The sequence below is a fragment of the Coriobacteriaceae bacterium genome (assembly GCA_025757745.1).
Lineage (GTDB): Bacteria > Actinomycetota > Coriobacteriia > Coriobacteriales > Coriobacteriaceae > Collinsella.
Genome location: CP107217.1, coordinates 288358 through 346028 on the forward strand (window position 1 = coordinate 288358; position 57671 = coordinate 346028).

46 protein-coding genes and 1 tRNA gene (2 of these 47 only partly in view) are annotated in these 57671 nt (G+C 60.5%); 40 read left to right on the plus strand and 7 right to left on the minus strand.

The genetic code is table 11. From position 1 onward, the window contains the following. A protein-coding gene (locus OGM60_01135; protein UYI99425.1) for a DUF5028 domain-containing protein crosses the window boundary here: on the plus strand, window positions 1-238 show its 3' end. 422 nt of this gene lie to the left of the window's left edge; the window shows 238 of its 660 coding nt (coding positions 423-660); the start codon falls outside the window, past its left edge; it ends in the stop codon at window positions 236-238. Between the two features lie 74 nt (window positions 239-312). On the opposite strand, the gene OGM60_01140 is transcribed toward OGM60_01135, so the two are convergent. Continuing rightward, on the minus strand, window positions 313-1038 hold the full coding sequence (locus OGM60_01140) for a hypothetical protein (protein UYI99426.1): 726 nt from the start codon (window positions 1036-1038) through the stop codon (window positions 313-315). Window positions 1039-1153: 115 nt separating this feature from the next. Here OGM60_01140 and dnaX point away from each other — a divergent pair, with 115 nt between their 5' ends. Further along, window positions 1154-3637, plus strand: coding sequence for a DNA polymerase III subunit gamma/tau (gene dnaX / locus OGM60_01145; GenBank protein UYI99427.1), 2484 nt, complete (start codon window positions 1154-1156; stop codon window positions 3635-3637). A gap of 21 nt (window positions 3638-3658) precedes the next feature. Here dnaX and OGM60_01150 read toward each other — a convergent pair whose 3' ends face one another. Then, on the minus strand, window positions 3659-4132 hold the full coding sequence (locus tag OGM60_01150; protein ID UYI99428.1) for a hypothetical protein: 474 nt from the start codon (window positions 4130-4132) through the stop codon (window positions 3659-3661). Window positions 4133-4473: 341 nt separating this feature from the next. Between OGM60_01150 and OGM60_01155 the strand changes: the two genes are divergently transcribed. The 6 genes from OGM60_01155 to nifJ all read left to right on the plus strand — a co-directional run bounded on the left by OGM60_01155 (window position 4474) and on the right by nifJ (window position 13502). Continuing rightward, entirely contained in the window at window positions 4474-4794 is a 321-nt protein-coding gene (locus tag OGM60_01155; protein ID UYI99429.1) for a YbaB/EbfC family nucleoid-associated protein, read from the plus strand. A 13-nt stretch (window positions 4795-4807) separates the two neighbouring features. Next, complete coding sequence (recR, locus tag OGM60_01160) at window positions 4808-5404, plus strand: recombination mediator RecR (GenBank protein ID UYI99430.1); 597 nt, start codon at window positions 4808-4810, stop codon at window positions 5402-5404. Between the two features lie 249 nt (window positions 5405-5653). Next, on the plus strand, window positions 5654-6559 hold the full coding sequence (locus tag OGM60_01165) for a hypothetical protein (GenBank protein UYI99431.1): 906 nt from the start codon (window positions 5654-5656) through the stop codon (window positions 6557-6559). After that, window positions 6556-8400, plus strand: coding sequence for a hypothetical protein (locus OGM60_01170; protein ID UYI99432.1), 1845 nt, complete (start codon window positions 6556-6558; stop codon window positions 8398-8400). The genes OGM60_01165 and OGM60_01170 overlap by 4 nt, the downstream gene beginning before the upstream one ends. A gap of 3 nt (window positions 8401-8403) precedes the next feature. Then, window positions 8404-9342 carry an FHA domain-containing protein gene (locus OGM60_01175; protein ID UYI99433.1) on the plus strand — a complete coding sequence of 313 codons (939 nt, stop codon included), beginning with the start codon at window positions 8404-8406 and terminating at the stop codon, window positions 9340-9342. 620 nt (window positions 9343-9962) lie between these two features. Next, the gene (nifJ, locus tag OGM60_01180; GenBank protein UYI99434.1) at window positions 9963-13502 is read left to right on the plus strand and encodes a pyruvate:ferredoxin (flavodoxin) oxidoreductase; all 3540 of its coding nucleotides are present in this window, start codon (window positions 9963-9965) and stop codon (window positions 13500-13502) included. A gap of 435 nt (window positions 13503-13937) precedes the next feature. Here nifJ and OGM60_01185 read toward each other — a convergent pair whose 3' ends face one another. Next, window positions 13938-15299, minus strand: coding sequence for an ATP-binding protein (locus OGM60_01185; GenBank protein UYI99435.1), 1362 nt, complete (start codon window positions 15297-15299; stop codon window positions 13938-13940). 659 nt (window positions 15300-15958) lie between these two features. Here OGM60_01185 and arcC (OGM60_01190) point away from each other — a divergent pair. After that, on the plus strand, window positions 15959-16921 hold the full coding sequence (gene arcC, locus OGM60_01190) for a carbamate kinase (GenBank protein UYI99436.1): 963 nt from the start codon (window positions 15959-15961) through the stop codon (window positions 16919-16921). A gap of 145 nt (window positions 16922-17066) precedes the next feature. Here the strand turns inward: arcC (OGM60_01190) and OGM60_01195 are convergent, their stop codons facing one another. Both OGM60_01195 and OGM60_01200 read right to left on the minus strand, forming a co-directional pair. Beyond that, entirely contained in the window at window positions 17067-17717 is a 651-nt protein-coding gene (locus tag OGM60_01195) for a LexA family transcriptional regulator (protein ID UYI99437.1), read from the minus strand. 1 nt (window position 17718) lies between these two features. Then, complete coding sequence (locus OGM60_01200; GenBank protein UYI99438.1) at window positions 17719-18969, minus strand: arginine deiminase family protein; 1251 nt, start codon at window positions 18967-18969, stop codon at window positions 17719-17721. Window positions 18970-19246: 277 nt separating this feature from the next. Between OGM60_01200 and OGM60_01205 the strand changes: the two genes are divergently transcribed. The 4 genes from OGM60_01205 (at window position 19247) to arcC (OGM60_01220) (ending at window position 24050) form a co-directional block, all read left to right on the plus strand. Further along, entirely contained in the window at window positions 19247-20683 is a 1437-nt protein-coding gene (locus OGM60_01205; GenBank protein ID UYI99439.1) for a YfcC family protein, read from the plus strand. Window positions 20684-20725: 42 nt separating this feature from the next. Further along, window positions 20726-21970, plus strand: coding sequence for an arginine deiminase family protein (locus OGM60_01210; protein ID UYI99440.1), 1245 nt, complete (start codon window positions 20726-20728; stop codon window positions 21968-21970). Between the two features lie 86 nt (window positions 21971-22056). Next, entirely contained in the window at window positions 22057-23064 is a 1008-nt protein-coding gene (gene argF, locus OGM60_01215; GenBank protein ID UYI99441.1) for an ornithine carbamoyltransferase, read from the plus strand. A gap of 23 nt (window positions 23065-23087) precedes the next feature. Continuing rightward, complete coding sequence (arcC, locus tag OGM60_01220; protein ID UYI99442.1) at window positions 23088-24050, plus strand: carbamate kinase; 963 nt, start codon at window positions 23088-23090, stop codon at window positions 24048-24050. A gap of 373 nt (window positions 24051-24423) precedes the next feature. Here the strand turns inward: arcC (OGM60_01220) and OGM60_01225 are convergent, their stop codons facing one another. Then, on the minus strand, window positions 24424-25254 hold the full coding sequence (locus OGM60_01225; GenBank protein ID UYI99443.1) for a C39 family peptidase: 831 nt from the start codon (window positions 25252-25254) through the stop codon (window positions 24424-24426). Window positions 25255-25819: 565 nt separating this feature from the next. On the opposite strand from OGM60_01225, the gene OGM60_01230 reads away from it, so the two are divergent. The 22 genes from OGM60_01230 (at window position 25820) to OGM60_01335 (ending at window position 51757) form a co-directional block, all read left to right on the plus strand. Continuing rightward, window positions 25820-27271, plus strand: a complete 1452-nt coding sequence (locus OGM60_01230) for an APC family permease (GenBank protein UYI99444.1) — start codon at window positions 25820-25822, stop codon at window positions 27269-27271. Window positions 27272-27401: 130 nt separating this feature from the next. Next, a complete protein-coding gene (locus OGM60_01235; GenBank protein UYI99445.1) occupies window positions 27402-28679 on the plus strand; it encodes an amidohydrolase family protein in 1278 nt (425 codons plus the stop codon). A 112-nt stretch (window positions 28680-28791) separates the two neighbouring features. Then, window positions 28792-30183, plus strand: a complete 1392-nt coding sequence (locus OGM60_01240; protein ID UYI99446.1) for a histidine kinase — start codon at window positions 28792-28794, stop codon at window positions 30181-30183. A gap of 38 nt (window positions 30184-30221) precedes the next feature. Then, complete coding sequence (locus OGM60_01245) at window positions 30222-30956, plus strand: response regulator (GenBank protein ID UYI99447.1); 735 nt, start codon at window positions 30222-30224, stop codon at window positions 30954-30956. A 92-nt stretch (window positions 30957-31048) separates the two neighbouring features. Beyond that, complete coding sequence (locus tag OGM60_01250) at window positions 31049-31993, plus strand: zinc dependent phospholipase C family protein (protein UYI99448.1); 945 nt, start codon at window positions 31049-31051, stop codon at window positions 31991-31993. A 101-nt stretch (window positions 31994-32094) separates the two neighbouring features. Further along, a complete protein-coding gene (locus OGM60_01255; protein ID UYI99449.1) occupies window positions 32095-33354 on the plus strand; it encodes an MFS transporter in 1260 nt (419 codons plus the stop codon). Window positions 33355-33525: 171 nt separating this feature from the next. Further along, window positions 33526-34713 carry a glycosyltransferase family 2 protein gene (locus OGM60_01260; protein UYI99450.1) on the plus strand — a complete coding sequence of 396 codons (1188 nt, stop codon included), beginning with the start codon at window positions 33526-33528 and terminating at the stop codon, window positions 34711-34713. After that, a complete protein-coding gene (locus tag OGM60_01265; protein ID UYI99451.1) occupies window positions 34710-36053 on the plus strand; it encodes a histidine kinase in 1344 nt (447 codons plus the stop codon). The genes OGM60_01260 and OGM60_01265 overlap by 4 nt, the downstream gene beginning before the upstream one ends. Window positions 36054-36125: 72 nt before the next feature. After that, the gene (locus OGM60_01270; GenBank protein ID UYI99452.1) at window positions 36126-36842 is read left to right on the plus strand and encodes a response regulator; all 717 of its coding nucleotides are present in this window, start codon (window positions 36126-36128) and stop codon (window positions 36840-36842) included. Window positions 36843-36939: 97 nt separating this feature from the next. After that, a complete protein-coding gene (locus tag OGM60_01275) occupies window positions 36940-37407 on the plus strand; it encodes a YfcE family phosphodiesterase (GenBank protein ID UYI99453.1) in 468 nt (155 codons plus the stop codon). Window positions 37408-37816: 409 nt separating this feature from the next. Next, window positions 37817-37894 (plus strand) — tRNA-Asp (locus OGM60_01280). Between the two features lie 359 nt (window positions 37895-38253). Then, window positions 38254-38739 carry an Rrf2 family transcriptional regulator gene (locus tag OGM60_01285; GenBank protein UYI99454.1) on the plus strand — a complete coding sequence of 162 codons (486 nt, stop codon included), beginning with the start codon at window positions 38254-38256 and terminating at the stop codon, window positions 38737-38739. A 21-nt stretch (window positions 38740-38760) separates the two neighbouring features. Then, a complete protein-coding gene (locus OGM60_01290; GenBank protein UYI99455.1) occupies window positions 38761-39666 on the plus strand; it encodes an adenine glycosylase in 906 nt (301 codons plus the stop codon). 114 nt (window positions 39667-39780) lie between these two features. After that, window positions 39781-40320, plus strand: a complete 540-nt coding sequence (locus OGM60_01295; GenBank protein UYI99456.1) for a rubrerythrin family protein — start codon at window positions 39781-39783, stop codon at window positions 40318-40320. Between the two features lie 438 nt (window positions 40321-40758). Beyond that, entirely contained in the window at window positions 40759-41181 is a 423-nt protein-coding gene (locus OGM60_01300; GenBank protein UYI99457.1) for a hypothetical protein, read from the plus strand. Between the two features lie 123 nt (window positions 41182-41304). Continuing rightward, on the plus strand, window positions 41305-42660 hold the full coding sequence (rmuC, locus tag OGM60_01305; protein UYI99458.1) for a DNA recombination protein RmuC: 1356 nt from the start codon (window positions 41305-41307) through the stop codon (window positions 42658-42660). Between the two features lie 125 nt (window positions 42661-42785). Continuing rightward, entirely contained in the window at window positions 42786-44588 is a 1803-nt protein-coding gene (locus tag OGM60_01310) for an ABC transporter ATP-binding protein/permease (GenBank protein UYI99459.1), read from the plus strand. A gap of 63 nt (window positions 44589-44651) precedes the next feature. Continuing rightward, window positions 44652-45317 carry an endonuclease III gene (gene nth, locus OGM60_01315; protein ID UYI99460.1) on the plus strand — a complete coding sequence of 222 codons (666 nt, stop codon included), beginning with the start codon at window positions 44652-44654 and terminating at the stop codon, window positions 45315-45317. Between the two features lie 157 nt (window positions 45318-45474). Beyond that, the gene (mfd, locus tag OGM60_01320) at window positions 45475-49107 is read left to right on the plus strand and encodes a transcription-repair coupling factor (GenBank protein UYI99461.1); all 3633 of its coding nucleotides are present in this window, start codon (window positions 45475-45477) and stop codon (window positions 49105-49107) included. Window positions 49108-49163: 56 nt separating this feature from the next. Next, complete coding sequence (locus OGM60_01325; GenBank protein UYI99462.1) at window positions 49164-50027, plus strand: phosphatase PAP2 family protein; 864 nt, start codon at window positions 49164-49166, stop codon at window positions 50025-50027. 45 nt (window positions 50028-50072) lie between these two features. Further along, window positions 50073-51098, plus strand: a complete 1026-nt coding sequence (locus OGM60_01330) for an aminotransferase class V-fold PLP-dependent enzyme (protein ID UYI99463.1) — start codon at window positions 50073-50075, stop codon at window positions 51096-51098. 77 nt (window positions 51099-51175) lie between these two features. Beyond that, window positions 51176-51757 (plus strand): GNAT family N-acetyltransferase, encoded by a 582-nt coding sequence (locus tag OGM60_01335; GenBank protein ID UYI99464.1) that lies wholly within the window; start codon window positions 51176-51178, stop codon window positions 51755-51757. Window positions 51758-51804: 47 nt separating this feature from the next. Here OGM60_01335 and OGM60_01340 read toward each other — a convergent pair whose 3' ends face one another. After that, entirely contained in the window at window positions 51805-52527 is a 723-nt protein-coding gene (locus OGM60_01340; GenBank protein ID UYI99465.1) for a GntR family transcriptional regulator, read from the minus strand. A 205-nt stretch (window positions 52528-52732) separates the two neighbouring features. Between OGM60_01340 and OGM60_01345 the strand changes: the two genes are divergently transcribed. The 5 genes from OGM60_01345 to OGM60_01365 form a co-directional block, all read left to right on the plus strand. Further along, window positions 52733-53725 carry an SIS domain-containing protein gene (locus tag OGM60_01345; protein ID UYI99466.1) on the plus strand — a complete coding sequence of 331 codons (993 nt, stop codon included), beginning with the start codon at window positions 52733-52735 and terminating at the stop codon, window positions 53723-53725. 331 nt (window positions 53726-54056) lie between these two features. Then, window positions 54057-55139: a DMT family transporter gene (locus OGM60_01350; protein ID UYI99467.1), complete on the plus strand. Its 1083-nt coding sequence runs from the start codon at window positions 54057-54059 to the stop codon at window positions 55137-55139. Window positions 55140-55321: 182 nt separating this feature from the next. Continuing rightward, entirely contained in the window at window positions 55322-56245 is a 924-nt protein-coding gene (locus OGM60_01355) for a PTS mannose/fructose/sorbose transporter subunit IIAB (GenBank protein UYI99468.1), read from the plus strand. A 36-nt stretch (window positions 56246-56281) separates the two neighbouring features. Further along, entirely contained in the window at window positions 56282-57076 is a 795-nt protein-coding gene (locus OGM60_01360) for a PTS sugar transporter subunit IIC (protein UYI99469.1), read from the plus strand. Between the two features lie 13 nt (window positions 57077-57089). Continuing rightward, on the plus strand, window positions 57090-57671 hold the 5' portion of the coding sequence (locus tag OGM60_01365) for a PTS system mannose/fructose/sorbose family transporter subunit IID (protein ID UYI99470.1). The gene runs 252 nt beyond the window's last position; the window shows 582 of its 834 coding nt (coding positions 1-582); the start codon lies at window positions 57090-57092; its stop codon lies beyond the right edge, outside the window.

Here is a 57671-nt window from a genome sequence, read left to right on the forward strand (position 1 = left end):
TTTTGTAGTCAATACCGATCTGATAACGCAAGCCATGCCGGTCCTTGGCGGCTCTGCTGCGTTTGCCGTGGAGGTTGGGGCAGAAAACGAGTTGCTCGTCCCATTTATGATGCAAAACACCAACGACTATTTCGAAGGTTACGAGACCGTCCGTTTTGAGAAAGCGTTTCCCGGGACCTATACGATGAAGATGACCGATCTGCCGGAGCGAAGGCTCTTCAGGTTTGAAGTTAAATAGCTCGAAGGCCCTGTTGGGGGAGCCTCATCCTACGCTGAAGCGGGATGAGATTCCCTTCGCAGTGGCGCTCGGCCCTAGCGCTTCTTCTTGCTCTTCTTCTGCTTGCGCTGCTTGCCCTTGTTGTCCTGGGGCTTGTCGGCCTTGTCGCCCCGCTTGGCCTCGGCGGCAGCCTTCTCGGCCTTCATTTTCTTCTTCTTGGTCTCGATGCGGAGCTTTTTGTTGATGCGCGCCTTAAGGAAGGGGCCAAACTGCTCGGCATCGCCGCGGATAAAGGTGTCCTTAGGGATAGTCACGCCCTGGTCGGCGAACATGGCTACAAAGATGCGCTCGCCGTCGAGTACGTGGTCGAGCTTCTCAAACGGGAAGAACTGCGACTTGCCGCTCTTGCCCCAAACCATCAGGCCGTCCTCGTTGGCAGCGACGCGGCGATAGCGGCCACCCATGGACTCGTCGGCCTCGACGGCGTCGATAAAGTCACGGGCGAGCGTGTGGTGCAGGTTTTTGCTCCACCAGGCCAAAAAGGCGCCGAATACGATCAGGACGACGCCAAACTTGATCCAGTTACCGCCGGCCACCAGCATGCCAATGCCGATCAGCGCGGCAATTGCCGCGGCGACATACAGCGAACCGCGACGCCTGGGCGAGGCGACCAGGCGGGCGAAGTCGGTGACCAGGTCGTTTTCGTACTGGTACTCGTTGAGGTACAGGATGCCGTCGTCGGCTGCGGCCTGCTCCTCGAGCGCGACCTCGACCTGGTCGGCTGCTTCGGAGGGGACGAGGTTGCTCTCTGCGTCTGCCATGCTCTTTGGACTCCTATCGCGGCGGGCTCGCCGTACGGGTTATTATGAATGCAGTATGCCGTGCGACCGCATGGCCGTCGCGGCAACAAGACTCAGTATACCCGGGGGAGCACCCATGGAATCGTTGTACCGAAAGTATCGCCCGCTCACCTTCGACTCCGTGGTGGGCCAGCAGCATATCGTCTCGACGCTCGAGCACGCCATCACCGAGGGGCGCCTGTCCCACGCATACCTGTTCTGCGGACCGCGCGGCACGGGCAAGACCACCATGGCGCGCATCCTTGCCAAGGCGCTGCTGTGCCGTAATGCCGAGGCAGCGCGCGCCGAGGGCGCAAGCGGGTGCATGCCCGACGGCACCTGTGAGGAGTGCGAGCTCATCGCCGAGGGCAACCACCCCGATGTCTACGAGCTCGATGCCGCAAGCCGCACGGGCGTGGACAATGTGCGCGAGGAGATCATCAACTCCGTCAACTTTGCCCCGGTGCGCGGCAAGTACAAGATCTATATCATCGACGAGGTTCACATGCTCACGACGGCGGCGTTCAACGCGCTGCTCAAGACGCTCGAGGAGCCGCCGGCACACGTGATCTTCGTGCTGTGCACCACCGACCCGCAAAAGATTCTGGAGACCATCCTCTCGCGCTGCCAGCGCTTCGATTTTCATCGCATCGGCAACGAGGATATTGAGCATCGCCTGTCCTACGTGTGCGAGCAGGAGGACTTCGATTACGACGACGAGGCGCTGGCTATCGTGGCGCGTCATGCCAAGGGCGGCATGCGCGACGCGCTCTCCACGCTGGAGCAGCTGAGCGTCTTCGGCAACGGTACCGTGCACGCGGACGATGCCCGCTCGCTTTTGGGCGAAGTTTCGGACCAGATTCTGGGCGAGTTTGCGCGCGCCATCGCCGAGCGTGATATTGCTGAGCTCTATGGGCTCATTCGCGCACAGGTCGAGGAGGGCAATGACCTGCTTGAGCTGACGCGCGACCTGGTGGCGCATGTGCGCGACGTGTATGTGGCCTGCGTTGCCGGTGCCCGTGCCGAGCTGTTTGAGGGCGGGATCGAGCAGGCCGAGGCGCTTGCTGCCGAGGCCGCTGCCTTTGGCGAGCATCCGGCCGACCGCCTGGCCCGCGTGCTGACGGTGCTTGACGATGCCGCGCTGGAGATGAGGGGCGCGAGCGACGTGCGCCTGGTGCTCGAGATCGCCTGCACGCGCCTGGCACGTCCCGAGGCCGATCTGACCATTGAGGCCCTGGCCGAGCGCGTGGCACGCTTGGAGGCCATGGTCGCCAACGCCGCGGTGCCGGCGGGTGTGGCTGCTGCTCAAACGAGTGCGCCTGCTGCATCCGCACCCGCTGCTGCCCAGCAGCCGACGCTGATTTCGGGTGCCCGAGCCGCTACTCCCGCGGCGACTGCCGCCCCCGCTGCTACGTCCGCGCATCAGGGTGGCATGCCTTGGGACCGCGGCACTGCTGTTCCGGCGGCCCAGTCTGCGCCCAAGTCCGCGGTTCCTGCGTCGGCGCCCAAACCTGTAACGCCTGCACCTCAACCCGTTGCGGCTCCCGCGCCTGCGGCATCGACCGTGCCGGTGTTCAAGCCCAACAGCGCCGCCCAGGTTGCTGCCGCCGGCGCCGCCGAGACCCCCGCGGTCGAGGATGCCGGCGAGCTCCAGCGCAAATGGGCCGAGGTCGTCGAGCGCGTCAAGGCCCAACAACCTTCTTATGCGGCTCTCCTGTTGAACGCCCGCGCTACGGCAGACGATGGTTCTAAGCTCACGGTCTCGTTCCCTACGGCATTTGCTATCAAGATGCTCGGGCGTGCTGATACACAGGCGGTGTTTTTGCCGACAGTCAGTGCAGTCTTCGGTCGTCGCACCGTCGACTATGTCCTGGATGGGGGTGGCACGCCGGCTCCTCAACATGAGGAGCATTCTCCATCTGCACGGGCTGCGGCATCTGCGGACCCGCAACCCGTGTCCTCGGCGGTCCCTGCATCCTCGAGCGCCAGCGCGACGCAGCCAAAAGCGGCACCGGTAGCGGCACCGACTCCGTCGGCGCCTGAACCTGCTGCGCCCAAACCGGCTGCTCCGACCCCCGCGCCCAAGCCCGCTGCCACACCCGCACCCAAGTCATCCGACCTGGCTAAGGCCCCCTGGCTGCGCTCCGACAACCCTGCCGGTGCTCCTGCCACGGGCAAGCTCCCGACCGAGCCCGCGCCCCGAGCGCCCAAGCGCGCGTCCGCTCCCAAGGCTCAGCCGTCTGCGCAGGCTGCGCCTTGGGAATCCGAGCAGGTGCCCTACGACGACGCCATGGTCGGTGGCTTTGCCGGCGATGCGGGCGGGGAGGATCTTCCTCCGTTCGACGTGCCTGCCGCGGTGCCTGCGCCCAGCCCTGCCGCCTCAGCCGCGGCTCCCGCAGCTGCGACGTCCGCTCTCGCAAGCGATGACGCCCCCGCTGCCCCTTGGGAGTCCAACCCCGGCGCCGGCAGTCCCTTCGGCCACCAGGGCGCAGCCCCGAGCATCCCGCAGACCGAGGACGAGGCCAAAGCCCTCATCCGCAGCGTCTTTGGCCAGGCCACCATCTTCAAACCGGTGGAGTAACCGTGCGGGCGGGTACGCTGCTCAAGAAGAGATCTCTTTGTCCGGGCGCATCTGTATTTCGGACATGTGTAGTGTGGTGCCGCGTATATCGCATTCGAGCAGACAGGCACGTGACGGTCGGCCTAGGATGCTGAGGTCGATACGATATGTCGCATGGCTGTCCGTGTACTCGACTTGCTCGGCGTTGACGGTTGCTCCGATTGTAAATAAAGAGCCCAGTTCGGCATCGACAATCTTGGAGTCCTTTATCTTGACCTTGAACTCTTGGTAGAGGGACGGGCTGTTGTAGTAAATGGTTCGGGTTCCGTCGGTGCACTCATCGGCCGCTTCCCATTTGACGACGGGCTGGTCCGAGCTGGCTATCAGCAGTTCTGCTCCAAAGGCTATGGCATGGGTGATGACAACCAGCAATGCCCAGCCGACAAAGAGATAGAGAACCACATATGCAACGGGGTGTTTTGAGCGGATGTTTTGGAGCGCGTCGGGGGCATTCATGGGGCACCTCCAAATTGCGATCTTTGACAATCAAATTTTACCATGCCGTCATGAGCGCCACCTCGAGCGGCGGTTTAGCATTTTGCTATCTAGCTGGATGCAGAAAATGCCGGGTTCCGGCCCTGCTAGATTTAATTTGAGACATTTATGCAGATGCGAATTATTCAACTTTGCATAATCTTTGGGCGCGGCTTGCACTCCAGGGCATGTATATCGACTGAGGTAGCACGACCGCCCCGCTCGCTTGCCTCGCGCCGTGGTACGATTTTTGAGTTTGAAAGACCCGCCGCGTCCCGACTGCCCTTGCAGCTCGTTGCGCGGCCGCACGCAAAGGAGCCATCATGGCCGGTATGAACATGCAGCAGATGATGAAGCAGGCCCGCAAGATGCAGGAGCAGCTTGCCGCCGCGCAGGAGAACCTCAAGTCCCAGACCGTCGACGCTTCTGCCGGCGGCGGCATGGTCAAGGTGACCGTTAACGGCGAGATGGAGCTCGTCAACCTCACTATTGATCCCGATGCGCTCGATCCCGAGGACGTCGATATGCTGCAGGACATGATCATGGCTGCCGTCAACGAGGCCGTTCGCGGCGTCAACGAGCTCGCCAATAAGCAGATGGGCGCCATCACCGGCGGCCTCAACATCCCGGGCATGCCGTTCTAAGACACGCATATATATGAGTGCGAATCACAGTCTGCAAAAACTGCTCGATGAGCTGGGCCGCCTGCCGGGCATTGGTCCCAAGTCGGCCCAGCGCATCGCCTATTACCTGCTCGAGGCCGATGCCGAGGAGGCCCGCCGCCTGGCCGAGGCCATCCTGGAGGTCAAGCAGGAGGTGCACTTTTGCAGCCGTTGCTTTAACTACGCCACGGCCGACGAGTGCTCCATCTGCCAGGACCCGATGCGCGATACCACCCGCATCTGCGTGGTTGGCGAGCCGCGCGACGTCCAGGCGATTGAGCGCACGGGCAGCTACCACGGCCTCTACCATGTGTTGGGCGGCGTGATCAGCCCCATGGACAAGATCGGTCCCGAGCAGCTGCATATCCGCGAGTTGCTGGCGCGCCTGGGCCATGAGGATATCCACGAGGTCATTATCGCCACCAACCCCAATATCGAGGGCGAGACCACGGCGAGCTACCTTGCTCGCGCCATCAAGCCACTGGGCGTCGAGGTGTCGCGTCTGGCGAGCGGCCTGCCCGTGGGTGGCGACCTGGAGTATGCCGACGAGCTCACGCTCGGCCGCGCTATCGAGGCCCGCCGCGCGATCTAGGATCTAGATATCGGCCCATCGACCTCGCGTTTCCCTGCGCGTTGCACGCAGTTGCCATAATTGGCCCCATGTTTGTGCATTTGTTGTGCAACAAATGCACTTTCCATCCGCTTATCGCGTGGATGCCCCTGTTCGTGTCCCGTATTTGCGCGTTCGTTGCGCAACCTTTTGTGTTCGCTGATACACTCAACTATGGGTTTGAATGAATGCGCCGCTTTCGAGCGGCGTGTTTTTGTTGGAGGAGATTGCATGCGGCCCGGGGGCACTCAGACAAAGCATGGCGCCGCGGTGCGTATGCGGCGCCGGTTGGGCCTGGCGCCTCGGGCGTGTGTGCTGCTGTCCTGTTCGCTGGCGCTGGTCGTTGCCGGCGTTTCTGCCTACGGTTTGGCTGTGCCACCTATGGTGCAAGCGCGTACCGCGCGCGAGCTGCGCGTGGGGCACAAGGCCAAAAGCGATTTGGGCACCACAACCGGATACGCCTGGGCGAGCGTAGTCACGCACGTCGTTTTTGGTGTCGACGACGCGGGCAGCGCCGAGGCGCCGGACAACGAAATCGCGCTTGCCAACGGCAAGACCATCGTGCTCACCAATACCAAGATCATCCATCACCTTTCCGATAACAGTGTTTCGGCCGTCGTAAACAAGGCCGAGCAGCAAAAGGGCCAGGATACTCAGCAGTTGGGGAAACCTGGCGGCTCCGGTTCGTCTGGTTCCAGCTCCGATTCGTCGAACTCGAGCGGTGGCTCCGGTTCGGGCTCCGCCTCCGGCGGGTCCGGGAGCAACAGCTCGGCGGGCAGCAGCACCGGTGGCAATACAAACTCCAGCGGCCTTTCGGCTGCCGAGGAGGAAAGCATACACAGCTGGCTCGTGACCAAATACAACATGCTCGACGGTTATGTCTCTCGGGCCAATAGCGCGGTCTCGACCTATAACGCAACAGGCGATACCGGGCCGTGCGATAATCTGGCCAACGATATGTTTGTCATCCGTGCCGAGTTTGGCCGGCAAACGTTTTCTCCCCAGTCAAAGTGGTATCGGCAGTATGCCAACCTATGGGGCTGCTACACCAACCTGTGCCAATGGGTGGGGCATTACGGCGATGACAACGTCGCGCTCAACAACTTCAATACCAATGTGGCGGCGATCGCCCTATGACGAACGACCTCGCTTCTGCGGCAGCCCAGTCGCTCAACCGTGATCTCATGGTGGGCCTGCGCCTGGCGCGCGTTGGAGGGTTTGAGCCTGCTATTGCGCTGAGCCCGGATGAGCTGTCCGTCTACCAGCGTCGATTTGCGATGCTGTTTGCCGATGACGCCACCATGCGCCGTGGCGGCATCGGCCGCGTGACGCGTGCCGTCAATGCCCAGGGCGAGGCCGTGGCACTCAAGCAGCTCATCTTGCCGACGCGCGACGAGTTCGATGACGACGCCGCTTATGAGGCGCTGGTCGCTAAGTTTAAGGCGGCGTTTCGCGAGGAATACGAATGCCATCGCGCCCTTTCGGGCCTTAAAGGCTTTCCCCACCTGTATGGATGGGGCGAGGTCGACGGTGTGCCTGCGATTGTCATGGAATGGGTCGAGGGCGAGACGCTCGCTCGCCTGCGCTCGCGCCTTGCCGTGGACGATGCCGGTCGCCTGTCGCCGCTCGTGGCGGCGCGCCTTGGCCGCGACCTGTTCGACCTGCTCTGCCGCATGAGCTTGGTGGGGGAGGGCTTTGTCCATCGCGATATCTCGCCGGCCAATATTATGGTTCGCACGGCGCGTCTGCCGCTCGACCGACAACTTGCCGAGGGCACGTTCGATTTGTGCCTCATCGACTTTGGCTCGTCGTTGGCGCTCGAGCCCGCCTCTGCGGTGACGGGAACCGGCGGCAAGGAGTCCTTTACAGAGCGCTACGCCACGTTGCGCCGCGCGACGGTTGCCTACGCTCCGCCCGAGATGCTCACCGACGATATTGCCGACCTGCGCGTTTTGCGCATGTCGCCGGCAATCGACGTGTATGCCGCGGCGAGCACGGTCTATGAGCTCATCGCCGGCGTCGCACCGTACGAGGTGGCGCCGAGCACTTCGGGCACCTCGGGTTCGCGCAAAAAGACGCGCGATATTGCCAGTCCCTATCGTCTCAAGATGGATACGCGCCCCGACTATCCCGCTGGCGCCCATGCGCCCGGTTGCGACCTAACCCAGCTGCTCCGGCGTGAGCCCGATGTGGCGCTCGCCGCCGCCGAGCAGGCACAGCAGATGGGGCTCGAGCCGGACTCCGAGGAGCTGCGCGACGCGCTGTCATTTGTCGATGCCCAGTTGTTCGACGTGGTCATGGCCTGCCTGTCGTGTAATCAGGGCGATCGTCCCGGGCCCGCCGCGGTGGAGGCGGCGCTTACGACGTTTTGCGACCACTACGCGCAAAACGTCGGCCGCTCGCTCCGCGGCGAGCCGCTCACGCCCTGTCCCATGGACGCGTCCGGTCGCGTGGTCCGTCGAGCTGCGATGATCGGCGCTGCGGCTGTCTGCGGCCTCGTATGGGCCGTTGTGGTGGTGTCGGCGGCACTGCTGGCGTCTGGTGCTCGTGCGACGGTTGCCGTGGGGTGCATTTCGTGGTCCGGTACGCTGCCGGGTATCGTTGCCGCGCTCGCGCTGGCGCTGCCGGGCATGGCGGGTATTGCCGCCGGCGCCGTGGCGCACGATCGTCGCACGGGGTTCCTGCATGGCGTACTGGCGCTTTCTGCCTGCGAGGTTCCGGTGCTGATCGCGGTTGCATGCACCGTGTTTTCCCAGCGCGCCGTAGCGAGCGGCTTCGTTGCCGCCTTAATTGCAACATACGCGCTCGTATGGTTTTTGCTGTCGATGGGTTTTGCCTTTGAGCTTCCCGTCGCGGCGCCGCGGCGCGCAAAAACCCGGACGGCGACGCCGCTTGCCGGTGGTGCCGCGGCGGTTCGCGCCTTTGTCGAGGCGACCGAGACGTCGTCCGATACGAGTTCAACGACCAAGGAGGTCTAGGCCATGGCATCTCAAATCAAGCTCACCCCGTGCGGAGCCATGTTCGACATCTTTAAACGCGCAGCGCACCTGAGCCATATCGAGCTGTGTGGCATGGTGCTTTCGAGCCGTCCGCTGGCCGATGGCCGCAGCCCCCAGAGCCGCGCCGCCGATCGCTCCTGGGTCTCGCGCTTTATCGTGCGCGCTCCGGTCGGCACGCTGCAGGAGCGCTATTTTGCCGATTACGGCACCTCGGCCGCGCGCATCATGTCGCATCTGGCCCTGCGTCGCCGCAATCCCATGAATGCCACGGCGGTGACCAACATGGTGTGCGGGCCCGCTGGCGAGCCCATGGTGCGGGCGCTCGAGGAATGCCATCAGGATACGAACCTCTACCGTAATGCGGCCGAGCGTCTGTCGCAGGCGGCGGAGCTTATGCCCGCCGAGCGTGCCGAGGCCGTGCTGGTGCTGTTTGTCGCCGTCGGCTGCTCGGCAGATGTTCGATCCTCGGTGACCTATGCCATCGACTATGCGCACGCGACTTGCGGCGGTGCCACATCGACCCCGCGCTCGCTGAGCACCTCGACGGTCACGGGCGAGCGCGAGACGGCGCCTGCGCATCCGCTGGGTCTGCTTCGCGTGCAAGACGGTTACGTGGTAAGTGCCCCGCGCTGGATTCAGCCGAGCGAGCAGGGCGTGGAGATCGGCGCGCTGGCGACGGGGGAAGGCGATATCACCGATGTGGGCGATGACGTTTCGGCTCGCCATGCCCACGTGTGGTGCGATGACCAAAATGCCTGGTACGTCGAGGACCTGTCGTCCACCAACGGAACCGTGGTGGTAAACGGCGCGACGAACGTCTGCACTCAGGTCGAGCCCGGCCGCTGCGCCCAGCTCAACCCCGGGGACGAACTCAGGCTCGGCGAATCCACCACCTACGCCATCCTCCTCGGCGCTCTCTAACTCATCTCCTAAATAAGTTGCGGTGAAATAGGGACTGTTTAAGGCCGCGACCGGCAAAAACAGTCCCCATTTCACCGCAACTGCCGTGTGGTCGGCGATAGAGAAACGAGAGTGGATTTCCGGACGCACGAGAGAGGATTTTCGGACGCACAACCCATGAGAGTGGATAATCTCCCACTTTTGGTCAAGATACAGGCAAAAAGTGGGAGATTATCCACTCTCGATGCAGGCTGCGACTTTTCCGTCCGAGGGGCCATCTCGCCCCTTGGCAGTCACCTAAGGTAAACCTTTACCGCCCACCTATATTTGTCGAAATATGGCTTGGCGGCGGGGTACAATAAGCCCACATGCGGATTTCCGTTGCGGGCGCTTCCCATCGCCGGGGCGTGCCCGGGAGCATCCGGCATGCGGCCTTTGCGGCGCTCGGTCATGTGCAAGACGGGCGGTCGGGTCTGTGGGGCGCATCAGTTGCCCCTCGCCTCGGCATGTCTTCTCTCCACGCCACGTACCTGCTGCTGAGCCTGCCTGCCAGATGATTGGAAGCAACAGCGTAAATCCCATCACGCCAATATCCCGGCAATCGCCGGGGCCTGTATACCTATATGAGAGGAGAGGGGTATATGGCGCGTAAGTTTAAGTCTATGGACGGCAACGAGGCGGCCGCATATGTTTCGTATGCGTACACCGAGGTAGCGGGAATCTATCCCATTACGCCGTCCAGCCCGATGGCCGACCATGTCGACCAGTGGGCGGCCCAGGGTCGCAAGAACATCTTCGGCACCCCGGTCAAGGTCGTCGAGATGGAGTCCGAGGCAGGTGCGGCCGGTACCGTTCACGGTTCGCTGGGCGCCGGTGCTCTGACCACCACCTACACGGCTTCTCAGGGTCTGCTCCTGATGATCCCGAACATGTACAAGATCGCGGGCGAGCAACTCCCGGGCGTCTTCCACGTCTCCGCGCGTTGCGTCGCTTCCCACGCCCTGAACATTTTTGGCGATCACTCCGACGTCATGGCCTGTCGTCAGACCGGCTTCGCCATGCTCGCCGAGGGCAACGTCCAGGAGGTCATGGACCTCTCGCCGGTGGCTCACCTTGCCGCCATCGAGGGCAAGACCCCGTTCCTTAACTTCTTCGATGGCTTCCGCACCAGCCACGAGATCCAGAAGGTCGCCATGTGGGACTACAAGGATCTTGCCGAGATGTGCGACATGGACGCCGTCCAGGCTTTCCGCGATCACGCGCTCAACCCTGAGCACCCGCATACCCGCGGCAGCCACGAGAACGGCGACATCTTCTTCCAGAACCGCGAGGCCTGCAACAAGGTCTACGACGAGCTTCCCGCCGTCGTCGAGGGCTACATGAAGAAGATCAACGAGAAGCTCGGCACCGATTACGGCCTGTTCAACTACTACGGCGCTCCCGATGCTGATCGCGTCGTCGTGTGCATGGGCTCCTTCTGCGACGTGCTCGAGGAAGTCATCGACTACCTCAACGCTCACGGCGAGAAGGTCGGCTTGGTCAAGGTTCGTCTGTTCCGTCCGTTCTCCATCAAGCACTTCGTCGACGTTCTCCCCGAGACCGTCCAGAAGATCGCCGTCATGGACCGTACCAAGGAGCCGGGTTCCATCGGCGAGCCGCTCTACCAGGACGTCGTCTCCGCTCTCTACGAGGCCGGCAAGACGGGCATCAAGGTCGTCGGCGGCCGTTACGGCCTGGGCAGCAAGGATACGCCTCCCGCGTCCGCGTTCGCTGTCTTCGAGGAGCTTAAGAAGGACGAGCCCAAGCGCGAGTTCACCATCGGCATCGTCGATGACGTGACCAACCTGAGCCTGCCCGAGGCCGAGGATGCACCCAACACCGCAGCTCCCGGCACCATCGAGTGCAAGTTCTGGGGTCTGGGTGGCGACGGTACCGTCGGCGCCAACAAGAACTCGATCAAGATCATCGGCGACCACACCGACAAGTACGTTCAGGCCTACTTCCAGTACGACTCCAAGAAGACCGGCGGCGTCACCGTCTCGCACCTGCGCTTTGGTGATTCCCCGATCCGCTCGCCGTACTACGTGACCAAGGCCGACTTTGTCGCTTGCCACAACCCCAGCTACATCGTCAAGGGCTTCAAGATGGTCCGCGACGTCAAGCCGGGCGGCACCTTCCTGGTCAACTGCCAGTGGAGCGACGAGGAGTTCGCCGAGCACATGCCCGCCGTGGCCAAGCGCTACATCGCCAACAACAACGTCAACGTCTACCTGATCGACGCTATCGACCTGGCCGCCAAGGTCGGCATGGGCAAGCGCACCAACACGGTGCTCCAGTCCGCCTTCTTCGCGCTGGCCAAGGTCCTGCCCGCCGAGGACGCTCTGCAGTACATGAAGGACGCGGCTACCAAGTCCTACATGAAGAAGGGCCAGGCCATCGTCGACGCCAACCACAAGGCCATCGATGCCGGCGCTACCGCCTTCCGTAAGTTCGAGGTTCCGGCCGACTGGGCAACCGCCGAGGATGCCGCTCCCGTCGAGCTCTCCGAGGAGACCAAGTCCGCCATCGCCCAGCAGGTCAAGAACCTGCTCGAGCCCATCGATCGCATGGATGGCGACAGCCTGCCCGTTTCCGCCTTTGTCGATTGCGCCGACGGCCAGTTTGAGCTGGGCGCCTCCGCATACGAGAAGCGCGGCGTCGCCGTGGTCGTTCCCCACTGGGACGAGACCAAGTGCATCCAGTGCAACCAGTGCGCCTATGTGTGCCCGCATGCCACCATCCGTCCGTTCGCGATGACCGAGGACGAGGCTGCCGCCGCGCCCGAGGCTACCCGCACGCTCGACGCTATGGGCCCCAAGGCCAAGGGTATGAAGTTCGCCATGGCCGTGTCCCCGCTCGACTGCATGGGCTGCACCAACTGCGTCAAGGTCTGTCCCAAGGGCGCCCTCGAGATGGTTCCCACCGAGCAGGAGATGGACCAGCAGCCCGTTTGGGACTACATGGTCGAGAACGTCTCCGAGAAGAAGGAGCTCATCGCGGCCAACGTTAAGGGCAGCCAGTTCAAGCAGCCCTACCTGGAGTTCTCTGGCTCCTGCGCCGGCTGCGCCGAGACCGCCTATGCACGTCTGGTGACCCAGGTCGCCGGCGACCGCATGTTCATCTCCAACGCCACTGGCTGCTCCTCCATTTGGGGCAACCCCGCTGCCACCGCTCCTTACTGCAAGGACAAGGACGGTCACGGCCCGGCGTGGAACAACTCCCTGTTCGAGGACAATGCCGAGCACGGTCTGGGCATGGCCGTTGGCTACGAGGCCGTTCAGCGCAAGCTGATCGCCGCCACCCAGGAGATTATTGCCGCTGACGGTCCGTCCGACGAGCTCAAGGCCGCTGGCCAGGCTTGGATCGACTCCGTCAGCGATGTCGAGGCTTCCAAGACCGCTGCCGCTGCCTACGTTGCCGAGCTCGAGAAGTGCGGCTGCGACGCTTCCAAGGCGATCCTCGCCGACAAGGCTTACCTCACCAAGAAGTCCTTCTGGATCTTCGGTGGCGACGGTTGGGCCTACGACATCGGCTTCGGTGGCCTGGACCACGTCCTGGCTTCCGGCCACAATGTCAACGTCTTCGTCTTCGACACCGAGGTTTACTCCAACACCGGCGGTCAGGCCTCCAAGGCCTCGAACCTGGGCCAGGTCGCTCAGTTCGCCGCTGCCGGTAAGGTGACCAAGAAGAAGTCTCTGGCCGAAATTGCCATGAGCTACGGCTACGTCTACGTGGCGCAGGTCGCCATGGGCGCCAACCCGGCTCAGACCCTCAAGGCTATCCACGAGGCCGAGGCCTACGACGGCCCGTCCCTCATCATCGGCTACAGCCCCTGCGAGATGCACTCCATCAAGAAGGGCGGCATGCAGAACTGCCAGGCCGAGATGAAGAAGGCTGTCGAGTGCGGTTACTGGAACCTCTTCCGCTTCAACCCCGAGGCTGCTGCCGGCAAGAAGTTCTCGCTCGATTCCAAGGAGCCCGCGGGCGGTTATCAGGAGTTCCTGATGAACGAGGCCCGTTACGCTTCGCTGACGCGTTCCTTCCCCGAGCGTGCCGAGGAGCTCTTCAAGGAGAACGAGCAGGCCGCCATGGACCGCTACGCTCACCTGCTGAAGCTCAAGACGGTGTACAACGAGGCCTAGGTCTCCCACCGCAGGATCTGAGGGCTGACCTTCGCGGACGTCCTCGGACATGAAAGAACCCCCGCTGCGCACTACGTGCGGCGGGGGTTCTTTCGTCCTGCGGAGTGTCCGCGAAGGTCAGCCCTCAGATCCTGCTACGACTACGTCCTCGGATTGTGGGGCTGAATGAAGGACGTGGCTGTGGGGGTGCCTTGTCCCGGTCGCTGTTTCGCGGCGTGGCCGCGAAACCACGCGCCACTTTGGGCATGGAGGGCTAGCTGATTGTGGCCTTCTGCTGCCCCAGTGCTGTTTCGCGCTTTGCGCGAAACATCGCAGCACTTTGGGCATAGTGGGGGAGTTGGTTGTCGCTGCCTTCTATCCCCTTGCTGTTTCGCGCCTTTGGCGCGAAAGGCGCAGTACTTTGGGCGTGGGGGCTGGCTTGCGGACTCAGATGACCTAGAGAGATATGGGTGCAAACGAGAAATCGTTGTTGGGGTCGTCCTTTTCCATAAACTCATCGAGACAGAATGTCATATAGATTGGAACGTACAGGATCTTGCCCTCTTTGCAAAGGTTTTCGTGGCTCAGCACAACGGCCTCGGGAATTTTGTACTCGCCCACACTCATCAAACGGTCGAGGGCTGCATGTGCTCGAACTTTCTTGCCCGATTTGACCTCGATCGGGATAACGTGTCCGTGGGCGCCTTCGACCACAAAGTCAACTTCACCGACTTCGCGTGTCTGGTAGTACCACGCATCCGCCCCGAGAGCAACAAGCTCCTGCGCGACCACGTTCTCATAGAGACCGCCGAGGTTGGGGGTTTTCATATCTAGATATACAGCGCGTGCCGTGCTGCCGGGATACCGCGATGCGAGCATACCCGTATCGGACTCGTAAAGTTTAAAGGCCGTCGCTTTCTCCGTCCTCTTGAGAGGACTTCGTGCCTCCGTCACCTGGGGGACCATCAATCCAACGCCCGCGTTCACCAGCCATAGGAAATCCTGCTCGTATTTTTGAAGGCGAGCCCCCTCGCCCAGGGATGAAACAACAAAGCGATGGGACTCCGCCTCAAGCTGAACGGGAATTTGTTCGAAAATCGCGCGAACGTTAAACGCTCGAGTCGATGCATATTTAGAGATATCACTTTTGTACTGATCGACCAGCTGAATTTGAAGCTCACGCGTCCTCACGAGTGAATAACCCGAATCGATATAGTTCTGTACGACCTCCGGCATGCCGCCGCAAACGATATAAGCTCTAAAGTTTTTGAGCATCGCCTCATGAATATAGTTTTCGACGGAACGCCTCTCGACAAGGCAGCTGCGGATGTCTGCAAGCACATTCTCGCTGATGCTGTTTGCCCAACAAAACTCTTCAAAATCCATTGGCCGCATAACAATGTGCTCGACATACCCCACCGGGAAAGAAGAGATCCCCTTAAACTCAGTCCCAAGCATAGACCCCGAGAAGACATAGCTAAAGCGCCCGTCCTCGACCAATGCCTTCATGAGCGTGACGATCTGCGGATGCTCCTGTATTTCATCGACAAAGATAAGCGTATCTCCCTCAACAAGCGGTGCATCCGCAAGAAGGGCCACGCGGTTGATAAAGTCAACGGCGTTCTTAGCGCCAATGAGCACATCTCTTGCCTCGGCATCGAGCAGCAAATTGGCCTCAAAATACGACGCGTAGTTGTCTTTACCAAACGCGCGAATTGCATAGCTCTTGCCAATCTGACGCGCACCAGTAACAAGCAACGCTTTATTGGAGTTGTTCTTCCAGCTCAAAAGCCTGTCAGTGACCTTACGGCGTAGCATAAAACCCCTCAATGACAAAAATTGGCAAATAGATTTGCCCCTAATCATACAAAAATTGGCAGATAGGAATGACCCAAATCATACAAAAATTGGCAGATAGCAAAGATTCGCTTAGGTCCCAGAGCCATCGAGCCGGCGCGGTGCCATGCAAAAAGACTGGGGACGCCGCTGGTGTTCTCGATTGCCTGGGCGCGCAGGAGCGAGAGGGCGTCAACGGCGTTCATGCAGTATCCGACGGTAAAGTTCCATACTGCGAACTCACAATCGATTGCCGCAAAGTGAAGCGCGTTCGGCTATCCCTTTTGTTGGATGAAAAGCCCCGTGTTATTGCAGGGGTGCATACTTGTCTTGCAAGTGCATAGAATCTCGTATAGTGCGAGTAAATAATTGCAGTGTCGGTTATGTGTTTAGCAAAGATATAGTTTGCATAATCCAGCCTAATCTCGGCTCTAATTAAATAAAGTCGCATGTAGATGAAGTAAACATGTGTGAGCTGGGGTTCTGTACGCTGAGCGGATAAAAACGACCGTTCACCGTTCAACTGTTTTCAAAATGAATAAAATGAGCGATAAAGAGAATATAAACCTTAATAAACTCGCGTATCGCACGGGCGCGGGTTATTAATGGGTTGTAGACCTTTTACAGAAAGGATTCCAGCAATGTCTAAGCCTCTTGGCAAGCCCGATCGTATTGTCGTCGCCCTTGGCGGCAACGCCCTCGGCAAAAACCCCGTCGAGCAGATCGAGGCCGTGAGCAACACCGCCCACGCTCTCCTTGGTCTTATCGAGCAGGGTAACGAGATCATCATCACCCACGGCAACGGCCCGCAGGTCGGCATGATCCAGAACGCCTTCGCCGCCGCCCACGACGCCATCGGCACCCCCGAGATGCCGCTGCCCGAGTGCGGCGCCATGTCCCAGGGCTACATCGGCTACCACCTGCAGCAGGGCATCGGCCGCGAGATGCACAAGCGCTACAAGCGCTGGCACGCCGCCACCGTCGTCACCCAGATCGAGTGCGACCCCGACGACCCCGCGTTCAAGAACCCGACCAAGCCGATCGGCCCCTTCTACACCGAGGAGCAGGCCAAGGAGTTCATGGCCGAGGACCCCTCCAAGGTCTTCGTCGAGGATTCCGGCCGCGGCTGGCGTCGCGTCGTCGCCTCCCCCGATCCCAAGAAGATCGTCGAGGCCGACTCCATCCTCAACCTGCTCGACAACGAGTTCATCGTCATCGCCTGCGGTGGCGGCGGCATCCCCGTCGTCCGCGACTACGAGAACAAGGGCTGCTACAAGGGCGTTCCCGCCGTCATCGACAAGGACCTGGGCGGCGAGTTGCTGGCCGAGGACTGCGACGCCGACGTTCTGTTCCTGCTGACCGCCGTTGAGCATGTTGCCATCAACTTTGGCAAGCCCAACCAGGAGGAGCTCGAGGACCTCACCGCCGACGAGGCCGAGCGTCTGGCCGACGAGGGTCAGTTCGGCAAGGGTTCCATGGAGCCCAAGGTCCGCGCCGCCATCAAGTTCGCCCGTTCCCGCAAGGGCCGCACCTGCATCATCGGCGCCCTGGACAAGGCCGCCGAGACCATGGCCGGCCTCTCCGGTACCCGCATCCACGAGTAGTCCCTACTCCGTTGCATCTCTCGTGGGCGCCAGGCAAAGCGCCCACAGACTAGCCTCTCTTCACGAGCCCCGCAGTCCGCTCCGACTGCGGGGCTTTTGCTGTTGAGTTGTGAGCATATGGGGAGGTAAACAAGATCAAATTTGATTAGACGCTCAAATCATGAGACGCCTGAAACCAGACGATGACTCCCAGAATCCTAATTCGGCGTTTGTCCAGCACGATATCCGGTTCCGACGTGCGATATGAGTAGGATGACAGCATCACTGTGTTCGTTCCGGTGCTATAACGACGTATGACGATTCTTGAATTATCGGCCAAAGCGAGGACGGAGCATCCGTTCCAGGGTTTCAGGTTTGGATCCACGAGGAGAAGGGATCCAATCGGGTAGCATTTGGACATGGCGGACGTGTCCATTTGAACAAAGAAGCACCCGCGATGTTTCTTGAATACGGATGAGGGAAGCGCGGTTATTCCGGTTTGTTTAAGTCCCGTTCTGCCTCCATTCTTCAAGATTTTAAATACATCGCAAAGGGAATCAGTAGTGACTTCTTTGGATTCCCCCTTCCGCCCCTCGTGGTCGAGCTTTGCGGCAAGCCCTGCGGTTTCAGATGTGAGGTCGTCGAGCTGCAGGTTAAATTTCGATACTATCTTGAGCAACGTTGAGCGGCGGATTGTATAGCGGTCCTTTTCCCAGCGGCATACCGTTTCTTTGGAGACGCCGATGAGTGCCGCGAACTCCTCCTGCGTTAGCTGGTCGCGCTTGCGAAGCGCCTTTATGTTTTGACCCGTTCCCATGTTATGAAGTGCGGACGAGGGGGAGGCAGAGGCAGTTGGGGCCGCCAAAGCCGTTTGTCAGCTCAAAGATAGAGATGGGAATAAGGTCAATACCGGCCTGCTCCAGCGCTTTGTTGGTTTCGGCGTTTTCTTCGTATACGCAGACCTTGCCTGGCTCCAAACAAAGGGTGCTTGTGGCATTGTTGGTCCTTTCGACCTCTGCTGCTCCGGGATTTGAGCCACCGCAAAGGATAAACTGCAACGAACTTGAACCTAGGGCTAATCGCAACGCTTCTTTCAGTCCGCCTGCGACATGACACGCACGGGTTGTCCCTTCCGATCTGCCCCGCGTAATGCGGTAGACTCGCGCTTGGTCGAGAAGCTCCCGAGCAACGAGGAATGTCTCGTAGTCAACGCGAGTGAAATATGTGTCGAGATGAATGCAGAGGTCATCGTAGGGGACCTGAATGGCCCATACGGACTCAATAGTCGAGTTCTCATCCCACAGCAAGTTATTTGCTAAAGTGTCTATCGCCGCCGGCTCGGTTCGTTGCGAGATTCCAACGGCTATGTTTTCGCTGTTGAGGTTGTGCAGGTCGCCGCCTTCAATGTGGTAAGTCGATTCATGCTTGAAGAACTGAGGGGTCTCGCGGAAATCTGGGTGATAGGTAAAAATCGTTTTGTAGGCGATAACCTCACGGTTGCGCTCTGGCCAGTACATGTGGTTGAGCGTAACGCCTTCGCCGATGACGCTCGCCGGATCGCGTGTGAACCACATGGTGTTAAGGGGGCTTACGAGAAGATCGTCAGGTGAGTATGCGTCTGCCGTCAGTTTCGTGAGGCTGAACACCTCTTTATCTGTGTTGAAGACCTGGGAGTAGCGGATGCCGTTGACTGCTGCTTGAGCAAGGGCGCGGGAGCCTTCGATGCGCTCGAGATACTCGCGAATGGCAGACTCGAGCTCAATGCCCCGCGCGCCGCATTCTGAAATGTAGCTATCGATAAAAGAGCGACGCGCTTGCTCTGTCGCATCAAGGGCTTCGGTAAGAAGGTTTTCAAGATAGAGAATCTCTACCCCTTCGTGCTCGAGCATCGCCGAGTAAGCATGATGCTCCCTAAGGGCTTTATCAAGATCGAATGAGCTGCTAGACGGACGCAACGTAAAGACCCGATTGAACTGCCCGTCGGGGTAGTTGCGCGTTTCGGGGCCGGGACAGTGCAGAAGCACCTTTTTTAGCTTTCCTATTTCATTTTGAACATGCAATGCGGACATGTGACCTCGCTTTGGCGGTGAGTATTAATTGCTTCCATAGTGGCACATTACGAGTTTGATTCAATTTACATCATATCTGACACAGGTGAATGGCACGAACCGGCTTAGTAATTGATGTTAAACATCAATTTAGAAAGCAAATTGACAAATTACATCAATCTGAAATCCGTTTACGGGTTGATGCGCTTCGTTGGCGGGCGAAGAGACGGAAGGGTGTTTTGCGCGATGACACAATGGCTTTGCCGGCAACGAAAAACCCCTGAATTAAGGAGGAGAGATGGCAGAGACAGAAAAGAAGCGCACTCCTCGAGTCCCGCACGTGTACACCATCATTCTCGTCTTGATGGCCGTATTTGCCGTTCTGACCTGGGTCGTGCCTTCGGGTTCGTTTGAGCGCCAGGAGGTTAACGGTCGCGAGGTAACGGTCTCGGGCACCTATGCGCCTGTCGATAAGGTCTATACGGACGAGGACGGCAACGAGGTCGATCTTCGCCAAGGCGTCTTCGAAGTACTTGAGGCTCCTGCGATCGGTATCCAGCAAGCGGTCGAGGTCGTTGCGTTCATTTTGATCGTGGGAGGTTCCTTCCAGGTCATCACGGCGACCGGAGCCATCACGAGCGGCGTTGCTCGAGTGGTGAAGAAGTTCAAGAGCAAGGACGTCCTCATCATCCCGATTCTAATGGTGCTCTTTGCCTTGGGTGGCAGCACCTTTGGTATGGCAGAGGAAACGCTTCCGTTCTTTGCGATTCTTATGCCGATCATGATGGCCATGGGCTTCGACTCAATTACGGCGTTCATGACGGTGTTTGTGGGCGCCCGTATCGGATACATCGCATCTACCGTCAATCCGTTTAACGTTCTGATTTCTCAGGGCATCCTCGGCATCCAGGGCAACCCTCAGCTTTGGCTGCGTACTATCGCCCTTGTCGTGCTTACTGCGGTTGGCGTCGCATGGGTTGTAATGTATGCCCTCAAGGTTAAGAAAAACCCCGAAGCATCCCCCGCTTTCCACGATGATATCGAGAAGCGAAAAGAGTTTGGCGCGGACGAGAATCTCCTCGATAGCGAGTTCACCGCTAGGCAAAAAGCCGTCATGGTTATTTTCGTGCTTGGACTTGGCGCTATCATTTGGGGCCTGGTAGCCCAGGGCTGGTACATGAACGAAATCTCTGCGATTTTCTTGGCCATGGCCCTTCTTTCGGGTGTTGTTTCCGGGATGAATGAGAAGGAAATCGCCGGCGAGTTCGTTAAGGGAATTGCAGACTTCGCGTTCTCTGCCATCGTTGTTGGACTTGCCCGCGGAATCCTCGTAATCGCCAATGACGGCCTCATCATCGATACGATTCTCAATACGCTCGCCACGGCTCTCACTGGAGTTCCAGCCGTTATCTTTACGAGCATCCTCTATGTCGTTGATAACCTTCTGTCGATCCTCGTTCCGAGCTCCTCGGGCATCGCTGCCCTTACGATTCCCATTTTCGGCCCGCTTGTTGAGCTGATGGGCTTAAACCCCGAGGCTGCAGTTACTGGTCTTTCCATGGGCAGCGCGGCCATGTCTCTCATTTCGCCAACAAGCGCGATGCTCGTTGCCGGTCTTGGCGTCTGTAAGATTCCGCTTGGCCAGTGGTGGAAGGTCGCTTGGAAATTCTTCCTGGTCGTAAGCGTTATCTGCATGGCATTCACTGCGGTTTCGGGTCTTATCCCCCTGCCGTAAATGCAAAACCCCACATACAAGTTGTGAGAAAGAAGGATAGAGATGAACAAAGGACTGAACGTTCATAGCGAGATTGGCGCCCTCAAGAAGGTGTGCGTCCATCGCCCCGGTATGGATCTTGTAAACATGAAGGCGGAGGATTTCGACCGCGTTTGGATTCACGACGCGTTCTATCTGGACTATGCCCAGAAAGAGCACGATCAGTTTACCGACCTTCTTCGCGGCGCTGGCGCCGAGGTCGTCTATATGGAAGAGCTGCTCGCTGAGACGTTTGACAAAGTCGAGGGCACTCGCGCAGAGTTCATGACGAAGTTCATGGGTGAGTCCGGCATCTCCAACGCGGCCCTTCGCCAGGCCGTTGTCGAGAAGCTTGATTCGATTAAGGACAACAAGGAGTTTGTCCTTGCTGCCATGGGCGGCCTCTACGTTCGCGACCTCGAGATCCCCAAGGTCGGCGGTTCTCTTGCCAGTATGGACGGCGACGAGCTGAAGGGCGACGATATGGTCCTCTTCCCCATGCCCGCCTCGTATTTCTCCCGTGACCCCCTGGCTGTCGTGGGCAAGGGCGCTACCATGAACCGCATGTACTGGAATCAGCGCAATCGCGAGGTAATCTTCTACGAAACGGTGCTCCGCAACCATCCCGATTACGCCGGTAGCCCCATTTGGTATGACCACAACAGCGAGTGGCATATCGAGGGCGGCGATATCCTCAACATCAACGCCAAGACGCTCGCCATCGGTATTTCCGAGCGCACCCAGACTGCGGCCATCGATGAGCTCGCCAAGAATATGTTCTGGGGTTCCGATGAGGCCGAGATCGAGAACATCTATGCCATCAAGATTCCGCACGGCTATGCCTACATGCACCTCGACACCGTCTGCACGCAGGTCGATCGCGATAAGTTCACGGTCTATCCCGGCATCTACCAGACGCTTCGTGCCTACCGCCTGACCAAGGGCGATTCGGAGGGGGAGGTGCATATCGAGGAACTCGAGGGCACCCTGCAGCATATCCTCGAGCTTGCGACGGGTATGGACCATATCACCATGATTGAGTGCGGTGGCGGCGATCCGATCGAGGCTTCCCGTGAGCAGTGGAACGATGGTTCCAACACTCTTGCGGTCGCACCGGGCAAGGTCTGCGTGTATGAGCGCAACGTTGTCACCAACGATGCTCTTTACAAGGCTGGCGTCGAGCTGCTCGTCGCTCCCTCCGAGGAGCTTTCTCGCGGTCGCGGCGGCCCGCGTTGCATGACCATGCCGTTCTGGCGTGAGGAAATCTAGTCAGCGTTAGCGTATCTGGGCGGCGCGTGTGCGTCTGCGCCGCCCATCCCTCCTTGTGTGTTCCAACAACCGAAAGGACTCAAATCATGGCTCTTAATCTTTCTGGTCGAAGCGTTCTTACCCTGCTTGACTTTACGTCCGAGGAAATCGAGTACATGCTCGACCTCTCAAAGAACTTCAAGGATATGAAGCGCGCCGGTTATCCGCACCGCTTTCTCGAGGGCAAGAACATTGTCCTGCTGTTTGAGAAGACCTCCACGCGCACGCGCTGTGCCTTCGAGGTCGGCGGTATGGACCTGGGTATGGGCGTGACCTACCTCGACCCCGGCTCGTCGCAGATGGGCAAGAAAGAGTCCATCGAGGATACCGCCCGCGTGCTCGGTCGCATGTATGACGGTATTGAGTATCGCGGCTCCGACCAGTCGATCGTCGAGGAGCTTGCCGCCAAGGCTGGCGTTCCCGTCTGGAACGGTCTGACCAACGAGTACCATCCCACCCAGGCCCTTGCCGACATTCTTACCATGCGTGAGGAGTTTGGCGACACGCGCGGCATGAAGCTCACCTATATGGGTAAGGAGCAGGGCAACGTCAGCGACTCCCTGATGGTTATCTGCGCCAAGCTCGGCATTAACTTCTGCTCCTGCGGACCCAAGGGCGATGTCGAGGGCGCCACGCACTTCGATCCCGAGCTTCTTGAGCGCTGCCAGGAGATCGCCGCTCAGAATGGCTGCACGATCCAGCTCACTGAGGATATCGACGAGGGCGTCAAGGATGCAGACGTGATCTATACGGACGTTTGGGTCGGTATGGGCCAGGCTGAGGAGCTGTGGAAGAGCCGAATCGATCTTCTCTCTCCCTATCGAGTAACGCCCGAGGTCATGGCCAAGGCAAACCCCGGCGCCATCTTTATGCACTGCCTGCCGAGCTTCCACGATACGCAGACCACCATCGGCGCCGAGATTGCCGAGAAGTTCGGCGTGACCGAGATGGAGGTTTCCGACGAGGTCTTTGAGAGCGCGCAGTCTCGCGTGTTCCAGGAGGCCGAGAACCGCATGCATACCATTAAGGCCATGATGTACGCGACGCTTCGCTAGTAGCTGGGAAGTGAACGAACACTATGAGTAAACCGTACGGAAAGCCCGATCGTATTGTCGTCGCCCTCGGCGGCAACGCCCTCGGCAACAACCCCGTCGAGCAGATCGAGGCCGTGAGCAACACCGCCCACGCTCTCCTTGGTCTTATCGAGCAGGGCAACGAGATCATCATCACCCACGGCAACGGCCCGCAGGTCGGCATGATCCAGAACGCCTTCGCCGCCGCCCACGACGCCATCGGCACCCCCGAGATGCCGCTGCCCGAGTGCGGCGCCATGTCCCAGGGCTACATCGGCTACCACCTGCAGCAGGGCATCGGCCGCGAGATGCACAAGCGCTACAAGCGCTGGCACGCCGCCACCGTCGTCACCCAGATCGAGTGCGACCCCGACGACCCCGCGTTCAAGAACCCGACCAAGCCGATCGGCCCCTTCTACACCGAGGAGCAGGCCAAGGAGTTCATGGCCGAGGACCCCTCCAAGGTCTTCGTCGAGGATTCCGGCCGCGGCTGGCGCCGCGTCGTCGCCTCCCCCGACCCCAAGAAGATCGTCGAGGCCGACTCCATCCTCAACCTGCTCGACAACGAGTTCATCGTCATCGCCTGCGGTGGCGGCGGCATCCCCGTCGTCCGCGACTACGAGAACAAGGGCTGCTACAAGGGCGTCCCCGCCGTCATCGACAAGGACCTGGGCGGCGAGCTGCTGGCCGAGGACTGCGACGCCGACGTCCTGTTCCTGCTGACCGCCGTCGAGCACGTCGCCATCAACTTCGGCAAGCCCAACCAGGAGGAGCTCGAGGACCTCACCGCCGACGAGGCCGAGCGCCTGGCCGACGAGGGCCAGTTCGGCAAGGGTTCCATGGAGCCCAAGGTCCGCGCTGCCATCAAGTTCGCCCGTTCCCGCAAGGGCCGCACCTGCATCATCGGCGCCCTGGACAAGGCCGCCGAGACCATGGCCGGCCTCTCCGGTACCCGCATCCACGAGTAGTCCCTACTCCGTTGCCTCTCTCGTGGGCGCCGGGCAAGGCGCCCACAGACTAGCCTCTCTTCATGAGCCCCGCAGTCCGCTCCGACTGCGGGGCTTTTGCTATCGGTAGTCATTGGGGACAGACTTAAATGAGTAGCACCAATCAACTGCGGAAAGTGCATCTCACAATGAGCGTCCAAAATGGGGCACAGTTTCCCCGGGGCCCTCAACCGGAAAATACATCCCGGAATTTGCCCGAAAAATGGCCCCCAGTTTCCCAAACAGGCCGCTAACGGAAAGCGCATCCCGCTATCGAACTTCAAAGCGGGGTGCGCTTTCCGTGCCAGCAGTTCCGGGCATCCAGAGACCACTCATTTAAGTCTGTCCCCAGTGACTAGTAGTAGGCCCACATGGCTTCGACTTCGTTGAGGACCTCTACGACGCCCCAGCGTCGGGCGCTGCGGCTGGCCGAGTTGGGATCGAAGACTTCAATCTGGTCGGCGTCGTCAATACCGTAAAGCACAATGTAGTGGCCCACGTTGGTAAAGGTGCCCGGCCGAACGGCGGCGATGACGGGCGCTCCCGAACGCAGCACCTGAGTCATCGAGTCGCGATCGTTATGAAGCTCCGTTCCGTTAAGGCCCAGCTGCCATGCGCCGCGCGTCATAAATGACCATTCGGTGGCGCCGGTGGGGGCATAGTTGCCCGCCTCGGAAAGGGCGCACATGTCGACCGGTGTCATATCGGTGCGGCCGGTCTTAAAGATATAGACCATGGTGAGGCAAGTGGGACCGCAAGCGTTTTCGCGAATAGTGCCACCGGCATAGGGCAGCTCCGACCACGCAGGGTCGATCTGATAGATATGGGGCATCGTGCCGGCTTGCCATTGCGAGCGCGGAGTCGAAAAGGCGAAAGAATAACCGGGCGCGACGGGGGCCTTGAGCAGCTTGTCCTCGGCGGTGGGCTCGAGACCGGCCGAGCCGTGGGACATACAGGAGCTCATAAGCACAAAGACCAGACAGATGAGGATAGAGCACAGTGCGAGGCAAAGCCGACGAGCCGGCAGGGCGGGGGCATTCACGTACGATGTCGAGCGGTAGGGCTTGCCGTCGCGTCCGCCTTGGGGATGCGAAAAGAAGCGGTTGATATGGATGCCGGGCTGACGTGCGCCGTTGCGGCGCAGTTGCGGAACCTCGGCTTGGCGCTGTCGAGTGCGCGCGCCCAAGCGGCTATCTTGCTGTGCGCTTGTGCCCGTGCTCGGACGGCCGCTCTGCCGTGTTCTGTTTGTCTGCTGCCGAGACGAAGGCCCGGGTTGCTCTTGAGGGCGTTGCGGATTGCTGCTCGTGGCACTTCTGGGCATCGGCGTGGTGCGGCCAGCAAGGCGAACGCTTTGTCGCCGTTGATCACCGTCGTTGTATCCGTATGCCATTCGTACCGCCTTGTCTCATGTATAACCTGTCTATCCTACAAAAAGGATGTGCAACAAATGGGTCCGAGCGTCAAAAGCTCGGTAAACGGTACGAAAGGCGCAAAACACACGGCCTCAAAAACATTTCTATATGCGTCCAATGAGCGTACGCCCGTCGGACGGGCGACAACAATGAGCGGCAAACCGTGCCGTTCGTCCCAAAAACGGCGCCACTCATATGCGAGTTCTGCCTTCGGTCGAGCCATAAGCGGTAGCGCGACGCCGAGGCCGTATCTTAAAGCCACGAAATAAAAGTGCGCGGCAAAACAGACCGCGCAAGGGGTGACGCCAAAGAGGCGTCAATAAGGAAAGGAGGGGAACAATGGCGGACAAGAACGCAGAAGTTGCAGTCGAAGGTAACGGTGGCATGAAGAAAACGCTTTCGCTCTGGAACTTCTTCACCATCGGTTTCGGTGCCATCATCGGTACCGGCTGGGTTCTGCAGGTCGGCGACTGGATGGTCGTGGGCGGCGGTCCCGTTCCCGCTATGATCGCATTCCTCTTGGGCGCGATCTTCCTCGTGCCCGTCGGAGCTGTTTTCGGTGAGCTCACGGCTGCTATCCCCATTTCGGGCGGCATCGTCGAGTATGTCGATCGTAGCTTTGGCCGTACGATGAGCTACATCACCGGCTGGCTCCTGGCCCTGGGCAACGGCATCCTGTGCCCGTGGGAGGCCATCGCCATCTCGACCCTCGTGTCCGAGATGTTCGGCAGCCTGCCCGGCCTTGAGTGGCTGCGCGCCATCAAGCTCTACACCATCCTGGGCGCCGACGTTTACCTGTTCCCGACGCTGATCGCGCTCGGCTTTGCAACCTACGTCATCTTCCTCAACTTCCGCGGTGCCAGCTCGGCCGCCAAGCTGCAGGCCTTCCTGACCAAGGCCCTGCTCTGCGGCATGCTGCTCGCCATGGGCGTCTCGCTGTTCACCGGCTCGCCGGACAACGCCATGCCCGTGTTCTCCCAGGTCACCGGTGCTGGCGGCGGCAAGCCTGCTACCGAGGGCACCAGCCTGTTCGCAGGCATCGTTTCGGTCCTGGTTCTGACCCCGTTCTTCTACGCCGGCTTCGACACCATTCCTCAGCAGGCTGAGGAAGCAGCCGAGGGCCTCAACTGGAACAAGTTCGGTAAGATCATCTCCCTGGCCCTGCTGGCCGCCGGCGGCTTCTACATGGTCTGCATCTACTCGTTCGGCACCATCCTCGACTGGCATGAGTTTGTTAAGAGCCCGGTTCCCGCGCTTGCCTGCCTCAAGGGCATCAACATGCTCCTGTACCTGGCCATGCTCGTCATCGCCACGCTTGGACCCATGGGCCCGATGAACTCCTTCTACGGCGCCACGAGCCGCATCATGCTCGCCATGGGCCGCAAAGGCCAGCTGCCCGAGAAGTTCGCCGAGGTCGATCCCAAGTCCGGCGCTCCCAAACTCGCCTGCGTCGTTCTGGGCGTCATCACCGTCGTCGGTCCGTTCCTGGGCAAGAACATGCTCATCCCTCTGACCAACGTGTCGGCTCTCGCCTTCATCTTCTCCTGCGGCATGGTCGCCCTCGCTTGCCTACGCATGCGCTTCACCGAGCCCGACCTGCCTCGTCCCTACGAGGTGCCCGGCGGCAAGTTTGGCATCAGCCTCGCTATCGTTGCCTGCGGCACCATCATTGGCCTGCTCGTGATCCCGTTCTCTCCCGCCTCCCTCAACATGGTGGAGTGGAGCATCGTGATCGGCTGGCTGGCTGTTGGCCTGGCCCTCATGGCCTTCACCAATTCCCGCAAAAAATAACGCCGAGCCGGGCGGATCGGGTGCGCGGAACCCTCTCTCCCGCGCACCGAACCCGGCAGCACTTGGGTAGCTTTGTGAGGCCTTAACCCAACATGGCCTCGCCCACTATATGGATCCATAAGGAGGAACCATGTCCACTAAGTACGCAATCGTTGGCGGCAAGCTCATCGACGGTACCGGTGCCGAGCCGGTCGAGAACTCCCTCGTTCTCGTCGACGACAACGGCAAGATCGAGTATGCCGGTGCTATGCAGGACCTTCCCGAGGGCGTTGAGGTTATCGACGCCGCCGGCAAGACCGTCCTTCCCGGCCTGATCGACACCCACCTGCACTTCTCGGGCAACCTGACCGACGATGATACCGACTGGGTCATGCAGCCGCTCCTCGAGAAGCAGGCCGTCGCCGTCAAGCAGGCCTACGACTGCCTCACCCACGGTCTCACCACCGTCTGCGAGATCGGCCGCTTTGGTATCCAGATCCGCGACTGCATCGACAAGGGCGTCTTCAAGGGCCCGCGCGTTCTGGCCACCGGCCTCGGCTTCTGCCGCGTTGCCGGCCACGGTGATTCTCATCACTGCAGCCAGGAGCTCAACAAGGAATCGCACCCCTGGGGCGATCAGGTCGACGGTCCTTGGGATCTGCGTAAGGCCGTCCGTCGTCGCCTGCGCGAGAACCCCGATGCCATCAAGATCTGGGCTACCGGTGGCGGCATCTGGCGCTGGGACTCCGGCCGCGACCAGCACTACTGCTCCGAGGAGATCCAGGCTGTGGTCGAAGAGGCCAAGATGGTCGGCATCCCCGTGTGGAGCCACTGCTACAACAACCACGCCGCTGCCTACGATTCCGTTCGCTTTGGCTGCGAGCAGCTGATCCACGGCTTCGATATCGATGAGCGCACCATGGACCTCATGGCCGAGCAGGGCACCTTCTTCACCCCGACGATCGCCTTCCTGCCCACCTGGTACGCCACCTATCCGCCCGTCTACGTCCCCGAGCTGCACGACAAGTACGAGGGCACCCTGGTCGAGAAGGAGCTGCAGCGCAACTACGACTGCCTGCGCGAGGCCAAGAAGCGTGGCGTCGTCATGACGATCGGCTCCGACTCCTTCTCCTTCGTCACCCCGTACGGGACCTGCTCCATCGAGGAGATGTACGAGTTCGTCGACAAGATCGGCTTCACCCCGGTCGAGACCATCACCTGCGCCACCCTCAACGGTGCCAAGATGTGCCACATCGAGGACGAGACCGGTTCCATCGAGGCCGGCAAGTGCGCCGACCTGCTGGTCGTAAACGGTGACGTCGCCGCCGACATCCACGTGCTCAACACCGACAACATGGACGTCATCATGAAGGACGGCTGGATTGTCGAGGCTGGCACCTTTGGCGAGGGTAACAAATACAGCGCCTAAGGTACCGTTTGTCGATGACTGGATGTAAAACACAGTATTTGATTGCATAATGCAATGGAGAGGGTCGCTTGCGGCCCTCTTTATTGCTATGGGGTGCGTCAGTAAGAAGGGGATGACGGTGGATCTCAATAGGCTGATTCTGGGCAAGAGCTACAACTCGACCAAGGTCTTTCGTGCGGCCCAGCATGTGGTTCAGGCCATCCTGCTCGGTGTTGTCGTTCCGGCGCTTATCCTGCTGCTTATCTGGGATTTAACCGATAATCCCAATCCCGTTCCGGGCGTTGTCGTTATTGCCGGCCTGGTCATGCTGTGCTTCTTTTTCTCGTATGTCTTTGTGGTCCCCGACGACCTCACATCGAGCGCAACCGACCGTACGCTCGCCATCGCATCAAAAATATTCGCCTACACGTCGCGTGGCCTTACGCCCGAAGCTGCCCTGGGCGCCTCCAAAATCATCCTGTCCGAGACCATCGCCTCTGCCATCTGCTTTACCGACGGCAAGCAGGTGTTGGCAAGTTGGGGCGAGGATTCGACAAAGTGTCCCGCCGGCACCCCGGTCGTGCTCAAGACCACGCTCAGTGTGATTGAGACGGGCGAGCAGAGCGTGTTTTCGCGCGACGCCTCCAATGAGACGGGCGGCTATTTTCCCCGTCTGCGCGCCGGCATTGTCGCGCCGCTGACCGTGCGCGGGCATTGCGTGGGCACGCTCGAGCTGTATTACCCCCGCCTGAGCAGCATCGATATGCGCCAGACGGCGTTGGCCTCGGGCTTTGCCGATCTCATTTCCACGCAGCTCGCCAGCTTTGAGCTCGAGCGCCAGGACGAGCTCACGGCCCGCGTGGAGCTTCGCGCCCTGCAGTCGCAGGTCGACCCGCATTTTCTATTCAATACCATCAGCACCATCGTGTCGCTCGTTCGAACCGAGCCCGACAAGGCGCGATCGCTGCTGATCGATTTTTCCAATTATTACCGTCAGACGCTTTCTGACTCCGATACGCTCACCACGCTCGAGCATGAGGTGGAACAGGGCACTCGTTATATCAATCTTATGCAGGCCCGGTATGGCGACGGCCGTCTGCGCGTTTCGGTCGACATCGACTTTGAGGTGCGCGACAGCATGGTGCCGCCGTTTATCTTGCAGCCGCTGCTCGAAAACTGCATCAAGCATGCGCAGCGCGAGACCGAGCCGCTTTCTATTCGTGTTGGGGCTTTTGAGACCGATGACGGCTTGGAGATCATCGTCGAAGATGACGGCATCGGTATGAGCGAAGAAGTCTGCGCGCATCTGTTTGAGCAACATCGCCGAGAGGAGCCCGAGAGCATTACCGCCGACGGCTCCATCAAGCGAGGCTGCGGCCTGGCGCTCTTCAACGTGCTTCAGCGCATCCATTTCTTTTACGGGGAAGATTCTGGCATGCGCGTGAAGTCCCAGGAGGGCGTGGGAACGCAGGTCATCGTCGAGCTGAACGGCGAGCCGCATGAGCCGGCGCCGATGACGGTGTAGCACGCGGTTGGATTGAGAGAAAAAGAGGGGAAGCGCATATGTCCGAGGGATGGAACATCTTGGTGGTTGATGACGAGCCTCCTATTAGGGCTGAGCTACGTTATCTGCTGGAAAAGGATGCACGTGTGGGCCAGATTGCCGAGGCGGGCAATGTCACCGAGGCCGTGGAGTCGATTCTGTCGAACAAGCCCGACGTGCTGTTTTTGGATATCACGATGCCCGGCCGCTCGGGAATCGAGCTTGCCGAGACGCTGCAGAACCTAAAGACGCCGCCGGTCGTGGTGTTTGTGACGGCATTTGCCGAGTATGCGGCCGATGCCTATAACCTCGATGCCGTCGATTACATCGTCAAGCCGGTCGAGGACGCGCGCCTGTCGAAGGCGCTCGACAAGATCGAAACCGCCCTGGGTGTTCGCCGCGCTGTCCATACCCCGCGCCAGCCCCTTCGCCTGACGGTGGACCGCGGGGGTAAAAAGGTGTTCATCCCCGTGGCGGATGTCTGCTACTTTGAGGCGCGTGCCGATTTTTGCAACGCCGTCTGCGCCGAGGGAACATATCTGATTAATGAGTCGATCTCTTCGCTCGAACGTCGCTTGGCCTCCGAGGGCTTTATTCGTGTTCATCGCAGCTATCTGGTCAATTTGGAAGACGTGCACAATGTTGAGATTGGCTCCACGGGGTTGATGGAGCTCAGGCTCGACCGCGTGAGCTCGACGGTGCCGGTGTCCCGTCGTCGTGCCGCCGAGGTCAAGTCGCACCTGGGGCTTGCGTAAGAGGCTTGCGTGCCGTCGTTTACCATCGCAGGTTTGGTATGGGCGCGCGGTGGGCATAATGGGTGGCATCGAATGAAATCGAAAGGATCATTATGCCCGCGCTTATCACCCATCATCTGTTTGGCGAGGAAAGCATCGACCGTCTTCCGCAGGGCGTCATCACGTTCGACGAGGAGCGCATCGCCTTTATCCTGGGAAACCAAGGTCCCGACCCGTTTTTCTTCCACATGCTCACGCCGCGCATTTCCGACTGTACGTCGCTTGCTCAGGTCATGCACCGCTCGCGCATGTCGCGCCAGTTCTCGTGCCTGCGCGATGGCGTGTCGCACCTGCAGCCGCGCGATGCCAATCTGGGCCGCGCGTTTGCGCTGGGCCTGCTGTCGCACTATGTGCTCGACCGCAATGCCCATCCCTTTGTCTACGAGCAGCAGTTTGGCATTGTTGAGTCCGACCCCGAGCTCGAGGCTTCGGGCAGTCAAGTTCACGCCGTGCTCGAAAGCGACCTGGACGTGCTGATGCTGCAGCTTAAACGTGACGGGGCCACGGTCGAGGATTATCCGCCGGCGGGCGAGATCGTCACTACCGACCGCATCAATCGCGTTGCCGGCGTGCTGATGAGCTACGTCGCCGGGCGCGTGTACGGTATCGACATCCCGGCGGGGGAGTACGCCGGCGCCGTAGCCGACATGCAGCTGCTCTACCGTACTATCGAGCCGGCTGGTTCGGCCAAGACGCGCGCGATTGCCCTGCTCGAGGGCTTGGTGCACGATTATTCGCTGCTCGACGGCCTTGCGCACCGCGTGACGACCGAGCTGCCCGAGCGTACCGGCAACCTGGGCCACTTGGCATGGAAGAACCCCTTTACTGATGAAGTCTCGACCGAGAGTTTCCCCGAGGTCTTTGACCGCGCGCTGGTCGATTACGAGTGCACGGTCGCCCGCTTTATCGAGACCGGCGATATGGAAGCCGTGACCAACCATGTCAATTACAGCGGTCGCGTGCTCGGCACCGACGAGGAGTTCGACCGCGAGGAGTAGGGTCCGCTCCTGTCTCTTTGCCGAATCCTTACCGGCGCCTCCGTGCAATTGGGGTACGATGAACTAGCTGCATATCGGGCGAATACGAAGGGTCCCTGTCCATGAAATACACCAAGCTCGAGCGTAACTGGGTCATGTACGATGTGGGAAACTCGGCCCTCGTGCTGCTCAATACCTCGGTGGTGCCCATCTACTTTAACGCCATCAATACCGGCGCTTCCTCGGCAGACCTGGTGGTCGCTTGGGGCAACGCGCAGACGATTGCCTCGCTGGTCATTGCCATGCTCATGCCCATTCTGGGCGCGCTTGCCGATTACGCCGGCAACAAGATCAAGTTCTTCTTGGGCTTCTTCCTCACGGGCCTGGTTCTTTGCCTGGCGCAGGCTATCCCAATGTCCGCCATGGCATTTTTGACTGTGTACGTGCTGTGCACCATCGGCCTCAACTCTTCTATGACGTTCTACGACGCCATGCTGCCCGACATTACCACCGACGAGCGCATGGACGTCGTGTCCAGCTCGGGCTATGCCTGGGGCTACATCGGTTCCACCGTGCCGTTCATCATCTGCCTGGCGCTTATCATGGGTGGTCCCGCTCTTGGTGTCCCCACCATGCTGGCAACGCGTCTGTCGTTTGTCATCACTGGTGCCTGGTGGCTCATCTTTACCCTGCCGCTCATTCGCACCTATAAGCAAAAGTACGGTCGCGAGCGTGGTTCCGAGGACACCATCGGCCACATCGTGGGCGGCGTGTTCTCCGAGGTCGGACACACCATGCGCGAGATTGCCCACAACAAGACCGTGCTGGTCTACATGATCGCGTTCTTCTTCTACATCGACGGTGTGCACACGGTCATTTCCATGGCAACCAGCTATGGATCGGCTTTGGGCATCGACTCGACCCAACTGGTGCTGGCTCTGCTCGTTACGCAGTTTGTGGCCTTTCCGTCCGCCATCATCTACGGCAAGCTTGCCGGTCGCGTGGGCACACTCAATATGATCTTGGTGGCCGTCGCCGCCTATATGGGCATCGTGCTCTTTGCCGCGTTCTTCCTCAAGACCGCCTTTGAATTCTGGGTGCTTGCCATTATGGTCGGCCTGTTCCAGGGCGGTGTGCAGGCGCTCAGCCGTAGCTACTTCGGCCGCATTATTCCCAAGGAAAAGTCCAACGAGTACTACGGCTTCTTTGACATCTTTGGTCGTTACGCAAGTGTTATGGGCACCTTCTTGGTGTCGGTCGTCACCTCGCTGACCGGCAACCCCTCGCTGGGCGTCCTGTCTATCGGCGTGCTGCTGGTGGTGGGCTTTGTGCTGCTGGTCCGTCTGTCCTGCATGTCTCAGACGGCAGAGCAGGCCGCATAGGAACTTGCCGGTAATTGCGTCCGCCGCGACACTCTTTTGGGGTTATCCGCAATAAACATTCTGACTTTCGAACAATGATTAGCCCAAGTGGGTATGATGGAGTCAGCTAGGTCGCGGGGCGTCGCCTGTGTTTGGCGGCGTCCCGTTTTTGTGTTGCAGGGAGGGTAAGGCATGAACGCCACGGTCGTGATTCCAACGTATTGGGCGGGCGATGACGCTCGCGCAAACGCCCCTGGCACCTATGACCATTCGACACGACTCAACGCCGACAATCCCGAACTCGACCGCTGCCTGGTCTCGCTTGAGCAGGTACGTGACATCCCGCGCATCATCCTTTTGGTGGTCTGTCCCGTTTCTGCCACAGCCGATGTGTCGCTGCGCGTGCACGAGATTGTCGACGCGCATCCCACGCTCAAGGTCACCGTTGTTACCAACACCCAGGCCTCGCGCATCGCAGACCGGGTTGCTCAGATCGCACCCAAGGGTTCGGGCGAGTGCGTGAGTCTGCGAGGCTACGGCGCCATCCGCAACATGGGGCTAGCCTGTGCCGCTGTGCTGGGGCATGACGCGGTTATCTTTTTGGATGACGATGAGACTGTCATCGACGCCGACTTTATGAAGCGCGCGACCTATGCGCTGGGCCAGCAGACGCGTCAGGGCCTGCCGATTTTGGTCAAGAGCGGTTACTTTTACGATCGCGACGGATCCCCGCTGGCGCCCACGGACAAGGTGGGCATCTGCCATCGTTGGTGGACCAAGCGCATCGAGTTCAACCGTTGGATGAAAAAGGCGCTCTCGGGCACCCGCATCTCGCGCTCCAACTACGTGTGCGGCGGCCTGATGGCCCTGCACGCCCGCGCCTTTACGCGTGTGGCCTTTGATCCGTTTATCACCCGTGGCGAGGATCTGGATTACCTCTTTAACATGCGCATGTTTGGCTATGACGTGTGGTTTGACAACGAGTGGGCCGTTCGTCACCTGCCGCCCGAGTCCGAGAAGCGCTCACCGCGCTTTATGCAGGATGTATACCGTTGGTACTACGAACGGGCCAAGTTGACGTTCGCCGCGCATCAAAAGGAGCTCATCCCCGTTACGGCGGCATCGCTCATGCCCTACCCGGGCCCGTGGATTTCGCGCGAGCTCGACGACCGCGTGCGCAAGACCGCTATGGTCCGCAGCGTGTTTACCCGCGAGCATGAGGGCTACCTGCGCATCTGGCGCCATGGTATCGACGAGGCAAAGGCCTATGCGCGCCAAAACGCTGCAAGCTATCTGCGTTTCCAGAGCTTTTGGCCCAAGATCATGGACGGGCTTTGGCGTGACGCACAACTGATCAGTATCCTGGAGGGGGCCGAATGATCGACCGCCGCGCCCAGCGCGATAGTTCAATATCAATCTTTCGCATCATTGCCGTTGCCTGCGCCATTTGCGTGCTGGTGTACTTTATTTTTGCCTTGGTGACCGGTATCGAGCCGATCGCCACGGTGATTGCCTGCGCGCTGCTGTGCATCTTTCTGTGCATCTTTATCTTTTTGACGCTCAATCCCGATTCGGTGCGCTCCCAGTACACCGAGGAGACGCTCTCGGTGGCCTCGGCCATGCTCGAGGACATTAAGGGCGGTCTGACGCAGGAATCGGCGCGTTTGGTGTGCCGGCGCATTTTGCCCGAGACGCGCGCCATGACGGTGGCCATCACCGACGAGGACAACGTGCTTGCCTGCGCGGGCGAGTTTGAGGAAAAACTGCTGCCCGATACTCCCATCCACACGCTTGCCACGCGCTACGTTATCGAACATGGCATCGTGCAGTCGTTCAACCGTATGGTGGATGTCGTGGGTTCGGACGGCTCGCACAACCAAGTCCCCGCCGGCATTATCGCTCCCATCAAGGTGGGCGATCGTACCGTCGGCACGCTCAAGTTCTACTACAAGACCCCGCGCGCCGTCGACCGTACCCAGTACGCGCTTGCCTCGGGCTTTGCCGAGATCTTGTCCACGCAGCTCGCCATCCACGAGCTCGAGGTGCAAAAGGAACTCACGGCGCGCGCTGAGGTGCGTGCGCTGCAGGCGCAGATTAACCCGCACTTCCTGTTCAACACGCTGAACACCATTGCATCGTTTACGCGCACCGACCCGTTGCGGGCCCGCGAACTGCTTCGTGAGTTCTCATCGTTCTATCGTGCCACGCTCGACAACTCGGGATCGCTTATTCCGGTCTCGCGCGAGGTCGCACAGACCAAGCGCTACCTTACCTTTGAGAAGGCCCGCTTTGGCGAGGATCGCGTGCTGGCGACCTTCGACGTGTCCGAGGACGTCGAGGACACGCTGGTGCCGGCGTTCGTGATCCAGCCGATTGTCGAGAACGCCGTACGTCATGGTATGGGCGATGACGACGCCCTGAGGATCGACGTGACCGTTCACCAAGACGGCGAGGATGCAATCTTGATTGCCGTGGCCGATAATGGCGTGGGCATGGATGAGGGTACCGCCGCCAGACTGTTTGACGAGCGCTCTGCCCGTCCCGACGCCAGCTCTCCCCAGGGTGGCGGCGCCGGTGTGGCCATGCACAATATTTCGGAGCGCATCCATCGCTTTTATGGGCCGCACTCCTATACGCGTGTCGAATCGGCGCCGGGCAAGGGCACCAAAGTGCTCCTTCATCTTGATTTGTCAGAGAGCATCTTTGACATTCAAGAGTAAAATAAAAGGCTACGGGCTCAACGTCATGCGACGGATGCCCGGCGTAGTTAGTTGACGAAAGGTTTTATCCCTATGCTGCGTGCGATGATTGTGGATGATGAGGCGCCGGCTCGCTCGGAGCTTCGCTTCCTGCTCGAGCAAACGGGCAAGATCGGCACGATCACGGAGGCGTCGAGCGTCCGCTCCGCCATCGAGATGCTTATGGAAAGTCGCGTGGATGTCGTGTTTCTCGATATCTCGATGCCCGGTGCCTCGGGCCTGCAACTTGCCGAGGCGCTGCATAAGCTCAAAAATCCGCCGGCGATCGTGTTTGTGACTGCGTATAGCGACCATGCGGTCGAGGCATTCGACGTCGATGCCGTCGATTATCTGATGAAGCCTGTCGAGGAAGCTCGCTTGGATCGCGCGATCGAGAAGGTCATGCAACGCGCCAAGCCGGTTACGGACAGCAAAGTGACCATCGAGCGTATCCCGGTGGAAAAGGGCGGCCGCAAGGTGCTCATTCCCGTGGACGACATTCGCTTTATCATGGCCAAGGACGATTACTCCTGCATCTATACCGTCGATGATCGCTTTTTGTCGACGACCTCGCTGGCGCAGTTTGAGGCCAAGCTCTGCGACTTTGGCTTCTTCCGTGTTCACCGCCGCTATATCGTCAACTTGGCGTGCGTTACGGACGTCGAGACGGTGCCCTCGGGCGCCATCCAGCTGGGCATTACGGGCGTCGACGAACGCGTGCCGGTTTCGCGCCGCCGCGTCGTGCCGCTCAAGAAGGCCTTGAGTCTCTAGCACACTGGCCCCGCAGCCCTGTAGACCCATCGTCTGCGGAGCCGTGGGGCCTTTTTTGTATGTATCTGCCGAATCGTTTTTTTGCGGAAGGGATCCCATGAACAGTGCAAGCGCCAAGCGTATCGACATCATCTCGGACACCCACGGCTATTTATCGCCTGCGCTCCTGGACGAGCTTGAGGGCGCAGACCTGATTATCCACGCCGGCGACCTCACGTCAGAGATGGACTACGAGCACCTATGCACCATCGCCCCCGTGCGGGCCGTACTGGGCAACAACGATTACTACCGCGACTACGGCCCCGATGTAGACCGTCTTGCGCTCTTTACCTACGAAGGCCTCAAATTCGCCGTAGCCCACTACCGTGAAGACCTTCCGGTGGGATCCGTGGACGTAGCCATCAACGGTCACACCCACGTAACCAAAGAAGCCCAAGTAGGCCGCTGCCTGGTCCTCAACCCAGGCAGTGCCAGCTATCCAAGAGGCACCCGAGGCCCCACCATGGCCAGAATGCTCGTCAAGGACGGCAAGATTCTGAGCACCAAATTTATTGACCTAGAGTAGGTGCAACAAAAACGGGGGATGCAGATCGCATCTCCCGTTTTTCTTTGAGCCAAAGGCCGAAGTTCAACAACAATCTTAGACAACCCTGCCGAGGAGAACGGGGACCTCGAGCCGCGGAAGCGGCGAGGAACAAAGTCTTTGAAGCAAGTGACGGCAGGGAGGGTCTCCGGGGCCGGCTGGCGCGGGTTGAGTTTGTCGCGAGTTCCGCACGCAAAGGAAAGCACTTAATGTGCTTTCCGTCTTGCGCAGGACTGTAGAGCAGCAAACTCAACCCGCGCCAGCCGGCCCCGGAGACCCTCCCGGAGGGACCGAAAAACTTTTTCAAAAAAGTTGTTGCGCGCCGGACAGACTTCTGTGTATACTAATCCCCGCAGCGCACGCGAGCGGAAACAAACGCGAACGCCTGCCTGGGGAGTTAGCTCAGTTTGGTTAGAGCGCCGGCCTGTCACGTCGGAGGTCGCGGGTTCGAGCCCCGTACTTCCCGCCAACGCAATTAAAGCCACGTCTTCGGACGTGGCTTTTTGCGTTTGATGCACTTTGTTTCGATAGAACGATCGCCCTGGCGCATCTTCGCCCAGAATCCCCGCGCCTTCGGGAACGCAAGTAAAATCTAATAAGTATATTTGTCTGAACAACAGCTTTGTTGCGCAACACCTGTTCAACGAGACAGGGGGTTAGGTTATACTAAATTGCACTGTAGGCCGCATCTGATGCATTTCGCTCCGAGCGCGGCGTTCAGTGGATATCCGATTTACCATTTGGATGTCCTAGCGGTCATTTAGCGTCTCGACACAAGCTCGCCCCCGGAGCTCGTTCGAGCTGTTCGTATTCCTTGAAAGGGGAAAAATGGACATATCGAGGAAGACTGATTACGCCCTTCGTATGTTGGCGATGCTTGCCGAGGATCCGGAGCGTTTGCTTTCTGTTCGCACCGCTGCCGAAGAGGTCAATGTTCCGTATTCGTTTGCCCGCTCGATTCAGCACGGTTTGGTCCAGGCCGGTATTGTGGAGAGCCTGCGTGGCGTCCACGGTGGCATGCGTCTCAAGGTCAGTCCGGACGACGTTACCATTCGTCAGGTCGTCGAGGCCGTTCAGGGCCCTATGGTTATGAATGATTGCACCGCACCCGATGGCGACTGTGCGCGCATGGGCACGTGCTGCTATCATCCCCTGTGGGCCGGAGCCCAGGCGCTGATGCGCGACTATCTCGATTCCGTTTCGCTCGGCGATATCGTCGCCCATCGCCAGTTTCCGGCTGTCGATCCCAAGTTCGCCGACCGCGATGCGTTTCCCGAGTACGCCGCTTGCGCGTATGCTTGCCGGGAGGAATAGCGCCGCATAAGGAGCATTGTCATGATTCAGGACCCCTTTCGTTCGATGATTCGTTCGGAAGGGGTCCTGCGTTATCGCGACCTTCCGTGGCGCCGCACGCGCGACCCGTATATCATCTGGCTTTCCGAGGTCATGCTGCAGCAGACGCAGGTGCCGCGCGTGGAGACGCGCATGCCGGCGTGGCTCGATCGCTTTCCTACTGTCCAAGCGCTTGCTCAGGCCGCCCCTTCCGATGTCTTGGACGCGTGGCAGGGGATGGGCTACAATCGCCGCGCCCTGGCGCTTCACAGGGCTGCACAGTGCGTTGTGGAGGACTGGGATGGGGAGTTTCCGCGCGAGACGCACGATCTGGTCGCGCTGCCCGGCATTGGCCCGGCGACGGCGCAGGGCATCCGTTCGTTTGCATTCGATCTTCCAGGCGTGTATCTGGAGACCAACGTGCGCACGGTCTTTTTGCATCATTTCTTTCCCGATGTGCCGGCCGTTCCCGATCGCGAGCTGGTGCCGCTGATTCAAGCCGCCTGTCCGGCGGCCCCCGGTGCGGCGGCGGACGAAATTGCGCCCTTTGCCGCGCCTCAAGACGATGCCGACACGCCGCGCGCGTGGTATTACGCGTTGCTGGATTACGGCGCGTATCTTAAAAAGACGCTGCCCAATCCGTCCAGGCGATCGGCGGGCTATAGTCGTCAGTCCAAGTTTGAGGGCTCGCGTCGCCAAAAGCGCGCCCACATTGTGCGCATGCTGCTGGCGGCGCGCGATGGGCAGCCGGCAGGTATTACGGTTGATGAAGCTGTTACAGGCGTTAACGAGATGGAGACGGCAGCCGGCCGAGAGTCGGTCGAGCGCGAACTGGTCGCAAGCATCCTTGCCGATCTGGAGCGCGAGGGCTTTTGCCGCTCCGAGGGCGATCGTTGGTTGAGCGTGTAGCCCGCTCAAATCTGAAGAACAGGATTATAAGGTTTAAATTCTCGGCATGAGGGCATCCTAAAGACAGGGCCGCTCAAAGCCTATGGGCGGCACGTGTTGAAGGGAAGTACACCTATGGATTTTGAGAACTCTCAGACCAAGAAGAACCTCGAGACTGCTTTTGCCGGTGAGTCCCAGGCACACACCAAGTATCGCTACTATGCATCCAAGGCCAAAAAGGACGGCTACGTTCAGATCTCGAATATCTTTGCCGAGACGGCGGGCAACGAGTCCGAGCATGCCAAGCTGTGGTTTAAGTATCTGCACGACGGCGCCGTTCCGGGCACTCTGGACAACCTGCGCGACGCCGCCGCGGGCGAGAACTACGAGTGGACCACGATGTATGACGAGTTTGCCAAGACCGCCGAGGAGGAGGGCTTTGCCGAGATCGCCGAGAAGTTCCGCGGCGTCGCCGCTGTCGAGAAGGCCCACGAAGAGCGCTATAACAAGCTCGTCGAGCGCATTGAATCGGGTGAGGTGTTTGAGCGCGAGGGCGTAAAGGTGTGGAAGTGCTTGAACTGCGGGCACCTGCATGTTGGTGCCGAGGCGCCCGAGGTGTGCCCGGTGTGCAACCACCCGAAGGCGTACTTTGAGGAGCAGGTGGTGAACTACTAGCGCGTGGTGCTAGCGTGAGCTGGGCCGGGAGGGCCGGACTACCTTCCCTCCTCGCTCACGGCTTCGCAGGGTCGCGTTGAGGGAAGGTAGTCCGGCCCTCCCGGCCCGCTTCGGGTCGTCGCGTGCTCGTTACTGAAAAGCTGATTAGAAGTTTGTGTGCCGCCCCTTTTGGGGCGGCACTTTTTGTGTGGGGTCCCGGTCTTCACAATTTCCGTCAAGCTTTTGGTTAGGTTTTGGTCGGTTGGCGTAAGGGCGGAAGGGCAAAAGATCATTCGATAAAAAAGCTCAGAGAAAGTGCTGGTAGGGGAGTTGTTGAGGTTTTCGACAGCTTTCTGACTATAGAATCTTTGCGGCTATTGCCGCGGATTTCGTTGCCGCGGCCGCGATGGTGCGGGATGCTGGGCGTAAGCGTCGAATGCTCAGATTGAGGAGGCCAACATGGATCTGTTTCTTGAGACCCCGCGGCAACAAGCCGAGCGCATGTTGCGCCAGCAGCAACGGCTTATGGAGATGCAAATGCAAGGGGCGGCCGTCCAGCCTCCTGTGCAAAACGCCGCGCCCGCGGTATCGTCTGCGGATGAGGTGGACCCAGGAGCCTATTCCGTACAGCAAGATTCATATGCGCAGGAGCTTGCGTTCGACAAGCGTCGTGCGCGTCGCCGTCGTTGGACCCAGCGCCTGCGTACGCTGGCGATGATCGTGCTGATCCCGTTAGGGCTCGCGGCAATCTTCTTGGCCTCATATGCCCTCACGTGCATTCTCAACGGCGCCTCGCCCAGCGAGGTGCTTGAGCACTTAGCAGCTCTCGGCCAGCGCCTAAGCGATGTCGTAGCAACCATCCGCGCCGGCTGGGAGAGTTAGCGTTTTAGTACCTGTGGCCCAAAATCCATTTGTCCGATTGCCGCGTGACGCCCGGTGCGTGTGGCGGGGTAAGATTGATCGCGGTTTTGATTGATGATCGATTGAGTTTGTTGGGCGGAGTCTATGTCTGCTATTGATATCGTGCTTGTTGTGATTGCTTTGGTGGCGGTGGGGGTTGCTGTGGCTTGTGCCCTGCAGCTTAAGGGCCTTCGTGCCGAGCTGCAGGAGCGTGGCGATGACGGGGCAGAGATGCTGGCTGCGCTCGAGCAGGCCAACAACGCGCTCGACACCCTCAACGTCGCGTTGGCAGAAACCCGCCGCACGGCAAATGCCATCGCGCAACAGCAGACGACCGATGCGGCCGTAGAGCAGCAGCGTTACCTGACCATCGCGCGTGAGCTCTCGCAGGCTGGCGACCGTATGGATGACCTGCGCCGCGAGACGGCCCAACAGCTCGGTGCCAACCGCGAGGGCATCGAGCACCGCCTGGACAAGGTGCGCGAGACGGTCGATGCCCAGCTGGGCGCCATCCGCAAGGACAACAACGTGCAGCTCGATCAGATGCGCGCGACGGTGGACGAGAAACTCTCCCGTACGCTCAACGATCGCCTGTCTGCATCGTTTAAGCAGGTGAGCGACCAGCTCGAGGCTGTGTACAAGGGTTTGGGCGATATGCAGTCTATCGCCACCGGCGTGGGCGACCTCAAGCGCGTGCTGGGCAATGTAAAAGCGCGCGGCATTTTGGGCGAGGTACAGCTGGGTGCAATCCTGGCGGACATCCTTACGCCCGACCAGTATCTGGAAAACGTCGCCACCAAGCCCGGCGCCTCGGAGCGCGTTGAGTTTGCCGTCAAGCTGCCGGTGGACGAGGGCGATCCCGTGCTGCTGCCGATCGACTCCAAATTCCCGGGCGACGCGTACGAGCATCTGCTCGACGCGCAAGAGTCGGGTGATGCCGAAGCTGTGGCCACCGCGCGCAAGACACTCGACGCTATGGTGAAACGCGAGGCAAAGGACATCTGCGAAAAGTACCTGAGCGTGCCCGCGACCACCAATTTTGGCATTATGTTCGTGCCGTTTGAGGGCCTGTACGCCGAGGTCGTCAGCCGCCCCGGGCTTATCGAGACCCTGGGCCGCGACTATTACGTTAACGTTGCCGGCCCCAGCACCATGGCGGCCATCCTCAACAGCCTGCAGATGAGCTACCAGACGTTTAAGTTGCAAAAACGCACCGATGACGTGCTGCGCGTGCTCTCTGCCGTCAAGGCCGAGCTGCCGCGCTGTCAGGCGGCGCTGCGCCGCGCCCAGCAGCAGATCGAGACCGCAGGAAAGACGGTCGAGGGCATCATCACCACGCGTACCAACGTTATGGAGCGCAAGCTCAAGGATATCGACGCGCTGGAAGACGCGCGGGAGGCCGACGAGATCTTGGGACTCACGTCTGCGGAGCTGCTCGCAGACCAAAAAGACGAGGACTAGCTGCATCTGACGGCGGGGCGCCTGCGCAAGCGCGGGACGCGGGCGCTTTTCGCGTCGCACTTGCCTGAAGTGCGCTTTAGTGTGCAACAATGGCGTTTCGCCCTATCAGACGCGAAAGGAAGCCCATGTCTCAGAGAAACACCAGTCCGCTCAAACGCTCCACCGTGCGCCGCACGCTGCAGCGTTTTTGGGACGTCACGCGCACGCAGCCGCTGATCGTCTTTCTCTCGGTGTTCTCGTCGGCGGGCTACATCTTTTTGCTCACGTTTGCCAACACCTACGTGATGGCCCTCATCGTCGACCGCGTCCAAGCGGGTTCCGTGGCGGGCGATCAAGTATTCGAGGTCTTTGGTCCCTACATTCTGGCGCTCGTGCTCGTTAACCTAGTGGGCCAGATCCTCTCCAAGCTGCAGGACTACACCGTCTACAAGCTCGAGATTGCGGGTAACTATCACTTGGCGCGCCTGTGCTTCGACACGCTCTCCAATCAATCCATGACATTTCACACCAGCCGCTTTGGCGGATCGCTCGTGAGCCAGACGAGTCGTTTTATGAGCGGCTATACGGGGCTGGTAGACGTGACGGTGTATTCGCTCATTCCCACTATCACCTCGGTTGTCTGCACGGTGGCGGCGCTCGCTCCGGTGGTGCCGACGTTTACCGTGATCCTGGTGGGCATCATGGTCGTCTACATCGCGTTTGTCTGGCTTATGTATAAGCGCATCATGCCGCTTTCGGCCGCGACGTCCGCCGCGCAGAACAAGCTGTCGGGTGTGCTGTCCGACGCGGTCACGAACATCCTGGCCGTCAAGACCTGTGGGCGCGAGGACTTTGAGCGCGACCTGTTCGATGCCGCCGACCGCGCCGCGCGCGACGCCGAGACGGTTTCGATGCACGCCATGATGCAGCGCAACTTTACGACCTCGGGCCTTATCGTCATCACCATGGCCGTGGTGAGCGTGTTCGTCGCGGGAGGCAACGCGTGGTTTGACATCTCTGCCGGCGCGCTCGTCATGATTTTTACCTATACGTACAACCTCACCATGCGTCTGAACTACGTAAGCTCCATGATGCAGCGCATCAACCGCGCGCTCGGTGATGCGGCCGAGATGACGCGCGTGCTGGACGAGCCGCGTCTGGTGGCAGACGACGAGAACGCTCCCGAGCTTAAAGTGACCGAAGGTGCGATTGATTTTGAGCACCTGAGCTTTGCATACCGTGACGCCGCGGCGGGCGAGAACGTGTTCGACGACCTGACGCTTCACGTGGCGGCGGGCCAGCGCGTGGGCCTGGTGGGCAAATCGGGCTCGGGCAAGACGACGCTCACCAAGCTGTTGCTGCGCCTGGACGACGTACAGGGCGGCCGCGTGCTCGTGGACGGTCAGGACGTCTCGCGCTGTACGCAGCAGAGCCTGCGCCGCCAGGTTGCCTACGTGCCGCAGGAGGCGCTGCTGTTCCATCGCACCATTCGCGAGAATATCGCCTACGGACGCCCCGACGCCACCGACGAGCAGATCCGCGAGGCCGCGCGCCTGGCAAATGCCCTGGAGTTTATCGACCGTCTGCCCAACGGCTTTGACACCATGGTGGGCGAACGCGGCGTTAAGCTTTCGGGCGGTCAGCGCCAGCGCGTGGCCATTGCCCGCGCTATCCTGACCGACGCGCCGATCCTGGTGCTCGACGAGGCGACGTCTGCCTTGGACAGCGAGTCCGAGGCGCTGGTGCAGGAGGCGCTCGAGAACCTGATGCGCGGTCGCACCTCCATTGTGGTGGCACATCGCCTGTCTACCGTGGCGGCGCTCGATCGCATCGTGGTGCTGGCGGACGGCGAGATTGTCGAGGACGGTACGCATGCGCAGCTTGTCGAGGCGGGCGGCGAGTACGCAAGCCTGTGGGGCCGCCAGACCGGCGCATTTTTGGAGGCGTAAAGACCCCATACGTGGGACAATCGTGCCCATAGGTTTGTTATGCCGCTGAAGCGAGGAGTCATTATGCCACGCGAGACCAATGCCGCCAAACGCGAGCGCGCCGTTGAGGTGTGCGAGCGCCTCAACCGTCGCTATGGCCCGGTCGAGTGTTTTTTGGATCACGAGAATCCCTTTAGGCTGCTCATTGCCGTACTGCTCTCGGCGCAGACGACCGACGCGCAGGTCAACAAGGTGACGCCGCGGCTGTTTGCCCAGTGGCCCACGCCCGAGGCCATGGCGGGGGCGAGCGTGGCCGATGTGGCCGGTACCATTAAGTCACTCGGCTTTTATAAGAGCAAGGCCAAGCACGCCGTGGAAGCCGCGCAGATGATCGTCACCGATTACGGCGGCGAGGTACCGGCCGACATGAAGGAGCTCGTCAAACTGCCGGGTGTGGGGCGCAAAACGGCGAACATCGTGCTCAGCGTGGGGTTTGGCATTGTCGAGGGCATCGCGGTCGATACGCACGTCAACCGCATTGCACACCGCCTGATGCTGAGCCCCAAGACGCATGCCAAGGAGCCGCTCAAGACCGAGCAAGATCTGCTCAAGATTTTGCCGCACGAGTATTGGGAGTCGGTCAACCACCAGTGGATTACCTTTGGCCGCGAGATCTGCGATGCCCGCAAGCCTAAGTGCGACGAGTGCCCGCTGGCGGATTTGTGTCCCAGCGTGCGCGTGGCGGGGTAGGGCGGAACGCATTTTCGTCTGGCGTTTTTTGCGGGGCTGGGTTTGCCCTTGAGCCGGAGTCCTCTCCATGCGTTACCATGACAGACAATGTATTTGACGTACGACCCGCCGAGCTTGCCCCGGCGGGCTTTTGGCGTTGCAATGCCGGAGGAACAGCATGCTCATTCACCGTATAGCCGCGCAGCTCTACACTGCCGAGGCCTTGCAGACCGTCGAGGCCGGACTCGATGCTGGCGAGGACGTGACGCTGGCTGTGTCGCAGTCGGGCCGCACGCTTATGGCGGCCGCCCAGTTTGCGCGCCGTCCGCGCCCGACGGTCTATATCGTGAGCGGCGAGGATGCGGCCGATCGCGCCGTGCGTGGCCTTGCCGCCTACGTGGGCCTAGCGCACGTGTGCCGTTTTCCCGAGCGCAAGGACTATCCGTGGCGCGAGCAGGCGCCCGACGACGCCGTGGTAGCCCAGCGCTGCGAGGCGCTCGGGCGCATCGTACGCGGGGACAACTGCATCATGGTCGCCTCGGCCCGCGCACTGCTGCGTTGCGTGCCGCCGGTCGAGAGCCGCTACTGGGAGTCGACGACCTTTGCGGTGGGCGAGGAGATTCCCTTTGACGAGGTGCCACAGCGTCTGGTGGGCATGGGCTACACCAATGCCGGCGCCGCCGACGCGCCCGGCCTGTTCCGTGTGCACGGCGACACCGTCGAGGTGTTTCCCGCGCAGGAAAAGGCGCCCGTGCGCATTGAGTTTTTCGGCGACGAGATCGACCGCATCCGCCGCATGGTGAGTTCAACGGGCCAGACCATCGGCAACGAAGACAGCATCGAGATCTTCCCGTGCCGCGAGCTGGCGCTTACCGACGAGGCCGTCCACAACATGCACGTGGCGCTCTACCGCGCAAGCCAGGACGACAGCAAGCTGGCGGCGCTGCTCGAGATGGTGGATGCACGTATCGTCACGCCTGAACTCGACCGCTTTTTGCCGGTGATGTACGGCCAGACCGTAAGCCCGCTGGCGCACGTGAGCGGCAAGGCGCTCGTGGTTTTGTCCGAGCCGCGCTCGCTGTTCGACGATTGCCTGCGCGCCTACGAGGATATCGAGGCGCGTGCCGGCGAGGCGGGGGTCGACCGCCTGGACGGCCTGTACGTGCGTGCCCAGCAACTCGACTTTGGCGCTCAACAGCGCCTGAACTACGTGAGCCTCATCCGTGCCGGCGGTGCGGTGACGGCCGAGCTCAAGATTGAGCAGCCTGCTATCGCAGGCTCGGACAACCGTTTTATGACGCGCATCCAGGAGGTCGTGGGCAAGCGCTATGCCTGCGTGTTTGCCATCCCCGACCGCGGTGCGCGCGAGTCGATGGAGCTCACCTTTGGCGACGAGGGCATTACCTTTGAGGAATCGCTGACCGCGGCGCCCGAAAATACCGGCGCTATCGGCGACCGCGTGCGCGTGGCAGCGGCGGATTCCGCCGACCGTGCCGCACGCCAGGAGGCCCATGCTTCCATTCGCGAGCGTCGCGCCGACGCGCTCAACGCCCGCCCGCTCGAGGCGGGCGCCGCGCAGGCTGCCGCCGGCGCCGCCGTGCCCACCATCTCGCGCGGGCGCGTGACCTTTGTGGACGCTGCCCTGCCGCAGGGCGTGGTGGTGCCCGACGCCAATTTTGCCGTGTTCTCGATCGCCGACCTCAACGCTCGCATGGATGCCAACCGCGCGCGCAGCCGCCGCAAGGTTGACATTACACAGATCACCTTCCCGTTTAAGCCGGGCGACTACGTGGTGCACGCTACCCACGGTATCGCGCTCTTTAGCGAGATCGCGCGCCAGGAAGTGGGCGGCAAGGAACGCGACTACTTTTTGCTGGAATACGCCGATGGCGACAAGCTCTACGTGCCGCTGGAGCAGGTTGACCGCATTACGCGCTACGTTGGTCCCGACGGCGATAAACCGCGCTTGACCAGGCTCAACACCGCCGACTGGACGCGGGCCACCAACAAGGCGCGCAAGAATGCCAAAAAGCTGGCGTTTGACCTGGTCGACCTGTATACGCGCCGCTCGTCGATTACCGGTATCGCCTGTCCGCCCGACACGCCCGAGCAGATCGAGATGGAGGAAAGCTTCCCCTACGACGAGACGCGCGACCAGCTGGAGGCTATCGCCGACATCAAGGCCGACATGGAGGCACCCAAGCCCATGGACCGCCTACTGTGCGGCGACGTGGGTTTCGGCAAGACCGAGGTCGCCCTGCGCGCGGCCTTTAAGTGCGTGGACTCCGGCCGCCAGGTCATGGTGCTCTGCCCCACGACCATTCTGGCCCAACAGCACTACGAGACATTCTTTGAGCGCTTTGCCCCGTTTGGCCTGGAGGTCGAGGTGCTCAGCCGCTTCCGCACCTCGGCGCAGCAAAAGCGCGCGCTCAAGGCGTTTGCCGAGGGCACGATCGATGTGCTCATCGGCACGCACCGCTTGCTTTCTGCCGATGTGAACCCCAAGAACCTGGGCCTGGTGATCATCGACGAGGAGCAGCGCTTTGGTGTGCAGCACAAGGAGCAGCTCAAAAACCTGCGCGAGCAAATCGACGTGCTCACGCTCTCGGCAACGCCCATCCCGCGTACCATGCAGATGGCCACGAGCGGCGTGCGCGATATGAGTCTGATCACCACGCCGCCGACCGGGCGTCGTCCCGTGATCGTGCACGTGGGGGAGTACGACCCCGACGTGGTGAGTGCGGCGATTCGCCTAGAGGTGGGCCGCGGCGGTCAGGTGTATTACGTGTCCAACCGCGTCAAGACCATCGACGATGCCGTGGCGCGCGTGCACGAGGCCGCGCCCGAGGCGCGCGTGGGCGTGGCGCACGGCAAGATGAGCCCGCGCGAGGTCGAGGACGTGATGATCGAGTTTGCGACCAAAAAGATCGACGTGCTTATCGCCACGACCATCGTGGAGAGCGGTATCGACAACGCGACCGCCAACACGCTGATCATCGAGGACTCGCAGCGCTTGGGCCTGGCGCAGCTCTACCAGCTCAAGGGTCGTGTGGGTCGCTCTGCCACGCAGGCCTACGCGTACTTTATGTTCCCGGGCGAGCTGCCACTCACCGAGGAGGCGACGGCGCGCCTGACCGCACTTTCCGAGTTCCAGGACCTGGGCAGCGGCATGCGCATCGCCATGCGCGACCTGGAGATTCGCGGCGCCGGCTCGCTTATGGGCGCCGAGCAGCACGGCAACCTGTCGAGCGTGGGCTTTGACCTGTTTACGCAGATGCTGGGCCAGGCGGTGGCCGAGGCGCGCGGCGATGACGACGCCGGCGTGGAGGCGGCGAGCGTGGGCATTAACCTGCCGGCCGACTACTTCTTGTCCGAGGAGTACCTGCCGGCGGTGGATCAGCGCGTGCTCGTGTACCGCAGGCTCGCAGCGGCCGAGGACCTGGAGAGCATCGATGAGGTGCAGGAGGAGACCGAGGCTGCGCATGGCGAGCTGCCGTTGGCGGGGCTCAACTTGTTCAACCGCGCGCGCATCCGCATTCGCGGCGAGCGTCTGGGGCTCGAGAGCGTCACGCTCAGTGGCGGTCGCATCACGTTTTTGGGCGTCGACGTGCCCAAGAAGGTGGCCTTTGAGCTTAAGACTCGCTATGGCGCGGTGAATTTCCCCAAGAGCCGCAAGCTGTCGGTACCCTACAAGGCAGGCGCCGGTGCGGGCAGCGGCCTGGGTCGCGGCCTCGACGCCAATGACGGTACCGGCCCCGTGGCCGCGGCGCTCATGCTGCTACAGCAGCTGGGTGCGAGCGACGACGACTAACGGGTCGACGCTGCAAACGCCCCGTTTGGGCAATCTGGCTCCATCGAAAGGAAAGCATGTTCGGATACATCTATAAGAAAGATGCCGCCATGATCGCGGTTGTCCTGTGTCTTTGTCTGGGCGTGGGCAGTTTCTTCGATTATCAGATCTCGAGCGCGCTGTTCAACATCGGCAGCATGTACGGCCGCTTTATCGAGGCCGCCGGCGAGCTGCCGTTCGAACTGACGGCGAGCGTCGCGGGCGTTATGCTCGTGCGCTCGGCACGCCCCGATTCCAAGACGAGCAAGTGGCTTGCTGCGCTGGGCGTTCTGATCAACGTTGGCCTGGCCGGCTACGAGATCGTTTCGTCTCTGAAGGTTGGCGGCAAACTCATTGCCGTTCAGCTGGTGCTGACGTTTGTACTGGTTATCGCCGCCAACCTCATCGTCTATCGCCTCACGTGCACGACCGAGCCCGACGAGCTCACGCGCTGGGCGTTGATGGTGCTTGCCGTGTGGGTCGCTCAGGCCATTATTCTCAACGTGGTCGTCAAACCGTTGTGGTCGCGCCCGCGCATGCGCGTGATCGAGGTGACGCAGGGGCTCGATTTTCAGCCGTGGTGGGTGATCGGTAACCCCGACAAGTGGGCCTTTATTACCGCCGGCGTGATCAAGGACGGCTTCAAGTCGTTTGCGAGTGGACATACGGCGCACGCGGCGATCGGTCTTATGCTCGCCGGGCTTCCCGCGGCGGCCTTTAAGGAAAAGCCCTCGCGCCGTCGCGTGGTCTTTTGGGCGGCGGCTGTGGTCGCGGCGTTCGTAGCCTTTGGGCGCATCGTGATTGGAGCACACTTTTTGAGTGACGTGAGCTGCGGCTTTGCCCTGGTGCTGGCGCTTGAGTGCCTTGCCGCGCGCATTGCCTATCCCAACGGCGTACAATAGCCCCGTTTGAATCATCGGGTCCGTGCCCGACTAGAGAGGATTGCCATGCTCGCGTTTAACAACGACTATTCCCACGGCGCACATCCGGCAGTGCTGCAGGCACTCGTCGACACCAACATGGAACCGCAGCCCGGCTACGGTACCGATGCGCACACCGAGCGTGCCAAGCAGCTTATCCGCGAGGCCTGTCAGGCCCCCGATGCCGACGTGTTTTTTCTGGTGGGCGGTACGCAGACCAACGCGACGGTGATCGACATGCTGCTTGCGCCCTACGAGGGCGTCGTTGCTGCCGAGACTGGCCACGTCGCCTGTCACGAGGCGGGCGCCATCGAGTTTGGCGGCCACAAGGTACTCACCATCCCCGGCTACGAGGGCAAGATGCACGCCGAGGACCTCGAGAGCTATATCCAGGTGTTCTACGAAAACGAGAGCTACGAGCACACGGTGTTTCCGGGCGCTGTGTACGTGAGCCTATCGACCGAGTACGGCACGCTGTATTCCAAGGCCGAGCTCGCGGCGATTCATGCGGTGTGCCAGAAGCGCGAGATTCCGCTGTTTGTGGACGGCGCCCGTCTGGCCTATGCGCTGGCGGCCGATGAGTGCGACATTACCCTGCCCGAGCTGGCGCAGCTGTGCGACGTGTTCTACATCGGCGGCACCAAGTGCGGCGCTCTGTGTGGCGAGGCTGTGGTGTTTTGCGGCATGCACACCCCGGCGCATCCCATTCCGCGTATTAAGCAGCACGGCGCGCTGCTTGCCAAGGGCCGCCTGACGGGTGTGCAGTTCGAGGCCCTTTTTACCGATGGCCTGTATTTTGAGATTGGTCGCCAGGCGATTGAGACCGCTCAGGCGCTGCGTCGCGTGCTGCACGAGCGCGGCTACCAGTTCTTCTTGGAGACGCCGACCAACCAGCAGTTTGTGATTCTGCCCAACGAGGACATGGCCCGCATTCGCGAGCATGCGGCGATCGAGTACTGGGAAAAGTACGACGATACTCACACGGTGGTGCGCTTTTGCACCAGCTGGGCCACGACGCAGGAGGATATCGACGCGTTGGCGGCTGTCCTGTAGCCTGATGTAATGACAAGGGGCCGCCCTGCGCCTGAGCTTGGCGCAGGGCGGCCTTTGCTTTTGGGGAGAAGGGTTGTATGACCGAGATGTCCGAGCCGACGATTCGCCTGGCGACGCCCGATGATGCGCCGGCGTTGCTTGCCATCTATGAGCCGTATGTGCGCCAGACGGCGATTACCTGCGAATACGAGGTGCCGAGCGTTGAGGAGTTCGCTGGGCGCATCGAGCGTACGCTCAAGCGCTATCCATATTTGGTGATGGAGTTGGACGGGCGTCCGGTAGGCTATGCCTACGTGAGTTCGCTTAACAGCCGCGAGGCGTACGACTGGTCGGTCGAGACATCGATCTACCTGGCGCGCGATGTGCGCCACGGCGGGCTGGGCCGCAAGCTGCACGACGCGCTCAAGCAATGTCTGATCGCGATGGGCATCACCAACATGTGCGCGCTCATTGCCGTGCCGCACGACAAGGACGACGAGTACCTGACGCACAACAGCCAGGATTTCCATGCCCATATGGGATATCGCCTGGTGGGCGCCTTCGACCGCTGCGCCCAAAAGTTCGGCCGCTGGTACGACATGTGCTGGATGGAGCTGGTCCTGGCCGAGCGCGTCCCTAACCAACCTAAGCCAACCTGGTTCCCCGACCTCCTCGCCTAAAACCACCACAAAGGTGCCTGTCCCCTTTGTGGTGGTTTTGGTGTTGGTTAGCCGATGGGTTCGGTGTATTTGGCACGGTCGGTGCGTTGGATGCGCTTGGAGACATGGAGCGGGCGGCCGTCGGTGTCGTAGACGTAGTCGGTGATCAGGATCAGCGCCTGCCCGCGCTCAACGTTGAGCAAAAACGCCTCGTTTTGCGAGGCATAGCACACCTCAAAGGTCTTATGCCCCTGTGCCGGCGCGCGATGGAACTCCTGTCGTAGCGTGGCGTAGAGTGAACCGTTGATATCGCGATCGATGAGCGTCTCGAAGCTTGGCGGCAGGTAGGTGGTCTCCAGGCACAGCGGCGCGTCGTCCAGATAGCGCAGGCGGACAAGTTTGACGAGCTTGCTGCCCACGGCGGCGTCAAAGAACTTAGCTATGCTGCCGGCCGCCTTGGCAAAGCCCGAGTCCACGGTGCGCGTGGTGGGCTTCATGCCCTGGCCTTCGACCTGCTTGGTATAGCTCGAAAACACTAGGTTGTTCTCGTGGAGCGCGGGCGTGTCGGCCACAAAGGCGCCGCGCCCGCGCTCGGTACGAATTAGGCCCTCATCAACGAGCACCTTAAGGGCGTGGCGCACGGTGCTGCGCGACAGGCCCGATTCGTCCATGAGTTCCATCTCGGACGGCAGCTTGTCTCCGCGCGCGTAGGTGCCGGCGGCGATGCGGTCGCGCAGCATGTCCGCCAAACGCTCGTATTGGCTCAGTTTCTTTTTAGACGAAGCGTTCATGCGATCAACCTGTATCTAACTTGTATGCGTATCTAATCAAGCATGTATTCAATACAACAACAAAACCGCTGGTAGCTAGTTATCGAAAACCGCATCAGCAAAATTTCTAAGACAAATATAGCATACAACTAGTCGACATAACCAAAACATGTATGTAACTTGTATGCCATCGAGAGCATCAAACGAGAAGAAAGGCTGATGCACGATGACTACTCAGGAACAGGTTAAGGATGTCGTCTCCCAGGTTTTGGCTGACAAGGCAGACAAGGGCGGCATCAAGCGCGTCGTGTGGATTGGCGCTGGCGGATCCAACGGCGGCAACTATCCTGCCCAGTACTTTATGGAGCACGAGGCCACGCAGGTCGCGAGCTCCAGCTACACCAGCAACGAGTTCGTGCACGCCACCCCGGCCTACGTCAACGAGAACACCCTGGCCGTCGTCGTGTCCATGCGCGGCACCAAGGAGACCATCGTCGCCGCCCAGGTCGCCAAGGACCACGGCGCCAGCACCATCGCCATCTATGTTGACGAGTCCGGCCTCACCGAGGTCTGCGACTACAAGATCCAGTACGACAGCCTGGCCGTCGACGAGTCCTGCATGGGCCGCACCAACTCCGCCGTCGTGACCATGATCGCCATGGAGCTCACGCAGCAGACCGAGGGCTATGCCGAGTACGAGACCGCTATGGCCGCGTTCGACTTGGTCGACCCTATCTATCGCAAGGCCGTCGAGTACACTCGTCCGCTCGCTGCCAAGTGGGCCGAGCAGAACGCCGACAAGCCCTGCATCAACGTCATGGCTCAGGGCCCGCTCTTTGGTGCCGCCTACGTCTTTAGCATCTGCAACGTGCAGGAGATGCTGCAGATCGACTCCTGCACCATCAACACCTGCGACTTCTTCCACGGCCCCTTCGAGATTCTGGACAAGCGCACCTCGCTGTTCCAGCTCATCAGCGTCGGCCGCAGCCGCTGCAACGACGAGCGCGGCATCCGCTTCGTCAACCAGTACGGTGGCGAGCGCGTCTATCAGCTCGACGCCAAGGAGCTCGGCCTCAACGACATCAAGGATAGCGTGAGCGAGTACTTCAACCACCTGATCTTTGCGCCGATCCTTAACAACGTGTACATGCGCGCGCTCTCTGCCGTCACCCACAAGGACTACATGACGCGTCGCTACATGTGGAAGCTGGATTACTAGGGGATATTGGTTCCGCCGTTCTACCGAACGGCGGACCGGCCGACGCTGCGCACCCGGCATTTGGCCAATCTGCCGTTCAATTTCAAAGGCGCGACCAGAAGGTCAGCGCCTTTTCATTTCACGGCACCTTGGCTCAAATGACGGGCGCTCGCTGACATTGCCAAAACGTCGGCGTTGCCGTGGTTGGCACTTGGGGACGTTTCTTTTGTGCTGGCACTTGGGGACACTCCTGGGAATCATTTCCTCGTTCGCCGATTTGTGTCTTGAAAAATGTATATAACGACTATAACGTAGTGTGAAACATATTGGAAACAATACCGAGGAGGCTGCGTTGAAGAAAAGCAATCTGGGCTATGTGCTGGTGCTGGTCGCCGCGCTTATGTGGGGCAGCATCGGAATCTTTGTAAACGGCATCTCGGCCATGGGCGTCTCGTCCCAGAGCATGGCTGCCTTTCGCTTGTTGGTCGGAGCGCTTATCTTGGCGCCGGTCCTGATGTTTATGGGCTGCCGTCCGGGTGAGGGGTCTACCGTGGCTCAGGGTCCGCTGGCCCTGTTCAAGGCAAGCCCTAAAGAGCTTGTTCCCTGCGCGCTTGTCGGTATCGTCGGTTTGGCCGCCGCCAACACCTGCTATTACGAGTGCATGGGCGAGGTGGGCATGTCCACGGCCTCGGTGCTGCTCTACACCTCGCCGGTGTTTGGCGTCATGCTCGGTCGCGTGCTTTATCGCGAGGACGTGACCCCCAACAAGCTCGTTGCCATTGTCTTCAACATCGTTGGCTGCGTGCTTGCAGTGACCAATGGCGACCTTTCCGGTTTTCATTTTTCGGTTTGGGGCGTCACGTCGGGCGTGATTGCGGGCCTTTGCGGTGCGTCGCTCGCGGTGTTTAGCCGGATAGCAACTAAGACGGTCCACCCGCTGGCTGTCACGTTTTGGGGCTTTGTTTTTGGCGGTGCGGTTATGGCAGCTATCGCGGCTCCGTGGCCGGATGTCGCCGCGGCGATGTCGCCACAGCTGCTGCTGCTGTTCCTTGGCTTTGGACTCATCCCCACAGCCGTGGCTTACATCTTATATATGCAGGGTCTGTCCATGGGGCTCGAGACATCGAAAGTTCCCGTCGTAATGTCTTTCGAGACGGTCGTCACCGTACTGGTGGGCATTGGTGTCTATGCCGAGCCCGCCGGCGCGATCAAGGTTCTGGGCATTGTGCTGGTGCTCGCGTCCATCCTGATCATGAATACCGACTTCTCCAAGCTGCGCAACAGCGTGTTTGTCGGTCATGTCGTTGAGAGCATGACCTTTAAGCCCAACGCGTGGTGGACGGAGAAATCGCAGGACATGGATCTGTTTAAGGAACGCACTGGCATCGCGCTGGAGCCCACCGTGCAGGAAAGCCCCTGGTACTTCGTGCGATAGGGGATTGGCGAGGCGTCTGATCGGGCGTCGCCAAGGCAGCGCCGACCTACCCTGCACCAACGTTTCGATCGCGTTAAACCCGTCAACGGTCGATTTTCACCCGCGAACGGTCTTTATACTAATTAGCAATATAAGCAACGTATAAGACGTTATAATGACCATAACGAAAAGGAGGAGGCAAGATGAATCAGATCATTCTCGCATCTCATGGCGGCCTGGCCGCAGGCGCCAAAGACACGCTCGAGATGGTTCTCGGCGACGTGTCGAACGTCCACGTCGTGTCGCTTGCTCGTGACGACAAGGAGCCCATCACCAATAAGGTGGACGCCATGATCGCCACGTTCAACGCGGACGACACCGTCTATGTGCTGACCGATATGCTCGGCAGCTCGGTCAACAACAACATGGTCGAGCTTTCCAAGAACGGCACGAAGTTCACGGTTGTCAGCGGTTTCAACATCCCGCTGGCGCTCACGCTCGCTATGAGCCCCGTTCCCGTCAAGGGCGCCGAGCTCGCGGCCCTCATCAATGAGGCCCGCACCGGTCTGACCAACCCCAACGCACCGGTCGAGGCCGCCGCGGCTCCCGCCAAGAAGGCCAAGGCGTCCCGTCACAGCTCCGGTCCCGCCAAGATCGTCCTCGCACGTCTTGACTACCGTCTGCTGCACGGCCAGGTCGTCTTTACTTGGACCACCAAGGTTCAGGCCGAGCGCATCATCGTCGTCGACAACGCTGCCGCCAACGATGACATCAAGAAGGGCGCTCTTAAGCTGGCCAAGCCCCAGGGCGTGCGCCTGAACGTCTTCACCGTCGAGCGTGCCCTCGCCAAGATGGATAAGCTCAACACCCTCGGCGAGCGCGTCATGTTCGTCTTTGGCAACACTGCCGAGATGCTGCAGTTCTGTCAGGGCTACAAGCTCGACGCCATCAACCTGGGCGCCACCGCCAACCACGACGGTGCCGATCAGGTCGGCGGCAAGGACAGCTCCGTCTTCCTCGACGCCACTCAGAAGGCCGACGTCAACCAGCTGCTCGACATGGGCATCAAGCTCTATGTCCAGCAGACCCCTACGTATCAGAGCGTCGACATCGACGCCAAGCTGTAATCAACCAGGCTTTTGCCTGACTGAAAGGAGAAGGGTATGAATACGTTCATCAGTGCGGTGCTCGTCGGCCTCGTCGGCGTGTTCTGCATGTGGGACTCCCGCCTGCTCGGTCGTCTTAACTTCGAGCAGCCCCTCGTTGGCGCTACGCTCGTCGGTCTGCTGCTGGGCGATGTGCCCACCGGCCTTGCCGTCGGTGCCGCCGTCGAGCTCGTGTCCATGGGCCTGGTGCAGGTCGGCGCCGCCGTTCCGCCCGATATGGTCCTGGGCGGCATCGTGGCCGCTGCCTTTGCGTGCCTGACCGATGCTTCCGCCGAGACCGCCATGACGATCGCCATCCCGGTCGCCGTCCTGGGTCAGCTCCTCGGCATCGTGTTCCGTTCCATCATCGCCGCCCTCACCCATGTGGCAGATAGCGCGATCGATAACGGAAAGTTCAAGACCGCCTACCGTATGCACATCTGCGCTGGCCCCGGTCTGTACGCCGTCATGTACTTCCTGCCGATCTTCCTCGCCGTCTTTGTTGGCACCGACCTGGTTCAGGCCATCGTCAACATGGTTCCCGAGTGGCTGTCCACTGGTCTTAACGTTTCGACCAAGATCATGACCGCCTACGGCTTGGCCCTGCTGCTCACCATGATGATCAAGAAGGGTATGACTCCGTTCCTGTTCATCGGTTTCCTGCTCGCCGCTTACCTCAACCTGTCCGTCATCGCGGTCGCTCTGATCGGTGTGTGCCTGGCTGTCGTCTTCATGGGCTTCAAGTTCAACGGTTCCCATGCAGCCGCCGGTGTCGATTCCGACTACGATCCGCTCGAAGACGACGAAGACTAAGGAGGAACACACTATGGCAACCGCAACCAAGGACGTGTCCCTGAACAAGAAGGTCAGCCAGTTCTTCTGGCGCTCCTGGGCCATCCAGGCCTCTTGGAACTACGAGCGTCAGATGAACATGGGCTTCCTCTACGGCATGGTTCCCACGCTCGATCGCCTCTATCCGGACGAGTCCGACCCCAAGCAGCTCGCTGCTAAGAAAGAGGCTTACCACCGTCACATGGCGTTCTACAACTGCACCCCGCAGACGAGCGCCTTTATCCTGGGTCTCACCGCCTCCATGGAGGAGGAGTACGCCAAGGATCCCGAGAACTTCGATCCCGATTCGATCAACGCGGTCAAGACCTCCCTCATGGGTCCGCTTTCCGGCATCGGTGACTCCTTCTTCCAGGGCACCATCCGCGTTATCGCCTTTGGCCTGGGCGTTCAGCTGGCTCAGCAGGGCTCCATCATGGGCCCGATCCTGGCCATGCTCATCTCCATCGTCCCCTCTGTGCTGATCACTTGGTTCGCAGCCAAGATGGGCTATCAGGGTGGCCACGAGTACCTGAGCAAGCTTCAGGGCGGCGACCTCATGGAGAAGCTCATGTATGTC

What these genes read in the sequence shown, in the direction of transcription:
- OGM60_01140 (UYI99426.1), bottom strand. Translation starts at nt 1,038, where the DNA reads ATGGCAGACGCAGAGAGCAACCTCGTCCCCTCCGAAGCAGCCGACCAG.
- dnaX (UYI99427.1), top strand. Translation starts at nt 1,154, where the DNA reads ATGGAATCGTTGTACCGAAAGTATCGCCCGCTCACCTTCGACTCCGTG.
- OGM60_01150 (UYI99428.1), bottom strand. Translation starts at nt 4,132, where the DNA reads ATGAATGCCCCCGACGCGCTCCAAAACATCCGCTCAAAACACCCCGTT.
- OGM60_01155 (UYI99429.1), top strand. Translation starts at nt 4,474, where the DNA reads ATGGCCGGTATGAACATGCAGCAGATGATGAAGCAGGCCCGCAAGATG.
- recR (UYI99430.1), top strand. Translation starts at nt 4,808, where the DNA reads ATGAGTGCGAATCACAGTCTGCAAAAACTGCTCGATGAGCTGGGCCGC.
- OGM60_01165 (UYI99431.1), top strand. Translation starts at nt 5,654, where the DNA reads ATGCGGCCCGGGGGCACTCAGACAAAGCATGGCGCCGCGGTGCGTATG.
- OGM60_01170 (UYI99432.1), top strand. Translation starts at nt 6,556, where the DNA reads ATGACGAACGACCTCGCTTCTGCGGCAGCCCAGTCGCTCAACCGTGAT.
- OGM60_01175 (UYI99433.1), top strand. Translation starts at nt 8,404, where the DNA reads ATGGCATCTCAAATCAAGCTCACCCCGTGCGGAGCCATGTTCGACATC.
- nifJ (UYI99434.1), top strand. Translation starts at nt 9,963, where the DNA reads ATGGCGCGTAAGTTTAAGTCTATGGACGGCAACGAGGCGGCCGCATAT.
- OGM60_01185 (UYI99435.1), bottom strand. Translation starts at nt 15,299, where the DNA reads ATGCTACGCCGTAAGGTCACTGACAGGCTTTTGAGCTGGAAGAACAAC.
- arcC (UYI99436.1), top strand. Translation starts at nt 15,959, where the DNA reads ATGTCTAAGCCTCTTGGCAAGCCCGATCGTATTGTCGTCGCCCTTGGC.
- OGM60_01195 (UYI99437.1), bottom strand. Translation starts at nt 17,717, where the DNA reads ATGGGAACGGGTCAAAACATAAAGGCGCTTCGCAAGCGCGACCAGCTA.
- OGM60_01200 (UYI99438.1), bottom strand. Translation starts at nt 18,969, where the DNA reads ATGTCCGCATTGCATGTTCAAAATGAAATAGGAAAGCTAAAAAAGGTG.
- OGM60_01205 (UYI99439.1), top strand. Translation starts at nt 19,247, where the DNA reads ATGGCAGAGACAGAAAAGAAGCGCACTCCTCGAGTCCCGCACGTGTAC.
- OGM60_01210 (UYI99440.1), top strand. Translation starts at nt 20,726, where the DNA reads ATGAACAAAGGACTGAACGTTCATAGCGAGATTGGCGCCCTCAAGAAG.
- argF (UYI99441.1), top strand. Translation starts at nt 22,057, where the DNA reads ATGGCTCTTAATCTTTCTGGTCGAAGCGTTCTTACCCTGCTTGACTTT.
- arcC (UYI99442.1), top strand. Translation starts at nt 23,088, where the DNA reads ATGAGTAAACCGTACGGAAAGCCCGATCGTATTGTCGTCGCCCTCGGC.
- OGM60_01230 (UYI99444.1), top strand. Translation starts at nt 25,820, where the DNA reads ATGGCGGACAAGAACGCAGAAGTTGCAGTCGAAGGTAACGGTGGCATG.
- OGM60_01235 (UYI99445.1), top strand. Translation starts at nt 27,402, where the DNA reads ATGTCCACTAAGTACGCAATCGTTGGCGGCAAGCTCATCGACGGTACC.
- OGM60_01240 (UYI99446.1), top strand. Translation starts at nt 28,792, where the DNA reads ATGACGGTGGATCTCAATAGGCTGATTCTGGGCAAGAGCTACAACTCG.
- OGM60_01245 (UYI99447.1), top strand. Translation starts at nt 30,222, where the DNA reads ATGTCCGAGGGATGGAACATCTTGGTGGTTGATGACGAGCCTCCTATT.
- OGM60_01250 (UYI99448.1), top strand. Translation starts at nt 31,049, where the DNA reads ATGCCCGCGCTTATCACCCATCATCTGTTTGGCGAGGAAAGCATCGAC.
- OGM60_01255 (UYI99449.1), top strand. Translation starts at nt 32,095, where the DNA reads ATGAAATACACCAAGCTCGAGCGTAACTGGGTCATGTACGATGTGGGA.
- OGM60_01260 (UYI99450.1), top strand. Translation starts at nt 33,526, where the DNA reads ATGAACGCCACGGTCGTGATTCCAACGTATTGGGCGGGCGATGACGCT.
- OGM60_01265 (UYI99451.1), top strand. Translation starts at nt 34,710, where the DNA reads ATGATCGACCGCCGCGCCCAGCGCGATAGTTCAATATCAATCTTTCGC.
- OGM60_01270 (UYI99452.1), top strand. Translation starts at nt 36,126, where the DNA reads ATGCTGCGTGCGATGATTGTGGATGATGAGGCGCCGGCTCGCTCGGAG.
- OGM60_01275 (UYI99453.1), top strand. Translation starts at nt 36,940, where the DNA reads ATGAACAGTGCAAGCGCCAAGCGTATCGACATCATCTCGGACACCCAC.
- OGM60_01285 (UYI99454.1), top strand. Translation starts at nt 38,254, where the DNA reads ATGGACATATCGAGGAAGACTGATTACGCCCTTCGTATGTTGGCGATG.
- OGM60_01290 (UYI99455.1), top strand. Translation starts at nt 38,761, where the DNA reads ATGATTCAGGACCCCTTTCGTTCGATGATTCGTTCGGAAGGGGTCCTG.
- OGM60_01295 (UYI99456.1), top strand. Translation starts at nt 39,781, where the DNA reads ATGGATTTTGAGAACTCTCAGACCAAGAAGAACCTCGAGACTGCTTTT.
- OGM60_01300 (UYI99457.1), top strand. Translation starts at nt 40,759, where the DNA reads ATGGATCTGTTTCTTGAGACCCCGCGGCAACAAGCCGAGCGCATGTTG.
- rmuC (UYI99458.1), top strand. Translation starts at nt 41,305, where the DNA reads ATGTCTGCTATTGATATCGTGCTTGTTGTGATTGCTTTGGTGGCGGTG.
- OGM60_01310 (UYI99459.1), top strand. Translation starts at nt 42,786, where the DNA reads ATGTCTCAGAGAAACACCAGTCCGCTCAAACGCTCCACCGTGCGCCGC.
- nth (UYI99460.1), top strand. Translation starts at nt 44,652, where the DNA reads ATGCCACGCGAGACCAATGCCGCCAAACGCGAGCGCGCCGTTGAGGTG.
- mfd (UYI99461.1), top strand. Translation starts at nt 45,475, where the DNA reads ATGCTCATTCACCGTATAGCCGCGCAGCTCTACACTGCCGAGGCCTTG.
- OGM60_01325 (UYI99462.1), top strand. Translation starts at nt 49,164, where the DNA reads ATGTTCGGATACATCTATAAGAAAGATGCCGCCATGATCGCGGTTGTC.
- OGM60_01330 (UYI99463.1), top strand. Translation starts at nt 50,073, where the DNA reads ATGCTCGCGTTTAACAACGACTATTCCCACGGCGCACATCCGGCAGTG.
- OGM60_01335 (UYI99464.1), top strand. Translation starts at nt 51,176, where the DNA reads ATGACCGAGATGTCCGAGCCGACGATTCGCCTGGCGACGCCCGATGAT.
- OGM60_01340 (UYI99465.1), bottom strand. Translation starts at nt 52,527, where the DNA reads ATGAACGCTTCGTCTAAAAAGAAACTGAGCCAATACGAGCGTTTGGCG.
- OGM60_01345 (UYI99466.1), top strand. Translation starts at nt 52,733, where the DNA reads ATGACTACTCAGGAACAGGTTAAGGATGTCGTCTCCCAGGTTTTGGCT.
- OGM60_01355 (UYI99468.1), top strand. Translation starts at nt 55,322, where the DNA reads ATGAATCAGATCATTCTCGCATCTCATGGCGGCCTGGCCGCAGGCGCC.
- OGM60_01360 (UYI99469.1), top strand. Translation starts at nt 56,282, where the DNA reads ATGAATACGTTCATCAGTGCGGTGCTCGTCGGCCTCGTCGGCGTGTTC.